49 protein-coding genes and 1 pseudogene (1 of these 50 only partly in view) are annotated in these 57,671 nt (G+C 74.5%); 27 read left to right on the top strand and 23 right to left on the bottom strand.

From position 1 onward, the window contains the following. Both AB0B83_RS00760 and fxsA read right to left on the bottom strand, forming a co-directional pair. On the bottom strand, positions 1-535 hold the 5' end (the start) of the coding sequence (locus AB0B83_RS00760; protein WP_357576347.1) for an FxsB family cyclophane-forming radical SAM/SPASM peptide maturase. The gene continues 776 nt to the left of window position 1, outside the view; 535 of the gene's 1,311 nt are visible here — the first part of the coding sequence; its start codon is at positions 533-535; the stop codon falls past the left edge of the window. 1 nt (position 536) lies between these two features. After that, positions 537-728, bottom strand: coding sequence for an FxSxx-COOH cyclophane-containing RiPP peptide (gene fxsA, locus AB0B83_RS00755; RefSeq protein WP_132234860.1), 192 nt, complete (start codon positions 726-728; stop codon positions 537-539). A 462-nt stretch (positions 729-1,190) separates the two neighbouring features. Here fxsA and AB0B83_RS00750 point away from each other — a divergent pair, with 462 nt between their 5' ends. From AB0B83_RS00750 to AB0B83_RS00715, 8 genes are all read left to right on the top strand, one after another. Continuing rightward, positions 1,191-1,697, top strand: coding sequence for a hypothetical protein (locus AB0B83_RS00750; protein ID WP_357576346.1), 507 nt, complete (start codon positions 1,191-1,193; stop codon positions 1,695-1,697). After that, complete coding sequence (locus tag AB0B83_RS00745; protein WP_357576345.1) at positions 1,697-3,103, top strand: hypothetical protein; 1,407 nt, start codon at positions 1,697-1,699, stop codon at positions 3,101-3,103. Before AB0B83_RS00750 ends, AB0B83_RS00745 begins: the two co-directional genes overlap by 1 nt. Beyond that, positions 3,100-4,641, top strand: a complete 1,542-nt coding sequence (locus AB0B83_RS00740) for a VWA domain-containing protein (RefSeq protein ID WP_357576344.1) — start codon at positions 3,100-3,102, stop codon at positions 4,639-4,641. Before AB0B83_RS00745 ends, AB0B83_RS00740 begins: the two co-directional genes overlap by 4 nt. Before the next feature lie 14 nt (positions 4,642-4,655). Continuing rightward, on the top strand, positions 4,656-5,765 hold the full coding sequence (locus tag AB0B83_RS00735; RefSeq protein ID WP_357576343.1) for an AAA family ATPase: 1,110 nt from the start codon (positions 4,656-4,658) through the stop codon (positions 5,763-5,765). Further along, positions 5,762-8,590 (top strand): hypothetical protein, encoded by a 2,829-nt coding sequence (locus AB0B83_RS00730; RefSeq protein WP_357576342.1) that lies wholly within the window; start codon positions 5,762-5,764, stop codon positions 8,588-8,590. The genes AB0B83_RS00735 and AB0B83_RS00730 overlap by 4 nt, the downstream gene beginning before the upstream one ends. 116 nt (positions 8,591-8,706) lie before the next feature. Next, entirely contained in the window at positions 8,707-9,057 is a 351-nt protein-coding gene (locus tag AB0B83_RS00725; protein ID WP_357576341.1) for a YciI family protein, read from the top strand. Positions 9,058-9,059: 2 nt separating this feature from the next. Then, positions 9,060-10,271, top strand: coding sequence for an RNA polymerase sigma factor (locus AB0B83_RS00720; protein ID WP_357576340.1), 1,212 nt, complete (start codon positions 9,060-9,062; stop codon positions 10,269-10,271). Between the two features lie 101 nt (positions 10,272-10,372). Further along, positions 10,373-11,506 (top strand): glutamate--cysteine ligase, encoded by a 1,134-nt coding sequence (locus tag AB0B83_RS00715; RefSeq protein WP_311412619.1) that lies wholly within the window; start codon positions 10,373-10,375, stop codon positions 11,504-11,506. 19 nt (positions 11,507-11,525) lie between these two features. Here AB0B83_RS00715 and AB0B83_RS00710 read toward each other — a convergent pair whose 3' ends face one another. Both AB0B83_RS00710 and AB0B83_RS00705 read right to left on the bottom strand, forming a co-directional pair. Continuing rightward, the gene (locus tag AB0B83_RS00710) at positions 11,526-13,310 is read right to left on the bottom strand and encodes an N-acetylglutaminylglutamine amidotransferase (protein ID WP_357576339.1); all 1,785 of its coding nucleotides are present in this window, start codon (positions 13,308-13,310) and stop codon (positions 11,526-11,528) included. Positions 13,311-13,490: 180 nt separating this feature from the next. Then, entirely contained in the window at positions 13,491-13,916 is a 426-nt protein-coding gene (locus AB0B83_RS00705; RefSeq protein WP_357576338.1) for a MarR family winged helix-turn-helix transcriptional regulator, read from the bottom strand. A gap of 79 nt (positions 13,917-13,995) precedes the next feature. On the opposite strand from AB0B83_RS00705, the gene AB0B83_RS00700 reads away from it, so the two are divergent. Further along, a complete protein-coding gene (locus AB0B83_RS00700; RefSeq protein ID WP_357576406.1) occupies positions 13,996-15,789 on the top strand; it encodes an ABC transporter ATP-binding protein in 1,794 nt (597 codons plus the stop codon). 84 nt (positions 15,790-15,873) lie between these two features. On the opposite strand, the gene AB0B83_RS00695 is transcribed toward AB0B83_RS00700, so the two are convergent. Both AB0B83_RS00695 and AB0B83_RS00690 read right to left on the bottom strand, forming a co-directional pair. Further along, the gene (locus AB0B83_RS00695; protein ID WP_357576337.1) at positions 15,874-16,701 is read right to left on the bottom strand and encodes an RNA methyltransferase; all 828 of its coding nucleotides are present in this window, start codon (positions 16,699-16,701) and stop codon (positions 15,874-15,876) included. Between the two features lie 74 nt (positions 16,702-16,775). Next, on the bottom strand, positions 16,776-17,597 hold the full coding sequence (locus AB0B83_RS00690; protein WP_357576336.1) for a phytanoyl-CoA dioxygenase family protein: 822 nt from the start codon (positions 17,595-17,597) through the stop codon (positions 16,776-16,778). Positions 17,598-18,021: 424 nt separating this feature from the next. On the opposite strand from AB0B83_RS00690, the gene AB0B83_RS00685 reads away from it, so the two are divergent. Both AB0B83_RS00685 and AB0B83_RS00680 read left to right on the top strand, forming a co-directional pair. After that, complete coding sequence (locus AB0B83_RS00685; protein WP_357576405.1) at positions 18,022-19,350, top strand: NAD(P)/FAD-dependent oxidoreductase; 1,329 nt, start codon at positions 18,022-18,024, stop codon at positions 19,348-19,350. 23 nt (positions 19,351-19,373) lie between these two features. Then, positions 19,374-20,927 (top strand): aminotransferase class I/II-fold pyridoxal phosphate-dependent enzyme, encoded by a 1,554-nt coding sequence (locus AB0B83_RS00680; protein ID WP_357576335.1) that lies wholly within the window; start codon positions 19,374-19,376, stop codon positions 20,925-20,927. A gap of 247 nt (positions 20,928-21,174) precedes the next feature. Here AB0B83_RS00680 and AB0B83_RS00675 read toward each other — a convergent pair whose 3' ends face one another. Then, positions 21,175-22,110, bottom strand: coding sequence for a TetR family transcriptional regulator (locus AB0B83_RS00675; protein ID WP_357576334.1), 936 nt, complete (start codon positions 22,108-22,110; stop codon positions 21,175-21,177). Between the two features lie 107 nt (positions 22,111-22,217). On the opposite strand from AB0B83_RS00675, the gene AB0B83_RS00670 reads away from it, so the two are divergent. Together AB0B83_RS00670 and AB0B83_RS00665 are read left to right on the top strand one after the other, a co-directional pair. Continuing rightward, positions 22,218-23,189 carry an ABC transporter ATP-binding protein gene (locus AB0B83_RS00670; protein WP_357576333.1) on the top strand — a complete coding sequence of 324 codons (972 nt, stop codon included), beginning with the start codon at positions 22,218-22,220 and terminating at the stop codon, positions 23,187-23,189. After that, complete coding sequence (locus AB0B83_RS00665; protein WP_357576332.1) at positions 23,186-24,811, top strand: anibiotic ABC transporter; 1,626 nt, start codon at positions 23,186-23,188, stop codon at positions 24,809-24,811. Before AB0B83_RS00670 ends, AB0B83_RS00665 begins: the two co-directional genes overlap by 4 nt. A 221-nt stretch (positions 24,812-25,032) precedes the next feature. Here the strand turns inward: AB0B83_RS00665 and AB0B83_RS00660 are convergent, their stop codons facing one another. Then, positions 25,033-25,575, bottom strand: a complete 543-nt coding sequence (locus AB0B83_RS00660) for a hypothetical protein (protein WP_357576404.1) — start codon at positions 25,573-25,575, stop codon at positions 25,033-25,035. A gap of 189 nt (positions 25,576-25,764) precedes the next feature. After that, on the bottom strand, positions 25,765-25,983 hold the full coding sequence (locus AB0B83_RS00655; protein ID WP_357576331.1) for a hypothetical protein: 219 nt from the start codon (positions 25,981-25,983) through the stop codon (positions 25,765-25,767). Between the two features lie 9 nt (positions 25,984-25,992). Between AB0B83_RS00655 and AB0B83_RS00650 the strand changes: the two genes are divergently transcribed. Then, positions 25,993-26,202, top strand: a complete 210-nt coding sequence (locus tag AB0B83_RS00650) for a hypothetical protein (protein WP_357576330.1) — start codon at positions 25,993-25,995, stop codon at positions 26,200-26,202. Between the two features lie 81 nt (positions 26,203-26,283). Here the strand turns inward: AB0B83_RS00650 and AB0B83_RS00645 are convergent, their stop codons facing one another. The 5 genes from AB0B83_RS00645 to AB0B83_RS00625 form a co-directional block, all read right to left on the bottom strand. Continuing rightward, positions 26,284-27,180: a hypothetical protein gene (locus AB0B83_RS00645; protein WP_357576329.1), complete on the bottom strand. Its 897-nt coding sequence runs from the start codon at positions 27,178-27,180 to the stop codon at positions 26,284-26,286. After that, positions 27,177-27,560 carry a helix-turn-helix transcriptional regulator gene (locus AB0B83_RS00640; protein WP_357576403.1) on the bottom strand — a complete coding sequence of 128 codons (384 nt, stop codon included), beginning with the start codon at positions 27,558-27,560 and terminating at the stop codon, positions 27,177-27,179. The genes AB0B83_RS00645 and AB0B83_RS00640 overlap by 4 nt, the downstream gene beginning before the upstream one ends. 231 nt (positions 27,561-27,791) lie before the next feature. Further along, on the bottom strand, positions 27,792-28,367 hold the full coding sequence (locus tag AB0B83_RS00635; RefSeq protein ID WP_357576328.1) for an ADP-ribosylglycohydrolase family protein: 576 nt from the start codon (positions 28,365-28,367) through the stop codon (positions 27,792-27,794). Further along, complete coding sequence (locus tag AB0B83_RS00630; protein ID WP_357576411.1) at positions 28,249-28,824, bottom strand: hypothetical protein; 576 nt, start codon at positions 28,822-28,824, stop codon at positions 28,249-28,251. The genes AB0B83_RS00635 and AB0B83_RS00630 overlap by 119 nt, the downstream gene beginning before the upstream one ends. 270 nt (positions 28,825-29,094) lie before the next feature. Then, positions 29,095-29,334, bottom strand: a complete 240-nt coding sequence (locus tag AB0B83_RS00625) for a DivIVA domain-containing protein (RefSeq protein ID WP_357576327.1) — start codon at positions 29,332-29,334, stop codon at positions 29,095-29,097. 370 nt (positions 29,335-29,704) lie between these two features. Here AB0B83_RS00625 and AB0B83_RS00620 point away from each other — a divergent pair, with 370 nt between their 5' ends. Beyond that, entirely contained in the window at positions 29,705-29,944 is a 240-nt protein-coding gene (locus tag AB0B83_RS00620) for a winged helix-turn-helix domain-containing protein (RefSeq protein ID WP_357576326.1), read from the top strand. A gap of 599 nt (positions 29,945-30,543) precedes the next feature. On the opposite strand, the pseudogene AB0B83_RS00615 reads toward AB0B83_RS00620, so the two are convergent. After that, positions 30,544-30,870 (bottom strand): annotated as a pseudogene (locus tag AB0B83_RS00615) (hypothetical protein); the annotation flags it as partial. A gap of 271 nt (positions 30,871-31,141) precedes the next feature. Between AB0B83_RS00615 and AB0B83_RS00610 the strand changes: the two are divergent. Together AB0B83_RS00610 and AB0B83_RS00605 are read left to right on the top strand one after the other, a co-directional pair. Continuing rightward, positions 31,142-32,110, top strand: coding sequence for a DUF559 domain-containing protein (locus tag AB0B83_RS00610; protein WP_357576325.1), 969 nt, complete (start codon positions 31,142-31,144; stop codon positions 32,108-32,110). 213 nt (positions 32,111-32,323) lie between these two features. Then, entirely contained in the window at positions 32,324-33,256 is a 933-nt protein-coding gene (locus AB0B83_RS00605) for an HNH endonuclease (RefSeq protein WP_311412635.1), read from the top strand. A gap of 42 nt (positions 33,257-33,298) precedes the next feature. On the opposite strand, the gene AB0B83_RS00600 is transcribed toward AB0B83_RS00605, so the two are convergent. The 4 genes from AB0B83_RS00600 to AB0B83_RS00585 all read right to left on the bottom strand — a co-directional run bounded on the left by AB0B83_RS00600 (position 33,299) and on the right by AB0B83_RS00585 (position 40,443). Beyond that, positions 33,299-34,051 (bottom strand): HD domain-containing protein, encoded by a 753-nt coding sequence (locus AB0B83_RS00600; RefSeq protein WP_357576324.1) that lies wholly within the window; start codon positions 34,049-34,051, stop codon positions 33,299-33,301. 108 nt (positions 34,052-34,159) lie between these two features. After that, complete coding sequence (locus AB0B83_RS00595) at positions 34,160-38,326, bottom strand: SpoIIE family protein phosphatase (RefSeq protein ID WP_357576323.1); 4,167 nt, start codon at positions 38,324-38,326, stop codon at positions 34,160-34,162. 197 nt (positions 38,327-38,523) lie between these two features. Beyond that, on the bottom strand, positions 38,524-39,225 hold the full coding sequence (locus tag AB0B83_RS00590) for a phospholipase (RefSeq protein ID WP_357576322.1): 702 nt from the start codon (positions 39,223-39,225) through the stop codon (positions 38,524-38,526). A gap of 231 nt (positions 39,226-39,456) precedes the next feature. Next, a complete protein-coding gene (locus tag AB0B83_RS00585) occupies positions 39,457-40,443 on the bottom strand; it encodes a LacI family DNA-binding transcriptional regulator (protein ID WP_357576321.1) in 987 nt (328 codons plus the stop codon). Between the two features lie 157 nt (positions 40,444-40,600). Between AB0B83_RS00585 and AB0B83_RS00580 the strand changes: the two genes are divergently transcribed. After that, positions 40,601-41,821: an MFS transporter gene (locus AB0B83_RS00580; RefSeq protein WP_357576320.1), complete on the top strand. Its 1,221-nt coding sequence runs from the start codon at positions 40,601-40,603 to the stop codon at positions 41,819-41,821. Between the two features lie 169 nt (positions 41,822-41,990). Continuing rightward, a complete protein-coding gene (locus AB0B83_RS00575; RefSeq protein WP_357576319.1) occupies positions 41,991-42,326 on the top strand; it encodes a hypothetical protein in 336 nt (111 codons plus the stop codon). 21 nt (positions 42,327-42,347) lie between these two features. Here AB0B83_RS00575 and crcB read toward each other — a convergent pair whose 3' ends face one another. Together crcB and AB0B83_RS00565 are read right to left on the bottom strand one after the other, a co-directional pair. Continuing rightward, a complete protein-coding gene (gene crcB, locus AB0B83_RS00570) occupies positions 42,348-42,698 on the bottom strand; it encodes a fluoride efflux transporter CrcB (RefSeq protein WP_357576318.1) in 351 nt (116 codons plus the stop codon). Continuing rightward, positions 42,695-43,192 carry a CrcB family protein gene (locus AB0B83_RS00565; RefSeq protein ID WP_357576317.1) on the bottom strand — a complete coding sequence of 166 codons (498 nt, stop codon included), beginning with the start codon at positions 43,190-43,192 and terminating at the stop codon, positions 42,695-42,697. The genes crcB and AB0B83_RS00565 overlap by 4 nt, the downstream gene beginning before the upstream one ends. A gap of 147 nt (positions 43,193-43,339) precedes the next feature. On the opposite strand from AB0B83_RS00565, the gene paaI reads away from it, so the two are divergent. From paaI to AB0B83_RS00550, 3 genes are all read left to right on the top strand, one after another. Next, a complete protein-coding gene (paaI, locus tag AB0B83_RS00560) occupies positions 43,340-43,792 on the top strand; it encodes a hydroxyphenylacetyl-CoA thioesterase PaaI (RefSeq protein ID WP_357576316.1) in 453 nt (150 codons plus the stop codon). 72 nt (positions 43,793-43,864) lie between these two features. After that, on the top strand, positions 43,865-44,971 hold the full coding sequence (locus tag AB0B83_RS00555; RefSeq protein WP_357576315.1) for a nucleotide disphospho-sugar-binding domain-containing protein: 1,107 nt from the start codon (positions 43,865-43,867) through the stop codon (positions 44,969-44,971). 72 nt (positions 44,972-45,043) lie between these two features. Then, the gene (locus AB0B83_RS00550) at positions 45,044-45,610 is read left to right on the top strand and encodes a dienelactone hydrolase family protein (RefSeq protein ID WP_357576314.1); all 567 of its coding nucleotides are present in this window, start codon (positions 45,044-45,046) and stop codon (positions 45,608-45,610) included. 35 nt (positions 45,611-45,645) lie between these two features. On the opposite strand, the gene AB0B83_RS00545 is transcribed toward AB0B83_RS00550, so the two are convergent. After that, positions 45,646-46,539 (bottom strand): aldo/keto reductase, encoded by an 894-nt coding sequence (locus tag AB0B83_RS00545; protein ID WP_357576313.1) that lies wholly within the window; start codon positions 46,537-46,539, stop codon positions 45,646-45,648. Positions 46,540-46,683: 144 nt separating this feature from the next. Further along, positions 46,684-48,969, bottom strand: coding sequence for an AAA family ATPase (locus AB0B83_RS00540; protein WP_357576312.1), 2,286 nt, complete (start codon positions 48,967-48,969; stop codon positions 46,684-46,686). 184 nt (positions 48,970-49,153) lie between these two features. Between AB0B83_RS00540 and AB0B83_RS00535 the strand changes: the two genes are divergently transcribed. The 5 genes from AB0B83_RS00535 to AB0B83_RS00515 all read left to right on the top strand — a co-directional run bounded on the left by AB0B83_RS00535 (position 49,154) and on the right by AB0B83_RS00515 (position 57,544). After that, positions 49,154-52,048: an AAA family ATPase gene (locus tag AB0B83_RS00535; RefSeq protein WP_357576311.1), complete on the top strand. Its 2,895-nt coding sequence runs from the start codon at positions 49,154-49,156 to the stop codon at positions 52,046-52,048. Positions 52,049-52,159: 111 nt separating this feature from the next. After that, on the top strand, positions 52,160-52,930 hold the full coding sequence (locus tag AB0B83_RS00530) for a DUF5995 family protein (protein ID WP_357576310.1): 771 nt from the start codon (positions 52,160-52,162) through the stop codon (positions 52,928-52,930). A gap of 316 nt (positions 52,931-53,246) precedes the next feature. Further along, the gene (locus AB0B83_RS00525) at positions 53,247-53,648 is read left to right on the top strand and encodes a hypothetical protein (RefSeq protein ID WP_357576309.1); all 402 of its coding nucleotides are present in this window, start codon (positions 53,247-53,249) and stop codon (positions 53,646-53,648) included. Positions 53,649-53,733: 85 nt separating this feature from the next. Then, entirely contained in the window at positions 53,734-55,827 is a 2,094-nt protein-coding gene (locus AB0B83_RS00520) for an amino acid transporter (protein WP_357576308.1), read from the top strand. A 172-nt stretch (positions 55,828-55,999) separates the two neighbouring features. Continuing rightward, complete coding sequence (locus tag AB0B83_RS00515; RefSeq protein WP_357576307.1) at positions 56,000-57,544, top strand: hypothetical protein; 1,545 nt, start codon at positions 56,000-56,002, stop codon at positions 57,542-57,544. Positions 57,545-57,671 lie beyond the last annotated feature (127 nt).

The following is a 57,671-nucleotide window of genomic DNA, read 5'->3' as shown; positions in this document are numbered from 1 at the left end:
GGTCGTTGGCGGCCCGGCCGCCGTCGAGGCTCACCCCGACGTCGATGTCGTGGCGGTGGCACAGCGCCAGGAACTCCTCGTCCAGCAGCACGCCGTTGGTCTGCACGCCGACGTCGAGCGCCGCGCCGGGGGGCAGTGCCGCCCGCAGGGCGCGTACGGTCCGGTCGAGGGTCGCCGGGCCGGCCAGCAGCGGCTCGCCGCCGTGCAGCACGACGCGTACCCGGTCGGGGCCGTGCCGTGCCAGGTGCTCGCCGAGGCGCCGCGCGACCTGGGCCACGGTCCCCGGCGCGATCACCCGGGGCCGCTCCCGCCACCGCTGGTCGGCGCTGCGGTAGACGTAGCAGTGGTCGCACGCCAGGTTGCAGCGGCTGTGCACCTTGAGCACGAGTTGCCGCACCCGGGCCGGCGGCGCCGCGCCGGCCACCGGGGCGGGCCCGCAGGACCCCGCCGCCGGTGCCGGGGGGTCGTGCCGGGTCGGCGGACGGGCGTGGTCAGGGTGGGGCGGGGCGGCCGACGTCGGGGCGTCGGCGGACACGTCAGAAGCTCGACTCGAACGCCGACACGTCGAGCTGCCGGCCCGGCTCGTCGCCGGCCACGAGCGTGGCCAGCACGTGGGCCAGCACTCCGTCGCCGGCACCGGCGAGCAGGTCGGCCAGCGGTACGTCCCCCAGCCGCACCAGGGCGGCCCCCGCATCCACCGACGGTGGCGGCAGCTCGGTCTCAGCCACGGTGGACCGTCCGGCGACCGTGTGTCCTGCCGCGCGTCATCGCTGCGCTCACCCCGCCTTTTCTACACCATCGGGTGCCTGCCCCGACGGCCCGACACCGCGCCCCGGGGCGGGCGTCGGCGGCACCCCGACGGCCCCGGCCGAGCGACCCGCCGCCGGTGTGTCCGGCAACGGGGACGCGTCCGGCGGCGCGCGGTGACAGGTGGTGGACCCGGGTGGCACCGGCACTGCCCGGGACCGCGATGACCGGTGACATCCCGCCTCCCGTCGGCGTCGGTGTCGGTGTCGGTGTCCGAAGCATAGGGGCGCGGCGGCCTCCGCAGCGACCACCCTCCGTAAACCCGACTCAGGGTCTGTCGTACCCGTGGTCCATGATCCTTGTCGTCACAGCGACGCCGGCGACCCCTCCGGCGTGCGGATGGTCATGGGCGGCGCCGGGAGCGGCGGACGGGAGGTCGGACAGTGGCTGACGCGGAACGGACCGCGTGGCGACGGCGCAGCACGGTGCGGGTGGTGCCGCCCGCGCGGCCCCGCAAGCTGGCCAAGGTGCCCTTCCTGGAGCTGGCCGACGGGCGGTTGCAGGGCGTGGTCTCCAGCGGGTCGGACGTCGACCGGGTCTACGTCTCGTCGATCGCCTCCGGCACCCACGCCTACCACTGCAGCACCAACAACAACCGCCCCTGCGGCGGGCTGCGCGGCGCGCCGTGCAAGCACCTGCACGCCCTGGCCGACGAGGCACTGCTCCAGTACGGCGCCGACCGCGTCGCCCGCTACCTGCGGGTCGACGTCGGCGCGGGGGTGGACACCGCCCGGGAGCTGCTGGCCGCCCTCGCCGGGCGGCACGAGCCGACCCCCGCCGCCGTCGTGTTCAGTCGCTTCCTGCGCCACCTGTCCTACCTGGAACTGCCCGCCAGCGCGGTTCCCCTGCCCGAGCTGCACTGGTTCCCGGCCACCGGGGCGGGCCGCTGATGCTCGGCACGCAGCTCACCGTCCTGCGCGACGGCACCCCGACCGGCCTGACCGACGCCCTCGACCTGGTCGCCGGCCTCGACGACGCCCTGCTCCGCGGCCTCGCCCGGGTGGGTGAGGCCGACGCCGCTGCGCTCGCCGCCCTGGCCGGCGCGCTGACCGCCACCCCGCTCGGCGACCGGCTCGCCGAGGCGGTGGCCAAGGTGACCGCCGGCTCGGTGGCCGAGGAACACCTGCTCGCCCTCGCCGGCGCCCGGTGCGCGCTGCTCGGCGCCGCCCACGACGCGCTGCTCGGGCAGCTCGACACCGCGCTGGGCCGGGCCCGCGCCCCCTGGGCTCCCGGCGCGGTCGAGTCCCCGGGCGCCGGGTCAGCGGCCCGCGCCGGCGCCCGCGCCTGGCTGCACGAGGTGGCGGTGACCGGCTGGGGCGGCGTCGACCACGAGCTGGTGGCCGCCGCGGGGGCGCCGGTCGAGGCCGCCCTTGCCGAGCCCGGCCTGCGCCGGCTGGCGGTGCTGCTCGACGGGCTCGCCGCCGAGCTGCGCGCCTGCGTGCCGGTCGCCACGATGGCGCAGCCGCCGTTGCGGCGCTGGGCCGACCTCTGGGCCCGGGGCGTGCTGCTCGCCCAGGACGCGGCGGCCGAGTCCGTCCCGACCGCCGTCGAGGAGGTCTCCGGGCGGCTGCTCGTGCTCGGCGTCGACGTGCACGAGCACGACACCGCCGTGCAGGCGCAGGTGCACGCGATCCTCGAACCGGCCGACGGAGGGCCGCCGCGGCTGGTCCGCTGCGCGGTCGGCGCGGTCAAGGTGGAGACGATCGTCGGGCCCGCGCTGTGGCGGCTGCTGGACGCCCATCCCGTGCTGCTGGCCGCGCTGGCCGAGCGGCGCAGCCTCACGGTCACCGGGCTGCCGCTGCACGGGGCGGACCTGCTCTGGCGGGACGACCGGGTGCGACCCGGCGAGCCGGCCGACCCGTTCGCCACCGCCCGGGTCCTGTTGCCGACGGCCGTCGCGGCGGCGCCGGCGCCCCTGGAGCGGCATCCCGTCGGGATCGCCGAGCCCGTGCTGGTGGAGGGCTACACCGTACGCGACGACGACGGCACGACGACCTTCGACATCGGCGGCCAGTCGATCGCCGTCGAGGTCCACCGGCTGCCGTCCTGCGGCCCGCTCACCCCCGCGCTGGTGGCCGCCTCGTCCGCGTGCCTCGGCCTGATCCGGTGGGACGACGGACGGTGGTCGCTGCAACCCCTGGCGGTGCGGGCCACCGTCAAACGTCAGCCGGTCGAGGCGCACACCGGCGACTGGGCGGGCGGGGTCACCGACCCGAAGATCGCCAAGGCCGAGGCCAAGGCGGGCGACGCCGTGGCGGTGCTGCGTGAGCGCGCGGGACGGTTGCTGCGCCGATGAACGACGACTCCCCGACCCCCGCGGACCTCGCCGACGCCAACCGGCGCCAGGTGCTCTACTGGCGGCTGCTGGCCCGGCTCTTCGACCCCGACGAGCAGCCCACCCTGGAGTCGGCCAGCATGGCGGTCGTCGAGGACCTCGGGCTGCCGGCCGCCCTGCTGGATCCGGCGGTGTCGGTGGACACCGTCGTCCAGCGCTTCCCGGCCGTCGCCGACGAGCTGCGCGGCCTGCTCACCCCGACGCCCGACGCCCCTGCGGCCGCCGACCTTCCCGACACGCCGGCTGGCGGCCTGCCCACCGAGCCGGCTGCCGGAGTCGCCGCGTCGGCTCCCGAGCCGCCCGACGGGCCCGCGCCCGGCACCGCCAGCACAGCGGCACCCGGCGAGGCCGCCGCGCCGGGCGCCGGCCCTGCCACCGCGCCTGCCGTCGAGGCGGGTGGCGACGGGCCGCCGGGCGCGTCGGGTGCGCCCGGCGCCGCCGAGGTACGCCGCGCCGCGCTGGTGTCGAAGCTGCTGCTCAACGTGTTCGCCACCGGCCACGGGGCGGTCGACGCCGGCCAGTTGGCCCGGTGGCAGTCCGACGCCGGCTGGTTCGAGCAGGCCCTCGGGATGGAGCCCGGCGGGCTGCGCCGGCAGGGCGGCGGCGACGGTCTCGGCGGGGTGCTGGCCGGCATCGAGGGCGACCTGGTCCGCCGGATGCACCTGCGGGAGGTGCTGGCCGACCCGGTGCTGGCCAGCCGGCTGACGCCCAGCATGTCGCTGATCGAGCAGCTGCTGCGGGACAAGGCCAACCTCTCCGGGGTGGCCCTGGCCAACGCCAAGGCGCTCATCCGCCGGTTCGTCGACGAGGTCGCCGAGGTGCTGCGTACCCAGGTCGCGCAGACCAGCGTCGGCGTCGTCGACCGGTCCGTGCCGCCGAAGCGGGTCTACCGCAACCTCGACCTCGACCGCACCATCTGGCAGAACCTGACCAACTGGAGCCCGGAGGACGAGCGCCTCTACGTCGACCGGCTCTACTACCGGCAGACCGCCCGCCGGGTCACGCCGGCCCGGCTGATCGTGGTGGTGGACCAGTCGGGCTCGATGGTCGACTCCATGGTCAACTGCACGATCCTCGCGTCGATCTTCGCCGGCCTGCCCAAGGTGGACGTGCACCTGATCGCGTACGACACGCGGGCGCTGGACCTCACGCCGTGGGTGCACGACCCGTTCGAGGTGCTGCTGCGTACCAAGCTGGGCGGCGGCAACGACGGCCCGGTCGCGATGGCGCTGGCCCGCCCCAAGATCGTCGAGCCGAAGAACACGGTCATGGTGTGGATCTCGGACTTCTACGAGTTCGACCGCTCCCAGCCGCTGTTCGACGGCATCGAGGCGGTGCACCGCTCCGGGGTGCGGTTCATCCCGGTCGGCTCGGTCAACAGCTCGGGCCAGCAGAGCGTCAACCCCTGGTTCCGGCAACGCTTCAAGGACCTGGGCACGCCGGTCATCTCCGGTCACATCCGCAAACTCGTCTTCGAGCTCAAGAGCTTCCTCACCTAGGAGAACAACCCCTCATGTCCGAGATGCTCCGTGCCCCCGCCGAGGTCAAGTACGCCGAGGAACTCGACTTCCTGGAGTCGGTCGACACCGATCCGAAGCCGTTCTCGTGGCGGCTGAGCCCGCGGATGGTCCGCCTGTTCATCCTCGGCTCGGAACGGGCCGACGGGCTCGACCGGGAGATCCCGCAGAAGTGGTTCGGCGACCGCACGTTCGTCGAACGCAGCATCGTGACCCTGGCGTCGGACCGGGGCCTGCTGCTGATCGGCGACCCGGGCACCGGCAAGAGCTGGCTGGCCGAGCTGCTGTCCGCCGCCGTCTGCCGCAACTCGACCCTGGTGGTCCAGGGCACCGCCGGCACCACCGAGGACCACATCAAGTACTCGTGGAACGTCTCCATGGTCATCGCGCGGGGCCAGTCCCGGGAGTCGATGATCCCGTCGCCCATCATGACGGCGATGGAGCAGGGCACCGTCGGCCGGTTCGAGGAGCTGACCCGCTCCACCAGCGACGTGCAGGACGCGCTGATCTCGATCCTGTCGGAGAAGTACGTCTCCATCCCGGAGCTGGACCACGACAACATCGTCTTCGCCAAGCCCGGCTTCTCGATCATCGCCACCGCGAACAGCCGGGACCGGGGCGTGAACGACCTCTCCTCCGCGCTCAAGCGGCGGTTCAACTTCGTCCGGATCCCCGTGGTGACCAACAAGCGCAGCGAGGCCGAGATCGTCCGCTTCCGCACCGAGGAGCTGCTGCGCCGCCACCAGATCACGCTGGACGTGCCGCCCACCCTGCTCGACATCCTGTTGCAGAGCTTCGCCGACCTGCGCGCCGCCGCCACCTCGGCGACCAGCGACGACGAGAAGCTGGAGTCGGCGCTGTCCACCGCCGAACAGATCGGCGTCCTGGAGGACGCCATCCTGCACAGCCAGTTCTTCGGCGACCGCACCCTGCGCGCCGCGACGCTGGCCGGGTCGCTGGTCGGCTCGCTGGCCCGGCGCAGTCCCGAGGACCTGGCGATCCTCAACAAGTACCTGCACGGGGTGGTCGAGCCGCGCGCCAAGCAGGACGGCGGCTGGGAGGGCTTCCTCGACGGTGGCCGCCAGGCGATCGCCGCCCTGTCGTGACCGCCCCCACCACCGCGGGGCCGTTCGGCGCGCTGCGCGAGCAGCTCACGGCCGCCGCGGGCGCTTTCGCCGGCAGCTCGGGCGCCGTCGCGGAGATCCTGGCCGGCATCGTCGACGACGTCGACCGCGCCCTCGGCGAGGAACTGGAGATCTTCCCGGTCTGCCACCACTCCCCGGCGTCCGCGCTGGCCATGGTCCGCAGGCTGCGCGCGAAGCAGCCGAAGGTGATCTACCTGGAGCTCTGCGAGGACCTCCAGCCGCTGCTGGGCGAGCTGCGCAACTGCAGTTTCCCGGTGGCCGTGCAGGCCTTCGCCTCGGAGCTGGACGGCTTCCCGGCCGACTGGGGGCCGCTCAGCGTGGTCGCGCCGATCACCGAGGCCAGCGCCGAATACCAGGCCATCGCGTACGCGCTGGAGACGCCGGGCGTCGAGCTGGTGCTGGTGGACCGCTCCACCGACCACGTCTTCCAGTGGTCGCCGCGCCGCCCCGCCGACGAGGCCCCGGCCGGCGGGGACGTCGAGGCCGCCGCGCCGGCGGGGGAGGAGGCTGCCCTGCACGGCGACGCGGTCGGCGTCGAGATCGGCGACCTGCGGCCCCGCTTCGCGGAGCTGGAGGCCTACCTCCTGCACCACGGCAAGGTCCGGCACTGGTCGGAGTGGTGGGACCAGTACGTCGAGCAGCCGCTGGCCGACGCCGACCACGACACCTACCGGCAGGTGATGGTGCTGATCGGCAGCCTGTTCCGGCGGCTGCGCCCGGCCGGGGCGGAGCGGCAGGACCGCGACGAGGACCGCGAGCGCTACATGTGGACCCGGATGCGGCAGCACCTCGCCGCCTCCGGGGCCGACCCCGCCGACTGCCTCTACGTCTGCGGCGCGTTCCACGCCGCCAGCCGGGTGGAGCAGTTCGGGCTGCGGTCCGACGCCCCCTTCGAGATCAGCCCGCGCACCGGCACCCGATGGCACTACGGGCTCATCCCGTCCAGCCACTCCGCCATCGAGGCGCAGTTCGGCCTCGCGCCCGGCTCGGTGTCGATCGCCTCCGCCACCTGGACGAAGGCGGTCGCCCGCACCAAGCTGAGCCCGTTCCGGCTGGAGGGGCAGCGGGGCGGCCGGACCCGCACCGGCGGCCGCCGCCGCGCCACCCCGGCACCCGCACCCGCCGCCGGGGTCGCCGACCGGCTCTCCGGCTACCTGGCGCAGCCGCCGGCGACGCAGGGACTGGACGAGGCGGAGCTGCGCGGCTGGTGCGTCGACATCGTCCGGCTGGCCCGGCGCAACGGCTACCTGGCCAGCACCGCCGACGCGATCGCCGTCTTCGAGACCTCGATCCTCCTCGCCGGCCTGCGCAACCGCGCGCGCCCCACGCCGTACGACTTCGCCGACGCGGCGGTCACCTGCATCGAGAAGGACGTCGTCCCGGGCCGCCGGGACGTCCGCCGGCTCTGCGAGATCCTGTTCGGCGGCGACCGGGTCGGTCAGGTGGGCTACGAGGCCCTTCCGCCGCTCGCCCGCGACGTCCACGACCGGCTCGCCCCGCTCGGGCTGGACCTGGAGAAGCGCACGATCCAGCGGGCCCTGGTGGACCTGCGGGCCAACCCCGAGCTGGTGCCCTGCTCGGATCTGCTGTGGCGGCTGCGGCACCTGCTGCCCCGCGACGCGGTCCGGCCCATCATGGGCGAGCGCCGGTTGGGGCAGCGCTCGATCCAGGAGAGCTGGGACCTGGCCCTCGGCCGCAGCCAGCGGGCGCTGATCGAGCTGGGCTACGAGGGGGTGACCGTCGAGCAGGTGCTGGAGCAGCGCCTGCGCCGCGCCGTGCGGGGCCCGGAGGCGACGGCCTCGGTCGCGCTGGAGGCCGTCGAGGACGCCATCCGGCTCCTCGACAGCCCGCGCCTGGTCGACGAACTCGGCGCCCGGGCGGTGGAGCTGCTCGCCGCCGAACGCACCGTCGACGACGCCCCCGAGGTGCTGCGCCGGATCCGGCGGCTGCTGGCCCACCACCGCGCCACCGGGCCGCTGCCGGCCTGGTGCGAGGCGTTCGTGACCACCGGGTACGCGCACTACTGCACCCTGCTGCCCACGGCGTTCGTCGACGAGGAGAGCGGCGTGCGTCAGGTCGGCGCCATGCTGGGCTTCCTGTTCGGCATGGAGAGCCTGGCGATCTCCCTGGGCTGCGACCGGTCCCAGCTCGAACTCGCCGTCGCGCAGTCCCATCCGGAGACGCCGGCCAAGGTGGCGCTGCTCTGGGCCGCCCGGCACCAGTTGGGCCTGCTGCCCCTGGCCGAGTTGCGCGAGCGGTGCGCCGCGCTGCTCGCCAACCCGCTGGTGGTGCCCGCCTTCCCGCAGTACCTCAGCGGCTTCGTGCAGGCCCTGGAGCCGGTGCCGGGGCTCGCGCCGTTCGTCGTGGAGGTGATGTCGTCCGCGTTCGCCCGGTTGCCCGACCCGGTCCTGCTGCCGTGGCTGCCCACCCTGATCACCACGTTGCGCGAGCACGGCGCGGAGCTGGTGCCGCTGCTGGTGCGGGAGGCGGGGCGTACGTTCCCCGGCTCGCTGGCCGCGCTGGACGCCTGGGTGCCGCCGTGGTCGGCCTCGGCGCCGCCGTCGACGCCGGCGGTCCCCGCCGCCGTGTCCGGGCCGGTCGCCGCGCTGCTGGAGGCCAACCCGCAGAGCGTGGACGCCGTCGCCGCGCTCCTCGGTTGCGACGGCGGCTGGCGCGAGCCGGACGCCGCCACCACCGCCGTTCCCGCCGGCCTGACCGCGCTGCTGGCGGCGCATCCGGAGACCGTCGACGCCGTGGCCGACCTGCTGGCGGCCACCCCGCGCTGACCGGCGCCGGCCGTCGGCGGAGCAATTTTCCGGCGGGTTGTCGATCCTGGCCCGCTCCGTTCGTGTGGAGGATGAGAGGCCGGCGGCACCGTCGGCCGCCGACGCGGGGAGGGGCCATGAAGCAGTACCTGCTCAGCATCCACCAGCCAAACGGTGACGGGCTGCCGGACCCGGAGTTCCTGGCCGGGGTGATGCGCGAGTTGGGCGCCATCCGGGAGGAGTTGGAGGCGTCCGGCTGCTGGGTGTTCGGCCAGGGGTTGCACGCGCCCGACACGGCGACCGTGCTGCGGCCGTCCGACGGCGAGGTGCTGGTCACCGACGGGCCGTTCGTCGGGGGCAGGGAACACCTCGGCGGGATCACCATCCTCCGGGCGCCCGACCTCGACGCCGCGCTGGCGTGGGGCCGCCGGTACGCGCTGGCCACCACCCTGCCGATCGAGGTGCGCCCCTTCCAGGGCGAGAGCTGACCATGCCCGACGTGGAGGCGGTGTTCCGCGCGGAGTACGGCCGCGCGGTCGCCGTCCTCGTCCGCCTCCTCGGCGACATCGACATCGCCGAGGAGGCGGTGCAGGAGGCGTTCACGGTGGCGGTGGCGCGGTGGCCCGAGACCGGGCCGCCGCCCAGCCCGGCCGGCTGGATCATCACCACCGCCCGGAACCGGGCCGTCGATCGGCTGCGGCGGGAGGCCTCCCGCGCCGACCGGTACGCCCAGGCCGCCCTCCTGCACGTCCGCGACGTACCGCCCGAGGAGGGACCCGTGCGCGACGACCGGCTCCGCCTGATCTTCACCTGCTGCCATCCGGCGCTCGGCCCCGCCGCCCGGGTCGCGCTGACCCTGCGGCTGCTGGGCGGGCTGAGCACCGCCGAGATCGCCCGGGCGTTCCTGGTGCCGGAGGCGACCATGGCCCAGCGGATCGTCCGGGCCAAGGCCAAGATCCGCGACGCGGGGATCCCGTACCGGGTGCCCGGCGACGCCGACCTGCCGGACCGGCTCCCCGCCGTGCTGGCCGTGCTCTACCTGATCTTCACCGAGGGGCACACCGCCAGCTCCGGCGACCGGCTGGTCCGCGACGACCTGTGCGCCGAGGCGATCCGGCTCGGCCGGCTGCTGGTGCGGCTCATGCCGGACGAGCCCGAGGCGCTGGGGCTGCTGGCGCTGATGCTGCTCACCGAGGCGCGCCGCCCCGCCCGCACCACGGCCGACGGCGCGCTGGTGCCGCTGCCCGAGCAGGACCGCCGCCGGTGGGACGCCGGGCTCGTCGGCGAGGGGCAGGCCCTGGTCCGCCGCTGCCTGCGCCGCGACCGGCCGGGGCCATACCAGATCCAGGCCGCGATCGCCGCCGTGCACAGCGACGCGCCCGACGCCGCCGGCACCGACTGGGCGCAGATCCTCCGGCTGTACGACCAGCTCACCGCGTACGCCCCGGGGCCGGTGGTGGCGCTGAACCGGGCCGTCGCGCTCGCCGAGGTGGCCGGGCCGGCAGCGGGGCTGGCCGCCGTCGAGGTGCTCGACCTGGCCGGGTACCACGTGTTCCACGCCGTCCGGGCGGACCTGCTGCGGCGGCTCGGCCTGGCGGGGGAGGCGGCGCGGGCGTACCGGACGGCCGCCGAGCTGACGGACAACGCGGCCGAACGCGCCTTCCTGGACAGCCGGGCGACGTCGGTGCTGACGGGCGGTTGACGCCCGCGCCCCGCGCGTTTGTCCAGCCAGTGGGCCGGGAACTCGGGTCGTCCGGCAGCGCGGCGCCCGGCGCGTCGCCCGACGAACGGACGCGAGCGCCCATGACGTACCGTCCGGCACTTGCCACCGCCTCCGACCAGACCACGCTGACGCTCGGGGTCGAGGAGGAGTACCTCCTGCTCGACCCGCGGACCGGGGAGAGCCTGCCGGTCGCCGACCGGGTGCTCACCGCCCTGTCCGGCAGCGCGCGGGACCAGAGCCGGCAGGAGTTCCGGCACAGCATGGTGGAGATGGTCACGCCGGTCACCGCCGACCTGGCCGAGCTGCGCGCGCATCTGGTGGCGCTGCGCCGCTCCGTCGGCGACGCGGCCGAGGCCGCCGGGGCGCGGCTCGTCGCGGTCGGTGCCACGCCCGTGCACGAGCCGCACCGGACGGTGCCGGACAAACCGCGCTACCACGCCATGTCCCGGCGGTTCGGGCCGGTGGCGCACGACCCCGCCGTCTGCGGCTGCCACGTGCACGTCGGGATGCCCGACCGCGAACTGGCCATCCAGGTCTGCAACCACCTGCGCCCCTGGCTGCCGGTGGTGCAGGCGATCACCGCCAACTCGCCGCTGCACGACGGACGCGACACCGGGCACGCCAGTTGGCGCTCCATGCAGCTGGAACGCTGGCCCAGCATCGGGCCGACCCCGCACTTCGAGTCGGTCGCCGACTACGACGCGACGGTGGCGGAGCTGATCGACGCAGGGATCATGCTCGACGCGGCGATGGTCTACTGGTACGCGCGCCCGTCGGCCGCGTACCCCACGGTGGAGGTGCGGGTGGGCGACGTCTGCCCGGCGGTGGACGACACGGTGCTTGTCGCCGGGCTGGTCCGCGCGCTCGTCGCGACGATGGCCGACGACGCCCGCGCCGGGGTCCCCGCCCGACGGATCCGGGACTGCCTGGTCTCCGCCGCGCACTGGCGGGCCGCCCACGACGGGCTGGAGGGCGACCTGATCGACCTGCGCGCTGGCGTCGCCCGTCCCGCCTGGGACCTGGTCGGCGAGCTCGTCGACACGGTCGCGCCGGCCCTGGCCCGCCACGGCGACCTCGACTACGTACGCGACCAGCTGGTCCGGCTGCGGCGCGACGGCAACGGCGCCACCCGGCAGCGCCGGGTCATGGCCCGCACCGGCGACGACGTGCGCGCCGTCCTGGACCACCTGGCCGCCGAGACCCGCGCCGCCTGACCCGCCCCACCCGCGCCGGTCAGCGGATGTCGTGGGACTGGAGCCAGAGTTCCAGCAGGCCGAGCTGCCACAGCTTGTTGCTGCCGGCGGCGGCCTGCGCCCGGTCCGGCTCGGCGAGCAGCTCGGCGACGTACTCGCGGCGGAACAGGCCGCGCTCGCGGGCGGCGGGCGCGGCGAGGGCCTCGGCGACGAGCTGCCGCACCGGCCCGTCGACGTTGCGCAGCGCCGGCACCGGGAAGTAGCCCTTCGGCCGGTCGACCACCTCGACGGGCAGCACCTGGCGGGCCACCTCCTTGAGTACGCCCTTGCCGCCGTCGGCGACCTTGTGCTCGGGTGGGCAGGCCGCCGCCAGGGCCACCAGGTCCTGGTCCAGGAACGGGGTGCGCACCTCCAGCCCCCACGCCATGCTCATGCTGTCCACCCGCTTGACCGGGTCGTCGGGGAGCATCAGGTGGGTGTCCAGGCGCAGCACCGCGTCCAGCGCCGTCTGCGCGCCCGGCGCGGCCAGGTCCGCCGCGAGCAGCTCGCGGCTGGCGTCGCGGTCGCAGGCGTACGCCGGGTCCACCACCCGGCTCAGCTCGGCGTGGTCCCGGTCGAAGAACGCGTCGGCGAAGGTGGCCGCCGCGTCGTCGCGAGGCACCCGGGTGAGGGGCTGGTGGTAGCCGTAGCCGGCGAAGACCTCGTCGGCGCCCTGGCCGGACTGGGCCACCTTGACGTGCCGGGCGACCTGCTCGGAGAGCAGGTGGAAGGCGACCACGTCGTGGCTGCCCATCGGCTCGGTCATCGCGTGCACGGTCCGCCGTACCGCCGGGACCAGGTCGTCGTCGGCGAGCCGGATGCGGTGGTGGTCGGTACCGAACGTGCGGGCGACCAGGTCGGAGTAGTGGAACTCGTCGCCGGCCTCGCCGCCGCGGCTGTCGAAGCCGATGCTGAAGGTCTGCAGGTGCTGCTGCCCGGCCTCGGCCAGCAGCGCCACGATCATGCTGGAGTCCAGGCCGCCGGAGAGCAGCACGCCGACGGGGACGTCGGCGACGAGCCGCCGCCGGACCGCCTCGCGCAGTGCCTCCCCGACGGCGGCCCGCCAGTCCCCGGCGTCCATGCCGGCGTGGGCGGGGTCCCGGGCGTAGTCGGGCCGCCAGTAGACGTGCTGGCGGCTGCGCCCGTCGGCCTCGACGACGCGCACGGTGGCCGGGGGGAGCTTGCGGATGCCGCGCAGGACGGTGCGGGGCGCCGGGACGATGGAGTGCCAGGAGAGGTAGTGGTGCAGCGCCACCGGGTCGATCGAGGTGTCCACGTCGCCGGCGCGCAGCAGCGCCGGCAGGGTGGAGGCGAACCGCAGCCGGCCGGGTGACTCGGCGAGGTAGAGGGGCTTGATGCCGAGCCGGTCGCGGGCCAGCACGAGCCGGCGCCGCCGGCGGTCCACCAGCACGACGGCGAACATGCCGACCAGGTGGTCGACGAACTGCTCGCCCCACTGCGCGTACGCCACCAGGACGACCTCGGTGTCGCTGGTGGAGTGGAACGTGTGCCCCGCGCCGCGCAGCTCCTCGCGCAGCTGGGGATAGTTGTAGACGCAGCCGTTGAAGACCAGCGCCAGCCCCAGGTCGTCGCGGACCATCGGCTGGGAGCCGGCCTCGGTGAGGTCGATGATGGTGAGCCGGCGGTGCCCGAGGACCACCCAGCCGTCGTCGAAGAGGCCCTCCCCGTCGGGACCCCGGGAGCGCATCGCCTCGGTCATCCGGGTCACCGCGCCGGCGTCCGGCGTCGATCCGTCGAACCTCGCCTCGCCACTGATGCCGCACATCGTCAGCGGTCACCGGGCTTCCGGGGCATCCGACCCACCGTGATCACTCCTGTCGGCGTCGCAGGTGTGCCGGGCCGCCCGCGCGGGGGACCCGGTCCCGTCGGCAGGACGGGTGGCTGGGCTACCCGCCGCCGGGGGCGGCAAACCCCGGTGCCGCGCGCATCGGCGGACGCCGGGCGGTCAGTCGCGCAGCGTACGCAGGATGCGGGCGAGCTGTTCCCGGTCGGCGGGTGCCAGGCGGCCGAACAGCTCCTCGGCGGCGGCCCGGCGGGCGGCGTGGATGGCGGCGCCGGCGCGTGTGCCCTCCCCGGTCGGCGCGACCAGGGTGGCGCGCCGGTCCGCCGGATCGGGCCGGCGCCGCACGAGCCCGCGTGCCTCGAGGTCGTCCACGACCTCGGTGGCCGAGCGCGGGGCGATGCGCAGGTGCTCGGCGAGCGCGCTGAGCCGCAGCGCGCCGTGCCGCATCAGCACGCCGAGCGCCCGGGACTGCGCGGGCGTGACGTCCCAGGGCGCGAGCGCCTCGCGGGTGCGGTGGCGCAGCCGCCGGGTCACCGCCCAGAACGCCTCGGCGAGGCCGTCCTCGGCGTCGTCCGTGTCTGCCGTCACGGGGAATACGGTAGCAGCAGAAGCTGTTGTTCCCTCATGTTGAGGCAACCTCAGCATCTCCCACGTGAGGAAGTACCCCTTGGAACCCGTCCCCTCCGGCCGCGACCGCGGCCCCCGCAAGGTCAGCGCCGCCGAGAAGGCGCAGGCCCGCCAGGTGTCCCTGCGGCGCATCGGCGCGCTCTTCGCCCGGCACCGGGCGGCGCTCGCCACCGTCACCGCGATCATCGTGGTCTCCTCGGTGCTCGCCATGGCCTCGCCCTTCCTGCTCCGCGCCGTGATCGACCGTGCCCTGCCCGAGCGAGACCTGCCGCTGCTGGGCTGGCTGGTGGCCGGCATGGTCGCCGTCGCTGCCGTGACCTCGGTGCTCGGCGTGCTCCAGACCTGGATCTCCACCCGGGTCGGCCAGCAGGTCATGCACCGGCTGCGCACCGACGTCTTCACCCACCTGCAACGGCAGTCCCTGGCGTTCTTCACCCGCACCCGCACCGGCGAGGTGCAGTCGCGCATCACCAACGACATCGGCGGCATGCAGAGCGTGGTCACCTCGACCGCCACCTCGATCGCGGCCAACCTGACCACCGTCGTCGCCACGGCGGCGGCGATGGTCGCGCTCTCCTGGCGGCTCTCGCTGGTCTCGCTCGTCGTGCTGCCGCCGGCCATCTGGCTGACCCGACGCGTCGCCCACCTGCGCCGCGAGATCACCGCGCAACGCCAGCGCGAACTCGCCGACCTCAACGTCACCGTCGAGGAGGGGCTGTCCGTCAGCGGCGTGCACCTGGCCAAGACGCTGGGCACCGGCCCCGCCCTGGCCGCCCGCTTCGCCGCCTCGTCGGACCGCCTGGTCGACCTGGAACTGCGCTCCGAACTCGCCGGCCGCTGGCGGATGGCCACCATGAGCGTCGTCTTCGCCGCCATCCCGGCGGTCATCTACCTCAGCGCCGGGCTGCCCGGCGCCGCCGGCACGCTCAGCATCGGCACCCTGGTCGCCTTCACCGCGTTGCAGGGCGGGCTCTTCCGCCCCCTGATGGGCCTGCTCAACGTGGGCGTCTCCGTGACCGCCTCGCTCGCGCTGTTCGCCCGGATCTTCGAGTACCTGGACCTGCCGGTCGAGGTGGACGACCCCGCCGAGCCGGTCGACGTCGACCCCCGCCGGATCCGGGGCGAGCTGCGCCTGACCGACGTCACCTTCCGCTACCCGGGCAGCGACACCGCCGCCGTCGCCGGGATCACCCTTGACGTGCCGGCCGGCAGCGGCCTGGCGCTGGTCGGGGAGACCGGCTCCGGCAAGAGCACCCTGGCCGCGCTGATCAGCCGCCTGCACGACCCGACGAGCGGCCGGATCACCGTCGACGGCGTCGACCTGCGCGACCTGCGCCTGGCCGATCTGGCCGCGATCGTCGGCGTGGTCAGCCAGGAGACGTACCTGCTGCACACCACCGTGCGGGAGAACCTGCGCTACGCCCGCCCGGACGCCACCGACGCCGAGATCGAGGCCGCCGCCCGCGCCGCCCAGATCCACGACCTGATCGCCGGGCTGCCCGACGGGTACGACACCGTCGTCGGCTCGCGGGGACACCGCTTCTCCGGCGGCGAGAAGCAGCGTCTCGCGATCGCCCGTACGCTGCTGCGCGACCCGCGCATCCTGATCCTCGACGAGGCCACCAGCGCGCTGGACACCGAGACCGAGCGCGCCGTGCAGCGGGCGTTCGACGAGGTGGCCCGGGGACGGACCACCATCACCATCGCGCACCGGCTCTCCACGGTGCGGGGCGCGGACCGGATCGCGGTGCTCGACCACGGCCGGATCGTCGAGTCCGGCAGCCACGACGGCCTGCTGGAGCGCGCCGGCCGCTACGCCACCCTGGCCGCCTGACGGGTCAGAGCCCAGAGGGGCGCGGCGGGTCGGGTGGCGCGATGGTGGCGGACAGCCGTCGGCCGGCTGCCTGCCATCAGTGCGCTACCGCCGGGCGGCGGCCCGCTGGCGTGCCGATTCGTACAGCACGACAGTCGCGGCGGTCGCCGCGTTCAGGGAGCTGGCGGACCCGGACATGGGGATCCGGACGAGCTGGTCGCATGCCTCGCGCCAGCCGGAGCTGAGGCCGGTGGTCTCGTTGCCGATCAACGTCAGGGTGGGTTGCGTGAAGTCGTACTCGGCGGCGTCCAGAAGGCCGCGCTCATCGGTTCCCACGATGCTCATGCCGATGCCCTCGGCGCGGACGTCAGCGACCCAGGACAGGACGGCCTGGTGGGAGGGCACCCGGACCACGGGCAGGGCGAACAGCGAGCCGGTGCTCGCCCGGACCGCCTTCGGGTCGTACACGTCGGCGGCGTGGCCGGTGACGATGACGCCGCCGGCGCCGAAGGCGTCCGCCGACCGAACGAGGGTCCCGATGTTGCCGGGGCTGGTGGGCCGATCGAACACGACGGTGAGCATGGTCGGGCCGACCGGGATACGGCGCAGGTCGTCCTTCGGCAACGCGACCACGGCCAGTAGCTCTGGAACCGTGTCCGCCTTACCTCCCAGTTCGTGGATCAGCTCACGCGAGACGGCGAACTTCTCGGCCCGGACCGTGTCCATGGCCTCGCGTGCCCAGCCGGACAGTTGAGCGCTGGTGTCGTAGAGCAGCTCCCGGATCTGCCAGCCGTGTTCGACGGCCATGGTGATCGGGCGCACGCCCTGCACGAGGAACTCGCCGCGTCGCTGCCGCTTGGTCCGATTGCCGAGGAGAGCTTTCCACTGCTGGAACCGCGCATTGCGGCCACTCACCCGCAGAACCACTGCCACCCCCGCCTCCGTCGACGTAGCCCGCCCATGCCCTGCCCCGCCACACTTCACCGGCAAGGCCTTCGGCCAGGCGCTCAGGAACGGACGGGGCATGTCGCCCCGGCGCCGTCCCCGTCCGGACCGGGGGCGTCCCGTCCGAGACCCCGACGGATCGCGATCTCCACGGGTGAGTAGGCGCCGTCGGCCCGCTCCAGTTCGTACGGTGCGGCCGGCATCAGCGGCGGTTGGGCCATGAAACGAGGCCGCGCTCCGTGGTGCGGTTGCGCCGCGTGCACCAGGAACGGGTGGCACAGGAAGACGTCGCCCGGAGATCCGGTGGCGAGGGCGAGCGGCCGGTGCTCGGACGCCGCCACCAGGTCGGGCGCAAGGGCCAGTCCGCTCGCTCCGTTCTCCCCGTACTTCTCCAGCACCGTCGGCACGTCGAGGTGTGAGCCGACCCGGATCCGGGTCGGGGCGTCCGTCTCCCCGACCTCACTGAACAGGAACAGCATCAGCAGCGCCCGGCCGCGGGAGCGCACATTGGTGAAGTACCAGCTCTCGCCCTCCGGCAGATAGCTGCCCTCGATGTGCCAGCCCGCGTCGTCCGGCTCCTCCTCGTGCGGGAAGCGCAGCGGGAACGTGCCCAGCGAGTAGCGCGGCTCCCAGCGTCCCGCGCCGACGAGCAGGTCGTACGCGTGATGGAGGAACGGGGAATTGGGAGCGGCAGCGAACGGTCCCTGCGCCAGGCCGGGCACCCAGTGCACGGGCTGCGTCCACGTCGCTGAATCGTCCGGGTCGCAGCCCGTCTCCCGCCACAGCAGCCGCGCGCAGTCCGCTGCCACGCGCGGCGCGACGGCGCCCTCCAGCTTCACGAAGCCGTCGCGAAGGAAGCGGGACACCAAGGTCGTGTCATCCATGCCCCCATCGTGCGGCGGCACCGGTCCCGATCACCCGACATCTTCCGCGCAGCTTCTGTCGGATGCGGGCCCAGGGGACCGGTCTTCCTCATGCGGTCTCCCAGGCCGGGACAGCGAGACCGAGCCTCGACCTCCGGATCTGCCGCGATCCGCTCGATCCGCTCGATCCGTTCGTGGCGTCGATCCAGTGAAGTCACCTCGGACGCCCACTCCGAGCGGTTTCTATCCACTGTGGACATGAGCTACGCTCTTCGCCGGGCCTGCCGACTTGATCGGTAGGTGTGGCAGAAGCAGCCACCGGCAACGGTGGCCGACGCCGCACGCAGCCCGGGTGACCTGCGCGATCCGCGGACCCCGGGGCCGCTCTCAGGTGGGTTTCCGCCGCCGCTACCTGCGCCGCCACCGCCACATCAACGAAGGATCGATTCAGTTGTACGACGCGATCGTCATCGGCGCCCGCTGTTCGGGTGCGTCCACCGCCCTGTTGCTCGCCCAGCGCGGACACCGGGTGCTCGTGGTGGACCGCTCCTCGTTTCCCAGCGACGTCATCTCGACGCACTTCCTCTGGCCGCACGGGATGTCCTACCTGAACCGGTGGGGACTGCTGGACGAGGTCCTGGCGGTCACTCCGGCGCACACCACGGTCGAGGTGGTCAACGACGGCATCTCGCTGACCGGCTCGGTGCCGACCGAACTGCTGCGCGAGTACTTCCGGGACCTGCACGGCGACGACTCGGGCGTGGTGCAGAGCTATGCGTCCGTGCGGCGCCGGGTGCTCGACGAGATCCTGGTCGGCGCGGCCGCCAAGGCCGGCGCCGAGGTGCGGACGAACTTCACCGTTCGTGAGCTGATCGTCGAGAACGGGCAGGTCGTCGGTATCCGGGGGCGCGCGGTCGACGGAGAGCTGGTCGAGGAGCGGGCCCGGATCGTGGTCGGTGCCGACGGCCGGAACTCGTTCGTCGCCCGCACCCTCGCGTTGCCGAAGTACGACGAGCGGCCCCGCTGCACGTTCGCCTACTGGAGCTACTGGTCCGGCTTCGACCTGGGCCCGGCACAACTGCACCGGCGCGGCCGGTTGGCCTGCGCGGTGGCGCCGACCAACTTCGACCAGAACATGGTCCTGGTCTGGGGGCCGAGTGAGTGGTCGCGGGAGTTTCGCGCTGACGTTCCGGGCAACTACCAGAAGGCGTTGGACTTCGTCAGTCCGGAGCTGGGCGACGTGGTGCGCAGCAAGGGGACCAGGGAGGAGCGCATCTACGGCACCCTGGACCAGTCGGCCTTTCTCCGGCCACTGCACGGGCCCGGGTGGGTGCTCGTCGGTGACGCCGAGTCGGCCAAGGACCAGTGCACCGCGATCGGCATCACCCACGCCTTCCGCGACGCCGAGCTGGTCAGCGCCGCACTCGACCGGTGGCTCCGCGGTGACGCGTCGATCGACGAGGCGATGACCGCCTACGGGGACCGCCGCCGGAGCCAGAACGCCGCCGCCTACCACGATTACGTCTGCACCCTCGCCGAGATGCGTCCGTACCGGCACGACGAGTTGCAACTGTTCGTCGCGTTGCGGGGCAACCAGCAGGAGACCGACCGGTTCATCGCCACCCACGCCGACGTCGCGCCGGTGTCGGAGTTCTTCCAGGCCTCCAACCTCTTCCTGCTCAACGACGCCGCGAAGGAGTCCTCCGCAGACCACGCGGTCTTCGAGGACTTCGCGGAGACCTCCCGCAGCTACCAGCAGAACCTCTTCGCCTGATGATCCACCAGGGAGACGACACCGTGACCACCGAGCTGGACCAGCGTGAAGACGGCGAACTGATCGGGATCATCCTCAAGGCGGCACACTGCCGGGACTTCGACACCATGACGCGTACCGCGGCCGAGGTCTCCGAGATGACCCGTAACTGGGCCACCCACATCCCGTGGGACGACCTCGCGTCGCTCGAAGGCGCCGACGACGAGCTGGCCCAGGTCGTCGCCGACCTCACCGAGATGTGGGAGCCGGCCCACCTGCGCAACCCCGTCGACCCCGACGAGGAGTACGCCCTCGACAAGAACGCGTACGACTTCTACCGGCCCGCCGGCCGTAACCTGCTGACCCGCACCGAGGACTTCTACGGCTGGGTGCAGGCGCGTCGACGCACGGAGACGTGGCAGTACTCCCGGGTGCTGGAGGCCGCACCGGACAGCGTCGCCCAGATCACCAACGACCTGGGCCGGCGGGCCCGCGGCATCAACTTCAACTCGCAGGACTATTTGTCGTTCAACACCCACCCGGCGATCCGGGAGGCGGCGGCCAGGGCGATGCACGACTACGGGCCGCACAGCGCCGGCTCGCCGATGGTGCTCGGCAACACCCGCATCTCCGACGAGCTGGAGGCTGCCCTCGGCGACCTGGTCGGGCTCGACCACGTGACGCTCTTTCCGACCGGCTGGGCGGCCGGCTTCGGCGCGGTCGTCGGTCTGGTCCGGCAGTCCGACCACATCCTGATCGACCGGCTGGCCCACTCCTGCCTCCAGCAGGGGGCACGGGCGGCCACCCGGAACGTGGTCCGCTACGAGCACCTCAACGTCGAGGCGGTACGCCGGCACCTGACCGAGATCCGGGCCACGGACACCCGCAACGGCATCCTGGTGGTCACCGACGGGCTCTTCTCGGTGGACGCGGACTGGCCGGACCTCGTCACCCTGCAACGCGTCTGCCGGGAACACGACGCCACGCTGCTGGTCGACGTGGCGCACGACCTCGGCTCGATGGGGCCCGGCGGCACGGGCGTGCTGGGGATGCAGGACCTGCTCGGCAGCGTCGACATCGTGATGGGCGCCTTCTCCAAGACGTTCTGCTCCAACGGTGGCTTCGTCGCATCCAACTCGCCGGCGTTGAAGCAGTACATCAAGATGTTCGGCGGCTCGCACTTCTTCTCCAACGCGCTGTCGCCGGTGCAGACCGCGGTGGTGCGGGAAGCCACCAGGATCATCCGGTCGGCCGAGGGGGACGTGCTGCGGGCCCGGCTCTTCACCGCGATCCACGCCCTGCGCGACGAGCTGACCGGCCGGGGTCTGACCTGCATGGGTGAGCCGTCACCGATTGTGCCGCTACTGATCGGCAACGAGAAGCTGGCGCGGACGGCGAACCGCCTGCTCTTCGACCGAGGGGTGCTGGCATTCATGGTCGAGTTCCCGGTGACCCCGACCGGCTCGTCCCGGTTCCGGCTCCAGGTGCAGGCCGGGCACCGGCCCGAGGAGGCCCGCGAGGCGGCCCGGATCATCGAGGGCGCCATCGCCGACTCCCGGGCGTACCTCTCGAGCGCCTTCGGCAGCGCTCCCCGCTGAGAGTCGTCTCGTAACTCGATGAGGGCGGGATGCCCGGCGCCCGGACCGGACCCTCAGCCGGCAGCTGTCCGTTCCGGTCCGTGAGCCGTTCGATGCGGACGATGCGGTGATCGGAGCCCGGTACCGCCCACCTCGGATCAACGCAGTGGGAGGCACCCTCGGATGAGGGTGCCTCCTACTGATCGCTTCGCCTTCCGCGGAAGACGCGGTCGGCCCTGTTCTCAAAACCGTCGCAGAACCAGTCTCATTATTCCGCGGCGGCCGGGTCGAGGTGGCGGTAGACGGTGGCCCGCGAGACCCCGAGCGCGGCGGCGATCTCGTCCGCCGAGTGGTCGCCCCGGGCGTGCATCCGCCGGGCCGCCTCGACCTGCTCCGGGCTCATCGCCCGAGGTCGCCCGGGCCGGCGCCGACCCCTCGCCGCGCCGCCGGCCGCCGGGGTGCCCGCACCGCCGCCACCGTCGGCCGCCGTGCCCGTGCCGCCGCTGGTCGCCGCCGTGCGGGTATTCTCGCCGCCGGCCGCGCTCTCGCCGCCGGCCGTGCCCGTGCCGTCCGCCGTGTTCGCGCCGCCGGCCGCGTTCTCGCCGCCCGCCGTGCCCGCGCCGTCGGCCTGGTCGGAGCCGCCAGCGGGGCCGGAGCCGGTCGGGTCGCCGAGCAGGCGGCGCACGCCGTCCAGCATGTCCGCCCGCAGCACCGCGTCCGGCACGTCGACGAAGAAGACGACCGGGTCGCTGCACGCGGCGACCGCCTGAACCGCCCGGACCCGCTCCCGGCGCCCAGCGTCGGGCCCGGCGATCAGGTCGTTGGCGCGCATCGCGATCCGTATCAGGCGGTGGTAGGTGTCGCCCCGGCCGACGAGCGCGATGTCGTGGAAGAGCATGCCGAGTGGTCGGCGGTGGCCCAGGATGATGTCCACCCAGCCCTCCAGCACCGTCCACCGGGCCCGCTCGGCCGGCCCCGCCTCGGCCGCGTCGAGCAGCGCCTCGAATTCGGCGACCATCGGCTCGATCAGGGCGGTGAGCAGGTGCTCCTTGGTGGGGAAGTGGTAGAGGATCGCGGCCTTGGTCAGCCGCAGCCGCTCGGCGATCTGGCGCAGCGGCGTGCGCTGGTAGCCGTGCTCGGCGAACAGGTCGAGCGCGGCGCGCAGGATCCGGGTACGCGTGTCGTCGGGCGCCTCGGCGGTCATGGCGGCAAGCCTAGCGGCGTCTGACCGATGGCAGGCGTCCCTGTTGATTCGACTGACCGCCGGTCAGTACAGTGTGGTCGTCGGCACCACCAGCGACAGGAGGGCCCATGCCCGTCATCTCCATCGGCAACCTGGTCAAGACGTTCGGCAGCGTCCGCGCGCTCGACGGGCTCGACCTGACGGTCGGGGCGGGGGAGGTGCACGGCTTCCTCGGGCCCAACGGCTCCGGCAAGTCCACCACCATCCGCGTCCTGCTCGGCCTGCTGCGCCGCGACGCGGGCGACGTGCGGGTCTTCGACGCCGACCCGTGGCGCGACGCGGTCGCCCTGCACCGGCGCCTCGCGTACGTGCCCGGTGACGTGAACCTGTGGCCGAACCTCTCCGGCGGCGAGGCGATCGACCTCTTCGGCCAGCTGCGCGGCGGCCTCGACCGGCGCCGCCGCGACGAGCTGCTGGAGCGCTTCGACCTCGACCCGACGCGCAAGTGCCGCACCTACTCCAAGGGCAACCGGCAGAAGGTCGCCATCGTCGCCGCCTTCGCCTCGGCCGTCGAGCTCTACGTGCTCGATGAGCCGACCTCCGGGCTCGACCCGCTCATGGAGGCCGTGTTCCAGGACGAGGTCCGCCAACTCAAGCGCGACGGCGCCACCGTGCTGCTCTCCAGCCACGTGCTGGCCGAGGTCGAGGCACTCTGCGACCGGGTCAGCATCATCCGCGAGGGCCGCACCGTCGAGTCCGGCACCCTCACCGAGCTGCGCCACCTCACCCGTACGGCCGTGACGGTCGAAACCGCGCGGCCGGCGACCGGCCTGGCGGACCTGCCCGGCGTGCACGACGTGCGCGAGGTCGACGGTCGCACCCACCTGGAGGTCGAGCCCGCCCACCTCGACGAGCTGCTCGGGCACCTGGTGCGCTTCGGCGTACGCGCGCTGACCAGCGCCCCGCCCACCCTGGAGGAGCTGTTCCTGCGCCACTACGGCGACGAGCGTGCCGCCGTCCCCGCTGGCGCCTCCGCCCCGGCGGCGGGCCGGACCGACGGTGACCGCCCCGACGCCGACCGCCCGGCGGGTGCCCGGTGAGCGCGTTCACCGGCACCGGGCGGCTCGCCGGCCTCGTGCTGCGCCGCGACCGGCTCCGGCTGGCGATCTGGGTGCTCGGCACGCCCCTGCTCGGCTACGCCCTCGCCGGCAGCGTCAAGGAGTTCTACCCGGACGAGGCGTCCCGGGTCGGCTACGCCACCACGTCGGCGTCCAGCCTGGTCGCCCGCGCGTTCAACGGGCCGATCGCCGGCACCGGCCTCGGCGCGGTGGTGACCGCCGAGACGTACGTGACGCTGGCCCTGCTCGCCGCGCTGCTGAGCACCTTCGCGGTCATCCGGCACACCCGGCAGAACGAGGAGACCGGCCGGGCGGAACTGCTGGGCGCCTCCGTCGTCGGCCGGTACGCGCTGCTCACCGCCGCGCTGCTGGTGATCGTCGCGGCGAACGTGGCCGCCACCGCCCTGCTCGCCGCCGCACTGGCCGGCGCCGGACTGCCGCTCGCCGGGTCGGCCGCCGCGGCCGCCGCCATCGGTGGCGTCGGCCTGGCGTTCACCGGCGTCGCCGCCGTCGCCGCCCAACTGTCCGTCACCTCCCGGGGCGCGAACGCGCTCGCCGCCGCCGCAGTCGGGATCTCCTTCCTGCTCCGCGCGGCCGGTGACGTGCTGGGCGAACAGACCGACGGCGGGCTGCGGGTGGTCAGCGCCTGGCCGTCCTGGCTCTCGCCGCTCGGCTGGGGCAACCAGGTCCGCGCCTTCGGCGGCGAACGCTGGTGGACGCTGGCGCTGCCCGTCGCGCTGCTGGTCGCCGGGGTGGCGGCGGCCTACGCCCTCGCCGAGCGGCGGGACATCGGCGCCGGACTCGTCGCGCCCCGGCGCGGGCCGGCCACGGCCGCACCCGGGCTGCTCAGCCCCGCCGGGCTGGCCTGGCGGTTGCAGCGCGGCGCGCTGCTCGGCTGGGCGGTCGGCGTGGCGGTGCTCGGGTTCTCGATGGGCATCGCCGGCGACGAGTTCAACGCCATGATCGAGGAGAACCCGGCCGCCGCCGAGGCCATCAGCGCGATGGGCGGCGGCGCGAAACTCATCGACGCGTACCTGGCGGCGATGCTGGGGCTGTTCGCGCTGACCATCGGGGCGTACGTCGTGCAGGCGCTGCTACGCACGCGCAACGACGAGGCCGACGGGCTGCTGGAGGCGGTGCTCGCCACGGCGGTCAGCCGTACCCGCTGGCTGATTACCCAGGTGGTCGCGGCGACGCTCGGCGCGCTCGCCCTGGTGCTGCTGGGCGGGCTCACCACCGGCCTCGGCTACGGACTGGTCGCCGGCGACCCCCTCGGCCGGGCCGTCGGGCTGGGCGGGGCGGCGCTGGTACGACTGCCGGCCCTGCTGGTGGTCGCCGGGGTGGTGACCGCGCTGTTCGGCCTGCTGCCCCGCTGGTCGGTCGCGCTGTCCTGGGCGGCGCTGATCGTGTTCCTGCTGCTCGGGCAGCTCGGCGCGGTGCTCGACCTGCCGCAGGCGGCGCTGAACCTGTCGCCGTACACCCACGTGCCGTCGGCCCCGGCGGTCGACCCGGCGGCGCTGCCGCTGGTCGTGCTGACGGGGGTGGCGGCGCTCCTGCTGGCGGCCGGGACGGCCGGCTTCCGCCGCCGCGACGTCCCGAGCTGACGGGGGCGCGCCGACGTGTTCTCGGCCGCTTCGACGGGCACCACTTGGCCAGCTTCCCTCGGCAGCACCTGCGGGGCGCAGGCTCCGATGCGGGGTCTGAAGGGCCCGGCTCCGTGCGGTGATGAGACGCGGCGGCGTCGGGACGAACTGTCCCGACGCCGCTGTTCGTCGTTAGGGGTCTGGGAGCGACAGGCCAGAGGTGCCCGGTCGAAGTACGGCGGTCAGGACTTCTTCGGTAGTTCCTCGGGCCACCGCTGGCGGGCGACGCTGTCCTGCCACTCGGCCACCGGGCCCGACCCCCCAGCACGGGCCGCGGCCCGGTCGACGACCGGGAAGTCCGCCCCGCCCACCAGTTGATGTGTCTCGCGCCCCTGCTCCGTCTTCGCCGCCAGCACGTAGGTCGTGCCGGGCCGCAGCAGCGGCTCGCCTTCCACCCGCCAGGTGTCCTTGCCGAGGGTTCCACCAAGCTGGACCACCCGCAGCGTCTTGACCGGCTCGCCCTTGAGGGACTTGTCCACGGTCACCTCGAAGACGGTGTAGGGCGTGTCGTCGCGTTCCTGCACCTCGACGACACGGTCCACCGTCGCGACGACGACGTAGTCGGCGAAACCGGCCACCTTCGTCTCATCCTTGACGTCGAACGCGTAGGACGAGTGCACCGAGTGCGTTTCGCCCGGCCGCAGCGAGTCATAGGCCAACCACCCGCCAGAAGCCACCGCGACTACGGCGGCGCCTGCGACCAGCGGTCGAACAAGGCGGTTCATTGTCAGCACCCCCTACGCGGTGGTACGAGCTGATGCGACCCCGGTGGCAACCAGCGTCGAGGCCACCACAAGGGCAGCCAATCGCGCCGATCGAGGCCTGTCACCTGACGTCCATTCTCCACGTGACCGATGATTGTCAAGCTGCCGGACTGGAGCCTGTTCAAGGTGCCGAACTCACGCCGGCGGGTGTCATGGTGCGGCGAGAGGTTCCCTGGACCCGGCGTCGAGCAGCGCGCCCACCCGTGCGATCGCCTCGCGGATCATCGTGCCGTAACCGTCGTCCGGCAACTCGGCGGCCAGCGGTGCCGCGACCGTCACGTGGTGCCGGGCGCGCCCGACGTCGCCGGCGCGGCGGTACCCGTCGGCGAGGTTGAGGTGCAGCGACGGCAGGAGGGCGCGGACCCGCAACGACGCGTCGTGTTGCTGGACGCGCTCGTCGTCGAGGTCGGCGACGGCGGCCAGCGCAAGGTGGTCCCACGCCACCTCGTCCGCGACGGATTCCTGCAGGTCGGCCAGGTGGTGCGCGATGGTGCAGCGGTGCAGCGCGTCCCCGGTGCCGCCGACCCGTTCCCAGATCTCGGTGAGGGCCGCGCGTGCGGCGGCGCGGTCGCCACCTCCACCCAGTAATACGCAAATAGGAGGGTAATGGGCTGTTCCACCGATTCTCGCTCGGGCGGTCCGGCCGCAGCCGGACCGCCCGTCGGTTGGTCAGGCGCGGGTGCGCTGCCGCAGCCGGGTCGAGACGACCGCGCCGACTGCCATGAGGACCGCGACGACCAGGGATGGCAGGGCGTCGGGCCGGTGCGGCAGTTCCCCCGCCGACCCGGCGTTGCCCAGTTGGTAGAGCGTGCCCAGCAGGAGGGTGGGAGCGACGGCAATCAGCAGTCGCTGGTCTGCCGTCGCCACCCACAGGAAGGCGGCTGCACCGGCGATCACCATGGTGGCGGCAACGATCTGCGAGCCAATGTCGACCCTGCGGAAGCCTTCCGCAGGGATCAGATGCAGGGCAAGTATGCCGGCGGTGACCAGAACGGCGTTGGCTCGGGGTGCCGGCGGCACGTCCGCCGGACGCCACAGGCCCATCATGATCAAAGGAGTGGCGACAACCGGTGCCCACCACTGCGGCAGGCCGTTGAGGAACAGGTACTGAGAGATCGCGGTCGGCACCACGACCGCAGCTACCACCAGGATGGCAGCGGTGCGGGTGCGGCCCGTGACGAGCGCCACCAGCGCCGCGATCACCATGACCGCGTAGATGCCCTGATCCCGCAGGACGGCCAGGGGGTCCGCGAATCCGCCGAACTGGAACGCCTCGACGAGGTCGTCCAGGCCGATGAGCGCACCCAGCGCCAGCACCGCCATGGCGCCCAGGTGGATGCCCTGCCAGAGCAGCACGGCGGTGGGCCGGGCCGCGGTGCTGCCACCGTGCACGCGTAGGGCCCCCCGGATCAGCGAGGCCGCCTCCCGGACGCTGGGCCAGCGGCGGGTGGTCGATTCGTCGCCGATCAACGTGTCGATCAGTTCGTCGGCACGTTCGCGCCGATAATCGGCCGGATAGGCCCGCAGCAGCATGCGGTAGCGCTTCTCCAGAACATCAGAACTCATGCTGGTCTGATCCTCGCGATAGAAGGTTGATGGGTGCTTCCCTGCGGGAAGCCCTGGTGCGGCAGGCGATCCGTGACCACCCGGGCGGCCCGGGCGAGCCGGTCGGCTTCCTCGGCGAGTACGCGGTAGCCCTCGTCGGTGAGCCGGTAGTAGCGGCGCGCACGCCCGTTGACGATCTCTTCACCATCGGCGGTGATGAGTCCCTCGCCGAGCAGCCGGTCGATCACCGAGTACAGCGAGCCGGCAGCGAGGGTCACCCGCTCATCGGACAGCTCAGTCACCCGCTTGATCACGGCATAGCCGTGGAGAGGGCCACCGAGTAGGGCGGCAAGGACGAAGTACGACGGTTCCCGCAACGCGGGACGCGAAGTCGATCGCATGAGGTGAATATACAAGTAACCAGAGTATCTGGGCAAGATGACTGTACATTCTGGTCGATCTACCTGAACGTCCCCACCGGACGGCGCACGCCGGGGCGTCTGGGCCGGCGCACCGCCCCGGCACCCACACAGGCGCAGGCTTCTGGGACGCTCGCGTCGGATCCTGGCTCAGCGGCGCCCGGCCCAGGGTCGTCAGTCGAACGATCCCTGCTTCGAGCCTATTGGACCGAGCTACCAGCCCGGATAACGCTCCCACCAGTGCGGATCGGTCTCGTCGCCGTAGCCGCCGTCCGCGAATTCGGTGAGGAGATCCCGGGCCAGGACGTCGGCGACCCACGCCAACTCGACGCGCGAGACCACGTCGACGGGGAGCGCGTCGACGCCGTGCACGGCACCGAGGAACGCGCCGGCGGTCGCGGCCACGTGCCTGCCATGCGGAACGGAGGCGGCAAAGACCAGGGCGTCGCGTAGCTGCGAGCGGTCGGGAAAGGAGAGCGCGACATAGACGGCTCCGGCCAGCGCCGATGCCGCACGAGCGTCCGGCGCGAGCTGCGCCAGGACCTCTGCCCGGCGCGGGTGCGTCCGCCCGGCGTGCAGGGCCGGTGCGAGTGGCAGCCCGGTCAGGACCGTCACGATCGACTGGCACTCCCGCTGTGCGAGTTCCGTCGCCTTCTCGACGTCCTGGCGCTTAGCGACGACGTTCGCAATCACCGTGGCACCAAGCGCGGCGGCGTCGGCCGCTGCTGGACCATGGGGTGGTAGCTGCGATCTCCGCCGCGAAGCGCCCCGGCTGTGGCCCCCACCCATGAACGAGCCCAGCGGGCAGGCTCCGGGTGAGCCCGTGGGCCCCGACGCTGGTCCAGTCAGCTTTCTCAGCCGGGTACTTGGCTTGGCTCTGCAACGCGGAGACGGTGGCGGGAGCCGATCCACGCCGGGACGCCAGCACCGGCACCTGAGCGAGCCAGCCGTCTGGCCAGTCCTGCTCCTGCCAGCGCTTGATGCCAGGGATGCCTTGCAGCGCGGCCCACCTCGTGTAGGCGTGACGCACCACGCGGGGAGGATGGCAGATGCCCTTGTGGGTACCCCGGATGTTGGCCCGGATGATGCCCTCGATGGTGAAGCAGGCGAGCTGGCCGGCGCTGGTGACCGGCAGGGTCCCGCCGGCCGGCACCTTGCCGCCCGTCGCGCCGATCGCGTCACCGAGCATCAGCCCGAGCACGCAGCCCCGGGCGGTTGCGAGCTGCTCTGCCGTCACCTTGGTCACCCTCGGAAGCATAGGAGCGTATGGCATGCGGGCGTTGCGGGGTCGGCGGGCTGACGACGGGGCGCAGGCCGGCGAGCTGGACGTATATCTCACGCTTGGCGGTCGCCTCGCCGCGCCGGTTCAGGGCGTAACCGGTCAGCCAGATCCAGCCGGCGTAGGTCGGTTGGTTGGAGATCGAAACGACGCGGAACCTCAGGGCGCGGTCCCCGGCGAACTGCACCGAGGCCCGGCCGTCGACGGCGAGCAGGTCACCGGGGGAGGGGCGCGCGGTCACCAGCGGCCGGAGTTGCGGTCGTGCTCCTCCGGCGGCCGGCACTCCCGCGCGTGCATGGTCTGCCAGTCGCGCAGCGCCCGCCTGATCCGGTCGTTCTCCTGGGTGAGCAGCCGTACCGTCTCGTTGAGCATGGCCAGCTCGTCGGCCACGCGGGCCTGGAACTCGCGTACCTCCACCTGGTCGACGCCGCGTCGACGCGCGGCGAACTCGCGGGTCCGCACCTCGTGCGGCGTCAACCGGCCCGGATAACCGGCGGGATGGGGCTGAGCACCTCGGTACACCTGAGCCACGACGATCCTCTCTGCGGGCAGGCGGGAGCGCGGAGGCTCCGCGCGGTGGGTCTGGAAGGGCGGGTCGTCCGCGTGGGGGCCGCGGACGACCCGCCCGCTCGGCCGCCGCAGCCCGATTCAGCGGTACGACAGCAGAGCAGCCGGACGGGCCGGGACGGGCACGAACACCCGCCCCGACCAGGGCATGAGCCGAACTCGTTGCCACGCGAGGACCGGCTCGCGATCAACCATATATGCCTAAGTAGACCTCGCGCAACGCTCGGTTGTCCGGCGAGTGCGTGTCGTGATCAAATTGGCGTGCCACGCGAGGAGTGCCATGCCACAGACACCGGACTACATCCGAATCTCCGACGAGATCGTCAGCGACGTGCGGAGCGGAAGGGTCAAGCCAGGGGAGAAGCTGCCCTCGATCGCAGACATGGCTGACCGTTTCGAGGTCAGCTCGTCGACCATCCAGATGGTTTACGTGCGGCTGGAAGCTCTGCGCGTCATCCGGCGGCATCAGGGCAAGGGCATCTTCGTCACCGACCCGAAGACCTGGATGCGGGAGCCGTAGGCGGCGGGCCGGCGACGGGAACGGGCCCGACGGGTACCCCGTCCCGTCGGCGGGACGCCTAAGTCGTGAGGTGATCGACGGATACTGCTCTCGTCCGATCTGCGGGAGCAGGCCGGATCGGAGCATCCGCGCCCGCTGACCGCCGCCAAGCTCGCCAACGAGTTGCGTCGCGACGGGGAGCACGTGTGGGTCAACCCCGAGTGGGTCGCCTCGCCGGCAGCCGGGGGCTGGGCGGCTTCGCCGGGCTGCTGGCGCTCACGTGGTGGTGCCCGCCGAAGGTCACCGGGGCCGCAAGGCGAAAGCATGACGGACTGGCCACCGTCGCGCGTAGAAAGTGATCATGCGCTGCCAACTGTCGGGTCGTGAACCTCTCGACGAGATCGCCAACCCGGCGCAGCGGTACGACGCCTCGATCCGCCTCCGGTCCGATCTCTACAGGCACAGGGTGCGGGCGGCCATGGTCGACGCCGTCGACCGGTCTACCTGCCTGACGTCAGCGAGGTGCCCTCGCCGGCCTCAGGTTCAGCAGCGCGCCCCCGGCGGTGGCGACTCTGGCCGCCGCCGCGACGTCCCGAGCTGACGGGGGCGCGCGATGGTTGTCACGGTGTGGCTAGGGGCTCCCGGGACCCGATGTCGAGCAGCGCGCCCACCCGTGCGATCGCCTCGCGGATCATCGTGCCGTACGCGTCGTTCGGCAGCTCGGCGGTCAGGGGCGCCGCGATCGTCAGGTGGTCCCGGGCGGTGGCGACGTCGCCGGCACGGCGGTACCCGTCGGCGAGGTTGAGGTGCAGCGACGGCAGCAGGGCGCGGACCCGCAACGACGCGTGGTCGCGCTGGACACGCTCGTCGCTGAGGTCGGCGACGGCGGCGAGCGCACGCTGGTCCCACGCCACTTCGTCAGCGATCGAATCCTGCAGGTCGGCCAGCGCGTCAACTCGCGGGACCGCACGTCGTGCGGCGTCAACCGGCCAGGGTGACCGGCGGATTTCGGCGTTTCGGCGAGGGCGGGCTTGGGCTCATGATCGTGTGAGTTGGAGCTGGCCACATTGGTAGGTGCTTCGGGGTGAGCGACAAACGATCACCGGTGCCATAGCACAACACCGAACGCGAGTGGAGGTCGTCCACAGCGGGGCCGTTGTCCACAGCGCTCGTGTGGGCGTGTGGCGGGCGGTGGCCGTGTCCGGCACGGTCGGCGGCGTGAACCCTGTGCTGCGGGCCCTGCTCGACCGTAACGGCGGGCTCGTCACCCGACACGCCACCGCGCAGGTGCTCCCGCGCTGGGTGCTGGAGGACGCGTCGCGTTCCGGACGCCTGCTCCGGGTCCTGCCCGGGGTCTACGTGGACGCAGCCCTGGCCGACGGCAGGGGGAGCGCGCCTCCGCTGGCCCGGGTCACCCCGGTCCTGGCCCGGCGGGCGGCCGTGGCCTACACAGGTGGGTGTGGCGCGCTGAGTCATCTCACCGCACTCGAGGTGTGGAAGCTGCGCCGTCAGATGCCCGGCGAGCCGGTACACCTGGACGTGTCGACCCGTGTCGGGCTGCGCAGCGGACCGCACCTGGTCGTACACCATCGGCGGTCCTTCGCCCCGGAGCCACCTCATGTACTGGTACGCGACGGCGAGCCGGTCACCCGGTTGGATCGGACGCTCGTCGACGCCTGGCCGTTGCTGCAGCCGGCGGACCGGCCGGCCGCCATCATCAGGGCGGTCAACGACCGGCTGACCACCCCGCGACGGATCGCCGCAGCGTTGGCGACCGCGCCGAAGCTGGCGGATCGTGCCGCACTTCGAGGGCTGCTGGACCGGCTCGATGCCGGCTGTCGCAGTCCGTTGGAGATCTGGGGGCACGACCGCGTCTTCGTCGGGCCGGGAATGCCGGCGTTCCGACGACAGGTGCGGGCGCGGCTGGGCGGACGCGTGGTCTACCTCGACCTGTTCGCCGAGGCCGAACTCGTCGACATCGAGCTGGACGGCGCGACGACCCATGGCGACCTGCAGAAACGGGAGATCGACCTGCGACGCGACGCGCTGTTGGCGGCCCGGGGCGTTCTCGTGGTCCGCTTCAGCCACCGCCGGCTGCTGCACGAGCCCGACCAGGTGCGTCGCGAGACCCTCGCCATCCTCGCGAGCCGCCGCAGGACTCCACGCCCCGACGCCGGACTGGGATGAACTCAAGTCGAATGAGGGGCATCGGGCGGCCGATCTCGACACAGCTCTGCCGACCGTGATCGTTGAGGGAAAACCGGTGGAATCCATCCCCACACCCCGGTTGGCCATCAACCGATCACGAAAGTGATCGAGACAGCTGAGCTGTGCCGCCTGTGGAGGCGTCGGCTGTTCGGGGGGTGGCGGGGAGATCGACGTGACGGCACGCTTGTCGGCGTGAAGGCCTTCGTGGGGGTTACGGACGAGAAGTGGTACCGCTTCCTGGCCGCACGTCCCGAACTGAACGAGGTCAACTTCTGGCGGCCTTCGGGCGGCGGTTTCCGCGCGCTCACAGCAGGCGAGCCGTTCTTCTTCAAAGCCCACCATCCTCTCAACCGCGTCATCGGTGGTGGCTTCTTCAGCGGCTTTACTCAGCTGCGAATCTCGGAGGCATGGGAGCTTTTCGGGGAGGCCAACGGCGCGGCGAGCATCGACGAGATGCGCCGCAGCGTCGGCCGCTACCGCAGGCAGCCGATCGCACCCGACGAGGACCCCGTCATCGGCTGCATCTTCGTGCGTGACGCCAACTTCTTCCCGGACGAGTCCACCGTCGGCCCGCCGCCGGAGTTCAAGTCGAACGTGGTGCAGGGCAAGACGTACGACCTTGCGGACGCCGCCTGGGGCGACTACTTCGAACTGCTGATCCATCGCCTGATCGGCACGACTGTCGAACTCGACCTGAGTGAACCCTGGCATCGGCCCGGCCCGGTCTACGGAGATCCACGGCTGGTGCCACAGCGGCTGGGCCAGCAGTCGTTCAAGGCCGTGGTGCTCGGGGCGTACGGCCGACGCTGCGCGATCACCGGCAACAGGGTCCAGCCGGTGTTGCAGGCTGCGCACATCCGACCGTTGCCGAAGGGTGGTGAGCATCGCCTGGACAACGGCCTGCTCCTGAAGTCGGACGTGCACATCCTCTTCGACAAGGGCTACCTGGGCGTGGATCCCAAGTATCGACTCGTGGTCAGCCCTCGGCTTCGCAGCGAGTTCGGCAACGGTGACCAGTTCTATGCCAAGGCGGGCGAGCAGATAGCTGTTCCAGATCGCCGGCCCGACCGCCCGAACGCGGAGTTCCTGGAATGGCACCTCGACACCGTCTACAAGGCGGCATGACCCATAGCCGGGGTTGAGCGTCAGTCGACGAGGCTGACGTCGTCAGTTCGGGTGGGGTGGTTCGTCGAGGATGGCGCTGAAGCGCTCCTCGGCCAGGTCGAGCTGGCCGAGGATGTGCTCCTTCACCGGCGCCGACAGGGGAGTGTCCGGCCGGGTGACGAGGTCCCGGTAGACCGGCACGAGCGGCCGGTACTTGCGGGCCGACGAGGTCACCTTCGGGCCGACGGTGTGGATGACGCCCACGCCGTTGTCCGTGAAGTCGGAGATCTTGATGACCCGCGCCCACGGCTCCCGGTCGAGGCTGGCCGCCACGTGCTCCCGGTACTGGACGTGCTTGTCGCGCCCCGGGTCGTACGCCGGATTGGTGACCGCGCCGACCAGGCGGGCCACCCGCGGCCCGAACCGCTCCGCGAGCACCGCCAGGGCGGCGGCGGTGGCGTCCTCGCCGTGGTGCGCCACGGCACGTTCGCCGCCGGACGCGGCGGCCAGCTCGTCGGGGTGGTCCTCCACCGCGTCGTGCAGCAGGCCGGCGACGATCGCGTCCACGTCGCGGACCTGGTAGTGGTGCATCATCCGGATCGCCACCCGCAGCAGGTGGTTCAGGTAGGGCTCGCGGACCCGCCGGTCGTCGCGGTGCAGCTCGGCGGCGAGGTCGAGGGCCTCGGTGAGCCGTTCCCGCGCGGCCTCGTCGAACGCGCGAAGCTCCAGCCGGAACCGGGCCAGCAGGCCGGGCTCGCCGTGGATCTCGGTGATCGCGTGCATCGGCATGGTGGCCAGGTAGGCGGGAAACTCCATCCGCCACTTATAGCCGATCTTCACCCCGCCGGGGGTCCCTGCCGTCGCCCACCCGACGCCGGCAGCCCCGGCCGAACGCCACCGCGGCGCCCGGCCAGGGGCAGCCCGTCAGGTGCCGGAGACGCGCTTGACCAGGCGTACGGTGGTGCCGTCGGCGCTGCCGGCGACGGTGGCCTCGTCCATCAACCGGGTCATGATCAGCCGGCCACGGCCGCGCTCGCTGTCGTCGGGGCTCGCGTCCCGCCACCCGCCCGTGTCGCTGACCACCATCTCCAGCCGGTCGGCGCGCAGCCGCCCCCGGACGGTGACTGACGCGTCCGGGGCGAAGCGGTAGCCGTGCTCGATCGCGTTGGCGCACGCCTCACCGGCCGCGATCAGCACCGCGTCGACATCGGCCCGGCCGATGCCGAGGCCGGTCAGCCACTCCCGCAGCGCCTCCCGTGTCGGCGCTAGCTGCTCGGCGTCGGCGGTCAGCGCCGCGGCGAAGACCGCCGGCTCCCGATGCCGGTAGACCAGCACCGCCACGTCGTCGTTGCGGGTGTCGGGCAGCAGGTCCCGGACCATCCGGTCGGCCAGCGCGCCCTCGGGCAGCTCGCGGCCCTGAGTGAGCGCGGCGACCGCCCGGGAGATGCCGGCGTCGATCAGTTCGCGGCGTCGCTCGATCAGCCCGTCGGTGTAGAGCAGCAGCGTCGAACCGGACTGCAGCCGCGCCCCGGCCTCCGGCCGGCGGGGCACCGTGACGCTGGCCAGCGGCACCGAACCGGCGTGGGTCAGCAGGTCGGCGGAGCCGTCCGGGTGCACCAGGATGCCCGGCGGGTGGCCCGCCGAGGAGTAGCGGAGCACGCCCAGCGAGCGGTCGATGATGGCGCAGAAGACGGTGGTGCAGGCCCCGCCGGGCACCATCCGGGCGAAGTCGTCCAGCGCGGACAGCACCTCGGCGGGGCTCTTGGCCTGCAGGAGCAGGGCGCGCGAGGCGCTGCGCAGCTGCCCCATCACGGTGGCGGCGGGCAGGCCCCGCCCCACCACGTCGCCCACCACCACGCCGACGAGGTCGCCGGGAAGCTGGACGACGTCGTACCAGTCGCCGCCCACCTCGAGCGGCGCCACCGCCGGCTGGTAGCGGGTCGCGAAACCGGCCGGCAGGTCGACCGGGCCGAGCATCGCCCGCTGCATGGCCAGGGCCACCGTCCGCTGCGTCTCGAAGGCCCGCGCGCGCACCAGCGCCTGGGCCAGCGCCGCGCAGAGCTGTCGTACGAGCGGGAGGTCCACCGTCTGCACCGACCGGGGCGGGTCCAGCTCCAGCCACACCCCGCCGGGTGCCCCGCCCGGCTCGACGCGTGCCCCGAGCGCGGTCACCCGTCCCGCGTCGTCGACGACCAGCTGCGGCTCGCCCTCGGTGGGCAGCCCGTCGAGGGCCCGCTGCACCTGCGGGGTCAGCGTCAGGCCCTGGGTCACCGCCAACGGCGTGCCGGCGGCGTCGGCGCAGACCGCCAGGCCGCGGGTGCCGTCCAGCAGGGTGCACAGCTCGGACAGGCCGGCGTCGAGCACCTCGGCCACGTCGGTGGCGCGGGCGAGCCGGCCGGAGAGCGCGGCCAGGGCGGACTGCCGGGCGGCGGCGCGGACGTCGGCGGTCACGTCGCGCAGGGTGGCGACCCAGAGGCGGCGGCCGGTACGCGGCTCCCGCAGCGAGTTGTAGACCGCCTCGGCCCAGATCCGGTGCCCGTCGGCGTGCCGCAGCGGCAGGGTGACCCGTCCCCGGCGGGCGTCCCGCGCGGTGCGCAGCACGTCGATCAGCAGGCGCCGGTCGGCGGGCGCGGCGTCGGCCTCCGGCCACCACGGGTGCGGCGGCGCGACCGGCGTCGCCAGCTGGGCGGCGCCGACCAGGCGGCAGAACGCCTCGTTCGCCTCGACCAGCGCGCCGTCGGCGTCGACCACGGCGAACGCGTCCTGCAACGACTCGATCAGGGCCGCCCGCCAGGTCGCCTCCTCGTTGCGCAACCGGGCCAGCTCCAGGTGCGCGCCCACCCGGGCCAGCAGCTCCTCCGAGGAGAAGGGCTTGGCCAGGTAGTCGTCGGCACCGGTCCGCAACCCCTCCACCGCGGCCTCCCCACCGGCGCGCGCGGAGAGCACGATGATCGGCAGCCCGGCGGTACGCCGGTCGGCGCGCAGCGCCCGGACCAGCCCGAAGCCGTCCAGGCGGGGCATCATCACGTCGGTCAGCACCAGATCGGGCACCCGCTCGGCGATCCGGTCGAGCGCCTCTTGGCCGTCGGCGGCGACGACCACCCGGTGGTGGGGTGCGAGCAGGCTCGCGAGGAACGCGCGCAGGTCGGCGTTGTCGTCCACCACCAGCACCGTCGCGGCGTCCCGGGCGTCGTCGTCGGTCGCGTCCGCCTGGGTGGGCGCGGCCTCCGGCAGCCAGTGCAGGGCCTCGGCGACGTACGTCTCGTGGGCCCGCTCGCGGTGCGTGGCCGAGGCGGTGGGCCGGCCGTACGGCAGGCGGACGGTGAACGTCGAGCCCTCGCCCTCGACCGAGCGCACGCTGACCTCGCCGCCGTGCAGGTGGACCATCTCCTGCACCAGCGCCAACCCGATTCCGGTGCCCTCGTGCGACCGGCCGCCGGCGCCGCGTACGCGGTGGAAGCGGTGGAACAGCAGCGGCTGCTGGTCGGCGGGGACACCGACGCCGGTGTCGTCGACGGTCAGCGTGACGTGCGCGTCGTCGCCCCGCAGCCGCAGCCGCACCGCGCCGGCCAGGGTGTACTTCAGGGCGTTGGAGAGCAGGTTGACGACCACCTTCTCCCACATGTCGCGGTCCACGTACGCGGTGCGCGGCAGCGCCTCGACGTCGACGCGGTAGCTCAGCTCGGCCTGGCGCATCGCGTACGCGAACGACTCGGCGACCCCGGCGGTGAGCGCCGGCAGGTCGGTCTCCACCCGTTCGGGGTCCAGCCGGCCGCCCTCCAGGCGGGCGAAGTCGAGCATGTCGTCGACCAGCTTGCGCAGCCGGCCGGTGTTGCGGTGCACCAGCTCCAGGCGTTCGCGCTGGCCCGCGGGGAGCGGCTCGCGCCGGTCGGCGAGGCTCTCCCGGACCGGCCCGGCGATCAGCGTCAGCGGGGTGCGCAGCTCGTGGCTGACGTCGGTGAAGAACTCCGTCTTCGCCGCGTCCAGCTCGGCCAGCGCGGCGGCGCGACGCCGCTGTGCCTCGTACGCCAGCACGTCGCCCAACGCCGTCGAGACCCGGTTGGCCACCAGGTCGAGGAAGCCCCGGTACGCCTCGTCCAGCTCGCGGAAGGGGCTGATGCCGACGACCAGCACGCCGGCCGGGTGGGTCTGCCCGGTGGCCAGCAGGGGCAGCACCACCACCTCGTCCACGGGCACCCCGACGACCGCCCCGGCCCCGGCGCGGGGGTCACCGGGCAGGGCCACTCCCCGGACCCGCGCGGGGCGGCCGGTGCGCGCCACCTCGCTGATCTGCGGCAGCCACCCGGGACCCGCGGCGGCGTCGTCCTCGGGCACGCCGACCGAGGCGGCCAGGACCAGTTCGTCGTCGGACTCCCGGCTGCCGCCCGGCCCGGGGCCGGTGAGGTGGGAGTCGTCGTCCGGCGTCACGCCCCCGGGACGTAGGTAGATCATCGCGGCGGGCAGGTCGGCCGGGCTGCCGGTGAGGACCCGGGCCGCCGCCCGGACGGCGTCGCGGGTGGTGTCCGCCGCCGCGATCGAGATCGAGCCCAGCTCGCGCAGCGTCTCCAGCCGCCGGTCACCGAGCACCCGGGCCGTGACGTCCGTGGTGGCCACGAAGACGCCGGGAACCCGGCCGTGCCCGGCGCGTACGGGGCTGTAGGAGAAGGTCCAGTACGTCTCCTCGAGGTAGCCGTGCCGGTTGAGCAGGAGCAGTTGGTTCTGCGCGTAGGTGGCGCCGCGGCCGGCGAGCACGTGGTCGGTGAGCGGGCCCAACTCGTCCCAGACCTCCGCCCAGCACCGCGCGCCCGGCTGACCGATCGCGGCCGGGTACTTGTCGCCGAGCACCGGGGTGTACGCGTGGTTGAAGATCTGCACCAGCTCGGTGCCCCACCACAGCAGCATCGGGATCTTCGACGGCAACACCGTGCGCACCGCCGCGTACAGCTCCGGCGGCCAGGTCTCCACCGGGCCCAGGGCGGTGGCGGCCCAGTCGGTGGCCCGGTGCGCGGCGCTGGTCGGGTCGTCGCCGGCGAAGAGGTCGTCGGCGGACGCCCCGGCGCCCGCCGGTCCGACGCGCTGCTTCGAATCCACGTCCCGGCCCCCTGTCCCCGCGCTGGTCTCCGGGTCGCAAGCAGCCGCCGTGTCCTGCCCCTCATCGTCCCGCCGGAGTCACTTTCCCCAACCGGTCACGCCCGAACCGTCGATCGACGTGACCCGACCCGCACCCCGACCCGCACCCCGACCGGCACCCTGACCGGCGGCCCGTGGGGGCGGGGTCGGGGGTGGGGTCAGGTGGTCAGCCAGGTGGTGGCGCGGGTGCGGATGGGGGCGGGGATCTCGTGCGAGCCCGGGAACTCGTCGTAGGTGACGTCGTAGCCGAGCGAGCGCAGGCGGGGGACCAGGCGACGGCTGCACACGTCCACCGGCAGGACGGGGTCCCGCGTGCCGTGCGAGACGTAGACCCGGGGCCGGCCGTGGGTCACCAGCGGCGCGGCGAAGCCGGGGGAGAAGGCCAGCACCGCGTCGACCAGGTCGCCGTTGGTCAGGCCCAGGGAGAGGGCGTACGAGGCGCCGTCGGAGAACCCGCCGAACGCCACCCGCGCCACGGGGTAGCCGGCGAAGGCCGTGGCCAGCAGGCCGTCGATGCGCCGTACGTCCGTCCCGAAGCCCTCGCCGCCGATCAGGTCCCAACTGCTCGCCACCGCCTGCGGGGCGACCAGCAGCAGCCGGTGCGCGTCGGCGACCGGCAGCAGCAGGTCCAGCCCCTGCCGGGCCGAGCCGCCGGCCCCGTGCAGGAGCAGCACCAGCCGGTACGGCGGCCTGTCGACCGGCTCCGGGGCGTACACCATCGCCAGCGCGGCACCCCGCGGGTCGGTCAGCGACGCCAGCCCGGCGGCGGCCAGTGCGGTCGGCGGGGCCGGACGCGCGGCGAGCCGGCCGTGCCGGGGGTTCTCCTCCAGCTGCCGGTGCGGTGTTGCGGGCTCGGTCACCGGATCACCGCTCCTCGTCCTGGGCGGGCATGCGCCGGCGGTTACCCGCCAACCCGACCCGCAATCCCGCTGGCGCGTCCCGCCACGGGCGTGATCAGCGAGCGGCGCGGCCCCGCCACGCGGCCTGCCACGGCGCGATCGGCCAGCGGCGGTCCGCCACAGGCGTGGCCGGCGAGCGGCGCGGTCGTCCACCGGCGGGTCCCGCCGGCGCGGCTGCGGCCGGGGGCCGGCTCATCCGCTGACGCGGCGGACCAGCCGGGACGGGAACATCGTCGCCGGCGGCACCGGTCGCCCGCCCAGCACGGCCGTCGCCGCCGCCGTGGCGATCTGCGTCACCGGATGCGTCGCCGTGGTCAGCGCGGGGGTGGTCATCGCGGCGAGCGGGATGTCGTCGAAGCCGGTGACCGCGACGTCCCCGGGCACCTGGACGCCGTCGCCGCGCAGCCGGTCGATCACCCCGAGCGCGGTCGCGTCGCTGCTGCCGACGATCGCGTCGGTGTCCGGCCAGCGCTCCAGCACCTCCCGGGCCGCCGCCCGGCCGCGGTCCGCGCTGAAGTCCCCCGGCACCAGCCGCTCCGGCAGGGCGGCGTCGTGCACGATCCGCCGGTACGCGCCGACCGACCGGCTGGCGCAGGACAGCCAGCGAGGCCCGGTCACCATGGCGATGCGGCGGCGCCCGGTGGCGTACAGGTGCCGGACCACGGCCTCGGTGCCGCCGCCGTTGTCCACGTCGAAGGCCGGTACGAGGGGGGAGCCGATGCCGATCGAGGCCACCCGACCGCGCAGCCGCGCCGGGATCGCGTCCAGCACCCCCTCGGTGGTGTTGATCAGGACGACCCCGCCGACGCTGCGGTCCCCCGCCAGCCGGCGCACCTCGCCCGGCGACCGGGTGGGCAGCCAGTGCAGCGCCACTCCGAGTCCGTGCGGCGCGCAGACCCGGGCGCACGCGCCGAGCACCCGGTGGACGTACGGGTCGTCGAGGACCGTCACGGCGGGGCCGGTCACCGCCACCACCAGCCGGAACCCGGTGCCCTGGACGAGCGCGCGGGCGGCCGGGTTCGGCGCGTAGCCGAGCCTGTCGGCGGCGACGTTCACCCGCTCGCGGGCGGCGGGGGAGGCGTAGCCGGTGCCGGCGAGCACCCGCGAGGCGGTGGCCCGGGAGACGCCCGCCGCCCGGGCGACGTCCTCCAGGGTCGGTGGTCGGTGTGTCGTCGCCATTCCGGTCCTCCCCGTCGTCGGCCGTCGCGGCGTGGACGGTCGACCGAATCATCCCCCTCCGGCGCGTCCACGGTAAGGGGTGGGACCGGGTTGTCCTGAGAGCGCTCTCAGGTGTGGGATCGGGCGGTAGACCACCCGAGGCGAGAGGACCGCCACCGTGAGTCGCACCATTGCCCCGCCCGCCGCGCCGCGCCCGGCCGTGCCCCGGGCGGTGCTGGCCGCCCGTACGGGCGTGGCCGTGGTCTTCGCGCTCAACGGCCTGGCCGTGGCCACCTGGTTCTCCCGGGTGCCCGCCGTCCGGGACGCGCTCGGGCTCAGCGCGGGTCGGCTCGGGCTGCTGCTGCTGGCCATGTCCGTCGGCGCGCTGCTCGCGATGCCCACCGCCGGCCTGGTGGCCCAGCGGCTCGGGGCGGCCCGCACGGTCGCGCTCTCCACCCTGCTCCTCGCGGCCGGGCTGACGGTGACCGGGGTCGCCGCCGTGGCCGGCTCCCTGGTCGGGGTCGCGGTGGGGCTGTGCGCCGTCGGCTACGGCTCCGGCCTCTGCGACGTGGCGATGAACGTCGAGGGCGCGGCGGTCGAGCGGCGGCTGGGGCGTACGGTCATGCCCCGCTTCCACGCGGCGTGGAGCCTCGGGTCCGTGGCCGGTGCCGGGCTCGGCGCCGGGGCGGCCCGCCTCGGCGTGCCGGTCGCCGCGCACCTCGCCGCGCTGGCCGCGGTGGTGCTGCTCGGCACGCTGCTGGCCGTCCGGTCCTTCCTGCCGGTGGCCGAGAGCGGCACCGCCTCCGCGTCGGCCGCTCCGGCCGAGCGTCGCCGTGAACTGCTCGCCGCCTGGCGGGAGCCCCGCACCCTGCTCGTCGGCCTGCTGGTGCTGGTGTCGGCGTTCGCCGAGGGCAGCGCCAGCGACTGGCTGGCGGTCGCCTTCATCGACGGCCACGGCCTCAGCGAGGCGGCCGGGGCCGCGGTCTTCGGCGTCTTCGTCGTCGGCATGACCCTGGGCCGCACGGCAGGCACCGTCGCGCTGGACCGGTGGGGCCGGGTGCCCGTCCTGTCCACCACGATCCTGCTCGCCACGCTCGGCGCGGGCGTCGCGGTGCTCGCCGACTCCGGGCCGGTGGCGATCGCTGGCGTCGCGCTCTGGGGGCTCGGCGCGTCGCTGGGCTTCCCGGTGGGGATGAGCGCGGCGGCCGACGACGAGCGGCGGGCGCCGGCCCGGGTCAGCGTGGTCGCCGTGATCGGCTACACGGCGTTCCTCGCCGGCCCCCCGCTGCTCGGCCTGCTCGGCGACCGGGTCGGCACCCTGCGGGCCCTGCTCGTGGTGCCACTGTTGCTGCTGCCCACCCTCGCCCTGGTGCCGGCCACCCGCCCACCGGCCCGCTGAGCGGTCACCCGGCCCGTGCTCGTCCGCCGCCCCGCCGGGGCGGGCCCCGCGCGGCGGCGACCGGCCCGCGCGGCGGCGACCGGCGCGCGCAGGGGGCTCCCAGGTGCGGCGCAGGCGATTGCCAGGTGGCGGTGCTGCACTGGGCAGACGCCGAGGAGAGGAGCCGGGCATGGGCTGGTTCAACCGGCGGCCGCGCGCCGCCGACGCGATCCCGACGAAGCTCGACCGCGAGGCGACCCGGGAGGACCTGGCCGCGCTGGAGGCGTTCGTGGCCAGCCGCCGGGGCGTGGAGTTCTACCTGGAACCGGAGACCACGGCGACCGACACCACAGTGGTCGCCATCGCCCACGACGGCGAGTGGATCCGCCGTCGCACCGGCTCGCCGCGCGCCGCCGGCTCCATCGCCCGCAAGCACGCGGTGCCGCTGTACGAGGCTGCCCGCACCGGCTACCCGGAGCGGATGCGGGTGTGGAACCGGGCCCACCCGGAGCGCCACGCCCGCTGAACCGCCCGCTGGACCGCCCGTTCAGCCGGCGACGGCCCGGGCCAGGGCGAAGCCGACGGTGGCGGCGCCGAGGCCGGCGGCCACGCTGGACAGCACGTTGACCAGCGCGAGGAACCGCCGGCCCCGGCGCGCCAGCCGCAGCGTCTCGTACCCGAACGTGGAGTACGTGGTCAGCGCGCCGCAGAAGCCGGTGCCGAGCAGGGCGCCGGCGGTCGGGCCGACGGGCAGCCCGGCCAGGAGACCGAGCAGCAGCGACCCGGTCACGTTGACGGTCAGCGTGCCCCACGGGTAGGCGCTGCCGAGCCGGGCCTGCACCGCCCGGTCGGTGAGGTAGCGCAGGGGCGCGCCGAGCGCGATCAGCAGGACGGTCACCGGCCGGCCCCGTGCTGCCGCCGGTCCTGGCGGGCGGCGTCGAGCAGCCGGCCGGCGACGGCGTCGCCGAGCCAGACCGCGACCAGCGCCCCGAGCAGGGTGGCGGCCAGGTAGCCCAGGGCGACCTCCGGCGCGCCGGCGTCGAGCGCCAGGCGGACGTCCACGGCGTACGTGGCGAAGGTGGTGTAGCCGCCGAGGACGCCCACGCCGAGGAACGGGCGCAGCAACGGTCGGCGGCCACCGGAGCGCTCCAGCGCCGCCATCAGGACGCCGATCAGCAGGCACCCGGTCAGGTTGACGGCGAAGGTCGCCCACGGGAAGCCCGTCGGGCCGTGCGGGACGGCGTGCTGGAGGCCGGCCCTGGCCAGGGCACCGAGCGCGCCGCCGGCCGCGACGGACCCGAGCACCGCGCCGGGTCGGGTGGCCAGCTCGCCCCGGTCGGCGGGTACGCGCAGGTCGACGTCGGGGTCGACCCGCGGATCCGATCCGGTCACCTCGCCCTCCCCGCCGGTGCCACGGACGTGACCTCGGCGCGCCCGCCAGCCTAACGTCCGGGTGCGTTGGTCCCGGGCGCGCGGGCCGGCGTACCGTACCGGGACCGGCGGTCGAGGGGGCCGCCCCGGGCGGGCGTGGAGCGGTCGATGGGCGGGACGGTGCGATCGTCGAGCGACGGCGGGACGGCTGAGGTGGCCGGGCGCGACGCCGCGTACGCCATGTTCGCCGCCGACGTCGCCAGCCAGGGGCTCGGCATCGAGCTGGTGGAGGCCGCCGGCGGCGCGGCGGTGGCCCGGATGCGGGTGACCGCCGCGATGGTCAACGGCCACGCCATCGCCCACGGCGGGTTCGTGTTCCTGCTCGCCGACACCGCCTTCGCGCTGGCCTGCAACAGCCACGGCCCGGCCACCGTCGCCGCCGGCGGCGAGATCAGCTTCGTCCGTCCCGCCCACGAGGGTGACCTGCTGACGGCGCACGCCACCGAGCGCACCCGGTACGGCCGCAGCGGCATCTACGACGTCACCGTCACCCGGGACGACGGCGCGGTGGTGGCCGAGTTCCGGGGCCGCAGCCGCACCCTGCCCCCGACCGCCGGCTGACCCCGCCGGCCGCCCCGGGCCGCGTCTCCCGGCGCCCCCACGACGGGCTCCGGCGCGGCTAGCATCGGCGCGGTGCGAGTACTGGTGGTCTCCGCGCCGTTGATCGGGCACGTCGCTCCGCTGCTGCCGCTGGCCGCCGCACTGCGCGACGCCGGGCACGAGGTGCTCGTCGCCACCGCCGCCGACGGGCTGCGCGCGGTGCGCCCCGGGCTGCCGGTGCGCGCCGTCGCGCCCGCGTTCGACTTCGGCCGCATCGCCCGCCGCGTGCTGCTGCGCCACCCGCTGACCGCGCGGGCCGAACTGGCCGGCACCGCCGGCACCCGGGGCGCCGGGCTGCTCTTCGGCGCCGTCAACGACCAGCTCGCCGACGGGGTGGTCGCCCTCGCCGGGCAGTGGCGACCCGACCTGGTGGTCCACGAGCCGTTCGCGGTGGCCGGCGCCCTCGCCGCCGCGACGCTCGGCGTGCCCGCCGTACGCCAGGAGAACGCCCTCTTCGACGGCCGCGAGCTGGCCCGGGCGACCCTGGCGCGGCTCGGCCCGGCGCTGCGCCGGCACGGCCTGACCGAGCTGCCGCCGCCGGCCGCCGCGATCGCCGTCGCCCCGCCCAGCGTGCTGCGTCAGGACGGCTGGCCGATGCGCTACGCCACCGAGGCGGGCGGCGAGCTGCCGGACTGGCTGCGCGAGCCGGGGGAGCGGCCCCGGGTGCTGGTCAGCCGCAGCACCGTCGCCGGCCCCGGCAGCGCCGGACCGATGCCGGCCGTGGTGGCCGTCGCCGACCGGGTCGACGCCGAGTTCGTGCTGGTCCGCCCGGAGGCGCGGCTGGCCCGCCGGGCGCTGCCCGGCAACGTGCGTACGGTCGACTGGATCCCGGTCCCCGCGGCCCTGCCGGCGAGCGCGGCGCTGGTCCACCACGGCGGCGCGGGCAGCGTCCTGAGCGCGCTGATCGCCGGGGTGCCGCAGCTGGCGACCGTCGGGGCGGGCGACCGGCGGCACAACGCCAAGCTGGTGACCGCGCGCGGGGCCGGCATCGCCGCCCGCACCCGCGACATCACCGCCGACACCCTGACCCGGCTCGTCACCGACACCGCGCTGCGCGACGCGGCGCGGCAGGTCAGCGCCGAGATCGCCGCCATGCCGGCGCCGAGCGAGCTGGTGCGGCGACTGGAATCGCTGGGCTGACCCGGCGTCGGCGTCGGCGGCGGGTCAGCGCGGCGGCCCGGCCCTGTCGCATTCGTCAGACAGAATGTCCTGATGGGACACGTCGTGCTGTTTCATTCCGCCTACGGGCTGCGACCCGCCGTGTTGACGGCCGCCGACCGGCTGCGCGCCGCCGGCCACCACGTCGTCACCCCCGACCTCTACGGCGCGCCGGCCGTCGACACGCTAGAGGAGGGCTTCGCCCTGCTCGAGCGGATCGGCGAGCCGGCGGTGATGGGGCGGGCCCGGGCCGCGCTGCTCGAGGCGCCGCCCGACGCGGTGCTGGCCGGGTTCTCCATGGGTGCCGCGGTGGCCGGCGCGCTGCTCAGCGAGCGGCGCGAAGCCGCCGCGCTGCTGCTGTTGCACGGCGCCGGCGGTGTGCCGGAGGCGGTCCGCCCGGGCCTGCCGGTGCAGCTGCACATGGCCGACCCGGACGAATACCCCCCGGAGCCCGAGCTGAGCCGGTGGCAGCGGGCGATGTCCGGAGCGGGCGCGGACCTGAGCGTCCACCGCTATCCCGGCGTCGGCCACCTCTACACCGACCCCGACCTACCCGAACACGACTCGGCCGCCACCACTCAGACGTGGGACAGGGCGCTCGCCTTCCTCCACGGTCGCTGACGCGCCACCACGCCGTGCGGGCGGGGCGCCGACGGTCAGCGGAGGCGGGCCAGGTCCTCGGGGGTGAGCCGGATCGCCCCGGCCGCCACGTTCTGCGCCAGGTGCGCCGGGTCGCCGGTGCCGGGGATGGCCAGCACGTGCGGCCCCTGGTGCAGCGTCCAGGCAAGGCGGATCTGGTGCGGGGTCGCGCCGTGCGCCCGCGCCACCGCCCGTACGGCCTCGTCGTGGTCGCCGCCCGCGCCCGCCTCCCGCCCGGCGCCCGCGATCGCGAAGAACGGCACGAAGGCGATTCCCCGCTCGCCGCAGACCCGCAGCAGCTCGTCGGCCCACCGGTTCACGTCGAGGGCGTACGCGTTCTGCACGCACACCACCGGCGCGATGTCCCGCACCTCGTCCAGGTGGTCCACCCGCACGTTGGACAGGCCGAGATGCCGGATCAGCCCGGCGTCGCGCAGCTCGGCCAGGGCGGCGAACCGTTCCGCCACCGAGTCGCGCCCGGGTCGCCGGACGATCCGCAGGTTCACCACGTCCAGGTGGTCCCGGCCGAGCCGGCGCAGGTTCTCCTCCACCTCCCGGCGCAGCTCCGCCGGGCCCAGTTCCCGGTGCCGGGTCGCCTCGTCGAAGGACGGCCCGACCTTGGTGGTGACGACCAGGTCGTCCGGGTACGGCGCGAGGGCCTCGCGGATCAGGTCGGTCGCGTACCGGGGCGGGCCGGTGCCGACGCCGAGCGGTCCGCCCGGCGAGACGTAGAAGGCGGCGGTGTCGATGTGGTTGACGCCCAGCTCGACGGCCCGGCGCAGGACGCGGACGGCACGCGCCCGGTCCGGGTCGACGGTGAGCCGCATGGAGCCGAACCCCATCCGGTGCACGGTGCGGTCGCCGAGCGTCCAGGTGCCGGCGGCGGAGGCGTTGGTGTCTTCGACAGGCATCGGGCGAACCTAGCCAACCGGCCCCGGGCGCGCATTCGGTCGGCCGCCCGATACCGCCCGGATCGAATCCCCGTTAGCTTGGATCGTGGGGGGAGATCCTCCTGGTCGCCCCACCCTTCCCGCCGCGCCTGGCACACTGCCCGCTCACGCCGCGACCGGCGTGCCGCGCGGCAGGGCCCACCTCGGCCGCTGCCCGCGCCCCTGCCGCCGCGCCGAACCCTGCGCCCCGAGGGCTGCCGGCGCAGCGGGGCCGGCCGGGTGCCCGGCGAGGTCGTTGGCCGTGACGGCGGTGGACCTGCCGGTCCTCAGGTCGATGACGACGCGGTCGCGCGCGGTCGTCGGATCGGGGCCGGCCGAGGGGTGGCGATCGCGGGCCGCGACCCAGCCACGCAGCTCCACCACCCGGCCGCCCCCGGCACGTTCCGCGGGGACGGCGACCAGCGGACCGGGCGCGGAACGCGCCCCCGGCAGCGCCGCGACCCGGGACACGTCGGCGACCCGGACCGCGCGGGCGGGCCGGGCCGGGGCAGCGGGGCGGGGCGCGGCAGCGGGACGGGGCGCGGCGGCGGGCCGCCGTAGTGGTGCCGGATGCGACCCGCGAGCGTCCCGGGCCGCCGGGCGGTCGGCGTCGGCGCGCGCCGGCACCGACGCCACCTGGGCGGTGGGGGCGTGCACGACCGCGGGCACCGAAGAGGCGTCCGACTCCGCCGGCCACCCGGCCCGGCGGGCGAACGCGGCCCGCGCCGCCCTCGGCAGCCGGGCGTACGCGACCTCGCGGACCACCGGGTCGGCGACGGCGTACCGGCCGTCGGGGCGGGTGACCAGCAGACCCGTCGAGGCCAGGGCGCGCAGCACCGGGGCGGCCCGCCCGGGGGCCCAGTCGAGCAGGCGCGCCACCGTCGCGGCGGTGATCCCCGCGCCGACGGTCGCGACGGCCATCAGCACGGCCCGCCGCGCCCCGTCCAGGCAATCCAGCCGGGCGTCGACCTCCCGGCGCACCGCCTCCGGTACGGACCGCCCCGCGTCCGGTGACGCCGCGTACGCGACGGCCCGCCCCGGATTGCCCCCGACCAGCGGCAGCAGCCGGGCGACACCCGCCGTCGGCCGCTCCGCCCGGCCGAGCAGGTGCCGCAGCAGCCGTCCGGTCTCGACCGGGCGCAGCGGCGGCAGCGCCAACCGGTGCCGCCGGTCCCGTGGGCCGGGCAGCACGTCCGTCCAGTCGGCACGGTGCAGGGTCACCACCACCAGCGGCAGCGACCGCGCGGTGGCCGCCGCGAAGAGCCGGTGCAGGAAACGGTGCAGCGTCGCGGTGGCCCGGTCGAGGTCGTCCACCGCCACCATCACCGGCTGCCGGGCGGCGAGCCCCAGCAGCGCCTCCCGCGCCACCTCGACGCCCCGCACCGCGTCGCCGGAGCCGTCCGGCGTGCCCAGCAGCGCCTCCAGCGCGTACACCGCCTCGGTCAGGCCGGCGGGCGGCACCAGGTCCGTGAGGGCGGCGGTGAGGCGCTGCCGTACCGTCGCGGGCGGCTCACCGTCGCGGAGGCCGGCGAGCCCGCGCACCAGGTCCGCGACGGGCGCCAGGGGCTCCGGGTACGGCGCGCAGTGCGCGACGCACCAGCGCACCGGCACCCCGTCCACGGTCCGTACCGCCCGGGTCAGCTCGTGCAGCAGCCGGCTGCGCCCACTGCCGGCGGGACCGACCAGCGACAGCCAGCGCGGGTCGCGGCCCCGCACGGCCCGGACGATCAGATCCCGGGCGGCGGCCAGTTCCCGCCGCCGCCCGACCAGCGGCCCCTCGTGCCGGGTCGGGGCCGGTCGGGTCGTGCCGGTGGCGTGCCACACGTCGACCGGCAGCGCCTTGCCGGCCAGGGCCACCGGCGGTACGCGGCGCTGGTCGACCAGCCCCACGGTGGCGCGGTGGGTGGCCGCGCAGAGCGCCACCCCGCCCGGCGGGGCGTACTCCTGCAACCGCGCGGCGGTGGTGATCACCGCTCCGCTGGCCACGCCGTGCCCGCCGTCGCGCGCCGCGGCGAGGTCCACCAGCGCCTCACCGGTGGCCACCCCGGCCCGGACCCGGAGGCACGGCGCGCCGGGCGGCGGTCGCCGGTCGAGGGCCCCCTGGATCTCCAGCGCCGCCCGCACCGCCCGGTACGCGTCGAACCCGTCGGACCGGCGGGCCCCGAACAGGGCCATCACCGCGTCGCCGACGTACTTCTCGACCACCCCGTGCCACCGGCGCAGCACCCCGCCCACGGTGTCGAAGTACGCCCGTTGCAGGATCCGCACGTCCTCGGGGTCGAGCCGCTCGACGAGCGCGGTCGACCCGACGATGTCGACGAACAGCACGGTGACCAGGCGTTTCTCCTCCGGTACCGGCCAGCCTGCCGAGGTGGACCGCTGCGAACCGGCGACGATGGTGGCCATGGGCATCGCACCCGCCTTCCCCACGGTGCTGACGACGCCTCGGACACTGTCACCGATGGGCCAACGGGGGATCTGCCGAACGACGTATGTCCACCCTGCGCAACCGTCGGTCGCGATCTCGACGCGAGGAGTACCACAGGCGCGAAAGACCCGTAGAACGGTGCGGGGGCACTTGACTAGGCTGCGTGCCATGGCCAGCGACGTGGACACCGCACCACTCGTCGGCCGGGCCGACCTGGTGACGACAGTACGGTCCGTGCTGCTCGACGACGTCACACAGGGGAACACCGCCGCCGTCTTCCTCACCGGCGAGAGCGGCGTCGGCAAGACCCGGCTGCTGCGCGAGGTGGGCACCCGGCTGCGCGACGCCGGTGCCCTGGTGCTCACCGGCTCCTGTCTGGACATCGGCGACGCGTCGCCCCTGCACCCGCTGCTCCAGGCGCTGCGCCGCCTCGACGCCGAACTGACCGGCTCCCAGGCCCGGACGTCCTCGGCGGTCCGTGACCTCCTGGGCGTGTTCGCCGAGGAGACCGCCGGCCCGGACGGCGCCGGGGCGCTGCTGGAGCGGGTCTCGCGGGGGCTGCACCTGATCGCCGAGGGACGGCCGCTGGTGCTCGTCCTGGACGACCTCCAGTGGGTCGACCGCAGCACCCGCCAGCTGCTGCTCTACCTGCTGGCCGGGTTGGGCGACCTCCAGTTGTCGGTGCTCGCGGCGGTACGGGCGGAGTCGTTGCAGGGCGCGCACCCGCTGCGCCGGGTGCTCACCGAGCTGCGCCGGCTGCGTACGGTGCGGGTGCTCGACCTGGCCCCGCTGGACCGGGCCGGCACCGACCGGCTCGCCACCGCAGTGGTCGGCCGGGCGCTCACCCCGGAGGCGGCGGAGCTGGTGTGGCGGCGCAGCGGCGGCAACCCGTTCGTGGTGGAGGAGCTGGCCCGCGACCTGCGCGACGGCCGCGACGGGCTCTCCGACACGCTGCGCGAGATCTTCCTGGCCCGGGTGGACGCGCTGCCGCAGCACGCGCACGCCGTGGTGCACGCGGTGGCGGCCGGCGTCGAGCCGGTGGCTCACTGGCTGCTGGCTCGGGTGGTGCGGCTGCCCGAGGACGAGCTGATCGAGGCGGCCCGGGCGGCGGTCGCCCACCGGCTGCTGGTGAGCGCGGACGACGGCTACCGGCTGCGGCACCGGCTGGTCGCCGAGGTGCTGGAGCACGAGCTGCTGACGGCCGAGCGGGCCGCCCTGCACCGCCGCTACGCCGAGGCCCTCACCGCGGCCCCGGCGGAGCTGCACCAGGCGCGCCTGGCGCACCACTGGCGGCTGGCCGGCGAGCCGGCGCGGGCGTTGCCGGCGGCGATGGCCGCGGCCCGGGAGGCCGAGCGGCTGCACGGCTGGGCCGAGGCGCACCGGCACTGGTCGGTCGCGTTGCAGCTGGCCGCCGCGCCGGGCGTCGCACCGCCGGACGTGGACCGGGTCACGCTGCTCAGGCACGCCGCCGAGGCCGCCCACCACTGCGGCGAGCACGCCCGGGCGCTGACGCTGATCGAGGAGCTGGCCGCCGCCGACGCCGATCCGTCGGCCTGCGCGCTGCGCATCCGCCGGGCCCGCTACCTGGCCGCCGCTGGCCGCTCGGCGCCGGCCGAGGCGGAGTACCAGCTGGCCCTGGAGGCCGCTGACTGCACGCCCCGGGAGCGGGCCACGGCGGCGGCGCACCTGGCCGAGCTGCTGCTGCACCTCGGCCGGTACGCCGACGCGGGCCGGCGGGCCCGGGAGGCGCTGGAGCTGGCCGCCGAGGTGCCGGGCTCCACCTCGGAGGTGGTGCTGGCCAGCGCCGCGCTCGGCTTCTCGGAGGCGTATCTGGAGGACCCGGACGCCGGGCTGGCGGTGATGCGCCGCGCGCTGGAGACCGCCGAGCGCTCGGGTCGGCCGGAGGACGTGGCGTGCGCGTACCTGCACCTGGCCGAGCTGCTGACCGGCCCGCTGAACGTGCTGGAGGAGGGCGTCGTGGTGGCCCGCCGGGGCGCCGAGCGGATGGCCGAGCTCGGCCTGGGCCGCACGTACGAGACCCGGCTGCTGGCCATCGCCACCAACGGGCTGTTCCGCGTCGGGCAGTGGGCCGAGGCGGAGAAGGTCGTCGCGGCGGCGTTGCGGCACCGCCCCTCCGGCGCGGACGCGGTGGAGCTGCTGCTGGCGCGCTGCCGGCTGTCGGTGGGCTACGGCGACGTCGAGGCCGCCGACCGCGACCTGGACGCGGTGGCCACGATGCTCGCCGGCGGCGGGGCGCGGCACGTGATCCCGCTGCTCACCCTGCGGGCGGGGCTGGCCATGTGGCAGGGCCGGCACGACCTGGCCCGGCAGGCGGTGCAGCGCGGCCTGACCGAGAGCCGCTCCGACGACGTGGGCATCCTCGCCGCGCTGGTGTGGCACGGCCTGCGCGCCGAGGCCGAGGCGCACGCCGGCCGGAACGTGGCCGTCGACCCGACGGCGGTGCGGCGGCTGCGGGAGGTGGCCGACCGGGTCGCCCGCAAGAGCGGGCACGCCGCCCGCCCGGTACGCGACGTGGTGGACGGTTTCCTGGCGCTGTGCGCCGCCGAGGTGAGCCGCCTCGACAGCAGCGACCCGGAGCTGTGGGCCCGCTCGGTGGCGCAGTGGGACCGCCGCCACCACCCCTACCCGGCGGCCTACTCGCGGCTGCGGCAGGCGGAGGCGCTGCTGGCCCGGCGCAGCCGCAGCGCCACCGCGGGCAAGCTGCTGCGCCAGGCGTACGAGGTGGCACAGGGGCTCGGCGCGGTGCCGCTGACCTCGGAGATCCGTACCCTCGCCGGCCGGGCCCGGGTGTCGCTGGAGGAACGTCCGGCCACCGACGCTCCGGCCGCCGGGGCGGACGGCGACGAGCTGGCGGCGCTGACCGCCCGGGAGCGGGAGGTCCTCGCCGCCGTCGCCGAGGGGCTCACCAACCGGGAGATCGGCCAGCGGCTGTTCATCAGCGAGCGCACCATCGGCGTGCACGTCTCGCACATCTTCGACAAGCTCCAGGTCCGCACCCGGGTGCAGGCCAGCGCGATCTTCCTACGCAACCGGGCCGGCTGACGCGCGGCGCGGATACGTCGTTCTACTGATCCGGCCGGCCATCGCCGGCTGGCAGGCTGTGCTGCGTCGCTGACGGCACGGGGGTGCCGGGGGAACCACTGTGGAGGAGAGATGACGGAACCGGTGTGGGGGCCCGTGCATCGGGACATCGTCGATCTGCTCGCCGACCATCCGGCCGACGTGCCGGCGGTGGTCGACCACCTCACCAAGCTCCAGGACATGCTGGTCCGGCTGCCTCCGCTGGAGGCGAGCTGCCCGCTGGCCGACTTCAACCGGCTGTACCTGACGATCACCGAGAACGTCCTGAACGGGCTCTACGACGACCGGTTCGCCGACCCGGTGTTCCTGTCCCGGCTCGACGTGGAGTTCGCGGCCCGCTACTTCGACGCGATGCGGCTGTGGACCGACTCCAGCCCGGGTACGCCGAAGGCCTGGGCCTGCCTGTTCCAGCGGATGCGCGGGCCGGACGCCCGCCCGCTGCCGTCGGCGGCCGCCGGGGTGAACGCGCACATCAACTTCGACCTGCCGTTCGCGCTGGTGACCACGTTCGACAGCCTGGAGTCGGAGCCGGTGGACGGCACCGACCAGCACCGCGACTACCTGGAGATCAACAAGATCTTCGCGGACAAGATCCCCGGCCTGCGCCGCGGCTACCTGGAGCGGTGGCAGCTGCTCATCGACATGCTCAACGGCGACATCGACGACTGGTACCAGGGGGAACTGGTCGAGTACACCCGCGACGTCGCCTGGCGCAACGCGCAGAAGATCTGGCAGTGCCGGCACGACCCGGCCGCCCACGAGTGCGAGCGCGCGCGGCTGGACGACACCGCCGCGGCGCTCGGTCGGTTGCTGCTCTCGCCCCTCGGGGCGTTCCTGCAGTAGCCGTGACGGGGGGTCCCCGCGCTCCGCACCCGGCACCCGGCGGAGCGCTGGGCCGCGTCCCCGCCGGACCAGGGCTCGTTCGTCGGGGGGCGACGGGCCCGGGTCGGGGCACGGTCCGCGCGGCCCGGGGGGTCCGCGCGGCCCGGGACGGGACGAGGGGTTCGCGGGTCGGCCGGCCCGGGGGGTGTCGGCCGGCCCGCACCGGGTACGCCCGCGCCATGAGTCACCCGGCCCGTCGGCCCGCCGCCCGACCCCGTCCCCGGCCCGTCGCCCCGTTCCGTCCCGCCCGACCGGGCGACGCCCGGGGCGGCGCGCGATGACCGGCGAGGCGCACCGGTTCGCGTTCCGCTTCGACCCGGTCTTCCGGCCGGCGCTCGCGCTGGTGGGCGTCCGGCCGGCGACCGCCTGGGTCGGCGTCGACCGGGCCGAGCTGGTGGTCCGGTTCGGCCCGTGGCACCTGCGCACCGCCCGGGGCAACGTCGTCGGCGTCGCGCCCACCGGCCCGTACCGCTGGTGGCGGGGGATCGGCGCGCGCCTCTCGCTGGCCGACGCCGGCGTCACCTTCGCCAGCAGCACCGCCGCCGGGCTCTGCCTGCGCTTCGCCGAGCCGGTGCCCGCCCTGCTGCCCGGCGGGTGGCTGCGGCACCCCGGGGCGACGGTCACCGTGGCCGATCCCGACGGTCTGGCCCGGGTGCTGGCCGACCGCGACGGCGACTGAGCCGTCCCGGCTTCACCGTTCGGGCGGGCGGCCGGCCGGCGACCGCCTACGGTCGGGTCAGGACGGCCGAGGGTGGGGAGGGGGCATGCGTGACGAGCACGGGCCGAGGTCCCGGCGCACGCGTGGTCGCCGGCCGCCGCCCGCCGGCCCGCCACGGGACCTGCGCGCCGCCCGGGACCCCACCCGTCCCGGCGACCGCGCCGGACGCCCGGTCGCCGTCCCCGAGGCGCAGGCCAGCCCCGCCCGGCGCGCCGCGCCGCTGAGCCCGCTGCGCCGGTGGCTGTTCGCGCACCAGGTGCAGCCGGTCGGCCCCGAGGCGGCGGAGGGGCAGGCCCGCTCGCGGGCGTGGTGGCAGGTCATGTGCCTGACCGGGGTGGACTACTTCTCCACCCTGTCGTACCTGCCCGGGATCGCGGCCGTGGCCGCCGGGGCGCTCTCCCCGCTGGCCACCCTGCTCATCGTCGCGCTGACGCTGTTCGGCATGCTGCCCATGTACCGCAGGGTGGCCCGGGAGAGCCCGCACGGGCAGGGCTCGGTGGCGATGCTGGAGCGGCTGCTGCCGTTCTGGCGCGGCAAGATCTTCGTGCTGGTCCTGCTCGGCTTCGTGGCCACCTCCTGGATCATCACGATCACCCTCTCCTCGGCCGACGCGACCGTGCACCTGCTGGAGAACCCGCACATGCCCGAGAGCGTCGGCGGCACCGGCGTGGCCGTGGGCGTCACCGTCGTACTGTTGCTCGTCCTCGGCGGGGTGTTCCTGCTCGGCTTCCGGGAGGCGGTCGCGGTGGCCGTCCCGCTGGTGGCGGTTTTCCTGGCCCTGAACGCGCTGATCGTGGCGGACGGGCTCGTCGGGATCGCGGCGGACCCGCGGCCGCTGTCGGACTGGACCGCGGCGCTGACGGCCGGTGGTGGCCCCGGGGAGGTGGCGGTGACCGCCGTGCTGGCGTTCCCGCTGCTGGTGCTGGGGCTCTCCGGCTTCGAGACGGGGGTGAGCATGATGCCGCTGGTGGCGGGCGGGGGCGCGGACCGCGAGGCGCGGCTGGCGGCGCGGATCCGCAACACCCGCCGGCTGCTCACCACCGCCGCGCTGGTCATGTCGGTGTACCTGGTCTCGACCACCCTCGTGACCACCGTGCTGATCCCCGCCCGGGAGTTCGAGCCGGGCGGGGCCGCGAACGGCCGGGCGCTGGCGTACCTCGCCCACGAGCGCCTCGGCGAGACCTTCGGCACCGTCTACGACGTCAGCAGCGCGCTGATCCTCTGGTTCGCGGGTGCCTCCGCGATGGCCGGCCTGATCAACATCGTGCCCCGCTATCTGCCCACCTACGGGATGGCGCCGGAGTGGGCCCGGGCCGTGCGGCCGGTCGTGATCGTCTACACCGTGGTCAGCGTCGCGATCACCCTGATCTTCCGGGCCGACGTCAACGACCAGGCCGGGGCGTACGCGACCGGCATCCTCGCGATGATGGTCTCCGCCGCCGTGGCGGTCACGATCTCCGCGGCCCGCCGCCGGGAACGCGTCGCGGCCGGCGGCTTCGCCGTGCTCACCCTGGTCCTGCTGTACGCCCTCGCCGAGAACGTCGTCGCGAAGCCGGACGGCATCGCCATCTCCGCGCTGTTCGTCCTCGGCATCGTGGCCGTCTCGCTGGTCTCGCGGGTGACCCGGACCACCGAGCTGCGCACGGACCGGATCGAGTTCGACGAGCCGGCCCGCCGGTTCATCGCCGAGTCGGTGGCACACGACGGCCGGCTGCACCTCATCGCGCACAAGCGGGCCGGCGGATCGGTCAAGGAGTACACGGTAAAGGAACGGGCGCAGCGGTCGATGAATCCCGTGCCCGGCGAGGGCGACATCCTCTTCCTGGAGATCGACGTGGTCGACCCGTCGGACTTCAGCCAGGTGCTGCGGGTGCGTGGCGTGGAGGTGGGCGGCTTCCGGGTGCTGCGGGCCGGCAGCCCGGCCGTCCCCAACGCCATCGCGGCGATCCTGCTGGCGCTGCGCGACGCCACCGGCGTACGCCCGCACGCCCACTTCGAGTGGTCGGAGGGGAACCCGCTCGCGCACCTGCTGCGCTACCTGATCCTCGGCCGCGGCGACACCCCGCCCGTCGTGCGGGAGATCATCCGCAAGTCCGAGCCGGACCCCGCCCGTCGGCCCGGCATCCACGTCGGCGGCTGACCGCGCTGCGCTCCCTCACCCCTGTCGAGGTGAATAGTTCGCTTATTCATGTTTGACGGACTTGCCCGATTCTCGCCCGTATCGTGACCTCCGGTGGCTGTCGCGACGTCAGCCGCCCCGCGTCCCGTTCGACGCGGCCGTGTCACGCACGCACGAGAGGCAGGGAAGCCTGATGACGACGTATCAAGGGGGCCGGCGGGCGGCACCACCCAGGCGGCGGTCGAGGTGGTTCTTAGCCGGCGGCCTCGTGGCGGGCAGCCTGGTGGCGGGGGCGGCCGGGCTCACGGATGGCGCCGCCTTCGCCGCCGACCGGGACATGCCGACCGCCGCACCGACCGCCTCGCCGTCGCCGTCGCAGTGGGCCGGCGACCACTCCGGTGGGCCGCGCGGCGACGCCGTCGAGGACCGGGACCAGGCGCGCGAGGAGCGGCGCGGCGGGCAGCGGGACGACCGCCCCGGACGGCCGGGCCAGGGGAACCGCGCGGAGGTCGCGGTGCCGTGCGACTCGACGAAGCTGATCTCGGCGCTGGTCCGGGCCAACGCCGAGGGCGGCGCCGACCTGCGGCTGGCGCCGAAGTGCACGTACGAGCTGACCCACGCCTTCCAGCAGCCCGACGAGTACGACGGCGGGATCCGCGACGCCCGGGAGACCGCCGACAGCGCCGAGAACCCCGGCGACGCCGAGGCGCCCCCGCGCAACCCGCAGCACGACCGGGCCGGGCTGCCCGTCATCTACCACCCGATCTCCGTCCGGGGCGAGGGGGCCACCATCGTCCGGAACGGGCACGCCGAGGCGTTCCGGTTCTTCACCGTCCGCGACGGCGGGGAACTGACGCTCTCCGACGTCGTGCTCCGCAACGGCCTCTCCGCCGCCGAGGGTGGCAGCATCCACATCGTGCACGGCGCGTCCGCCGTGGTCGAGCGCACCACGATCGTCGACAGCACCTCCCTCTCGGCGGAGGGGGGCGGCGGTGGGATCTTCAACGACGGGCACCTGGTGGTCACCGGGAGCACGTTCGTCGACAACCACGCCGCCGGCACCGCGGGCAAGGGCGGGGGCCTGCTCAACGGTGGCGTGCTGAGCCTGGAGAACTCGCAGTTCCGGGGCAACAGCGCCGTCGCGTACGGCGGTGGCTTCGCCAACTACCGGGGCGCGGCAGAGGTGCACTCGAGCACCTTCGCGCGCAACAACGCGGCGCAGGGCGGCGGCCTCGCCAGCTTCTCGGCCCGTACCCGGGTCGCCGACACGAAGGTGGTGGGCAACACCGCCCAGACCGGCGGCGGCATCGCCAACTCGGACGCGTTGATCTTCCTGCGCGGCCTGGAGGTACGCGACAACACCGCCACGGGCAACGGCGGCGGCATCTCCACCGTCCAGGGCCTGCTCCCGCTCGACGACAGCGTCGTGTCGGGCAACACGGCGCGCGGATCCGGCGGCGGCATCCACGCCCAGAAGTCGAACGTCCTGCTGCGCCGCAGCGAGATCGAGCGCAACCACGCCGTCGGCGCGAAGTCCACGGGCGGCGGCGTCCTCGCGTCGCTGGGCCGGCTCTCCCTGTACTCCAGCACGGTGGCCGGCAACGTCGCCACCGTGAAGCCGAGCGGCCTCCACGTCGACAAGGCGCAGGTCAAGGTCGACGACGAGACCGACATCATCGACAACGAGCCGACCAACTGCGAGGGCAGCCGGGTGCCGGTCGCGAACTGCTTCCGGTGACCCGTCGCGGGCCGTCCCAGCCGGGACGGCCCGCCCCCCCCCGGGGGCGGCCCGCCCCCCCCGCGGTAGACGCGAGAGCGGCGGGGGGGGGCCGACCCGCCCCCCGGGGGGGGGGGGGCAGCCCGGG

Origin of the sequence: Micromonospora sp. NPDC049060 (assembly GCF_040649055.1) — a bacterium.
Classification (GTDB): domain Bacteria; phylum Actinomycetota; class Actinomycetes; order Mycobacteriales; family Micromonosporaceae; genus Micromonospora; species Micromonospora reichwaldensis.
This window is presented reverse-complemented; position numbering and strand designations above follow the sequence as displayed.

Bases quoted from the DNA above. Each gene is read 5' to 3' on its own strand.
- AB0B83_RS00745 (WP_357576345.1), top strand. From the start codon at position 1,697: ATGCTCGGCACGCAGCTCACCGTCCTGCGCGACGGCACCCCGACCGGC.
- AB0B83_RS00740 (WP_357576344.1), top strand. From the start codon at position 3,100: ATGAACGACGACTCCCCGACCCCCGCGGACCTCGCCGACGCCAACCGG.
- AB0B83_RS00735 (WP_357576343.1), top strand. From the start codon at position 4,656: ATGTCCGAGATGCTCCGTGCCCCCGCCGAGGTCAAGTACGCCGAGGAA.
- AB0B83_RS00725 (WP_357576341.1), top strand. From the start codon at position 8,707: ATGAAGCAGTACCTGCTCAGCATCCACCAGCCAAACGGTGACGGGCTG.
- AB0B83_RS00720 (WP_357576340.1), top strand. From the start codon at position 9,060: ATGCCCGACGTGGAGGCGGTGTTCCGCGCGGAGTACGGCCGCGCGGTC.
- AB0B83_RS00715 (WP_311412619.1), top strand. From the start codon at position 10,373: ATGACGTACCGTCCGGCACTTGCCACCGCCTCCGACCAGACCACGCTG.
- AB0B83_RS00710 (WP_357576339.1), bottom strand. From the start codon at position 13,310: ATGTGCGGCATCAGTGGCGAGGCGAGGTTCGACGGATCGACGCCGGAC.
- AB0B83_RS00690 (WP_357576336.1), bottom strand. From the start codon at position 17,597: ATGGATGACACGACCTTGGTGTCCCGCTTCCTTCGCGACGGCTTCGTG.
- AB0B83_RS00675 (WP_357576334.1), bottom strand. From the start codon at position 22,110: ATGACCGCCGAGGCGCCCGACGACACGCGTACCCGGATCCTGCGCGCC.
- AB0B83_RS00670 (WP_357576333.1), top strand. From the start codon at position 22,218: ATGCCCGTCATCTCCATCGGCAACCTGGTCAAGACGTTCGGCAGCGTC.
- AB0B83_RS00660 (WP_357576404.1), bottom strand. From the start codon at position 25,575: ATGAACCGCCTTGTTCGACCGCTGGTCGCAGGCGCCGCCGTAGTCGCG.
- AB0B83_RS00645 (WP_357576329.1), bottom strand. From the start codon at position 27,180: ATGAGTTCTGATGTTCTGGAGAAGCGCTACCGCATGCTGCTGCGGGCC.
- AB0B83_RS00640 (WP_357576403.1), bottom strand. From the start codon at position 27,560: ATGCGATCGACTTCGCGTCCCGCGTTGCGGGAACCGTCGTACTTCGTC.
- AB0B83_RS00635 (WP_357576328.1), bottom strand. From the start codon at position 28,367: ATGGGTGGGGGCCACAGCCGGGGCGCTTCGCGGCGGAGATCGCAGCTA.
- AB0B83_RS00620 (WP_357576326.1), top strand. From the start codon at position 29,705: ATGCCACAGACACCGGACTACATCCGAATCTCCGACGAGATCGTCAGC.
- AB0B83_RS00600 (WP_357576324.1), bottom strand. From the start codon at position 34,051: ATGGAGTTTCCCGCCTACCTGGCCACCATGCCGATGCACGCGATCACC.
- AB0B83_RS00585 (WP_357576321.1), bottom strand. From the start codon at position 40,443: ATGGCGACGACACACCGACCACCGACCCTGGAGGACGTCGCCCGGGCG.
- AB0B83_RS00575 (WP_357576319.1), top strand. From the start codon at position 41,991: ATGGGCTGGTTCAACCGGCGGCCGCGCGCCGCCGACGCGATCCCGACG.
- paaI (WP_357576316.1), top strand. From the start codon at position 43,340: ATGGGCGGGACGGTGCGATCGTCGAGCGACGGCGGGACGGCTGAGGTG.
- AB0B83_RS00550 (WP_357576314.1), top strand. From the start codon at position 45,044: ATGGGACACGTCGTGCTGTTTCATTCCGCCTACGGGCTGCGACCCGCC.
- AB0B83_RS00545 (WP_357576313.1), bottom strand. From the start codon at position 46,539: ATGCCTGTCGAAGACACCAACGCCTCCGCCGCCGGCACCTGGACGCTC.
- AB0B83_RS00540 (WP_357576312.1), bottom strand. From the start codon at position 48,969: ATGCCCATGGCCACCATCGTCGCCGGTTCGCAGCGGTCCACCTCGGCA.
- AB0B83_RS00535 (WP_357576311.1), top strand. From the start codon at position 49,154: ATGGCCAGCGACGTGGACACCGCACCACTCGTCGGCCGGGCCGACCTG.
- AB0B83_RS00530 (WP_357576310.1), top strand. From the start codon at position 52,160: ATGACGGAACCGGTGTGGGGGCCCGTGCATCGGGACATCGTCGATCTG.
- AB0B83_RS00525 (WP_357576309.1), top strand. From the start codon at position 53,247: ATGACCGGCGAGGCGCACCGGTTCGCGTTCCGCTTCGACCCGGTCTTC.
- AB0B83_RS00520 (WP_357576308.1), top strand. From the start codon at position 53,734: ATGCGTGACGAGCACGGGCCGAGGTCCCGGCGCACGCGTGGTCGCCGG.
- AB0B83_RS00515 (WP_357576307.1), top strand. From the start codon at position 56,000: ATGACGACGTATCAAGGGGGCCGGCGGGCGGCACCACCCAGGCGGCGG.